We start from the raw sequence: 57,671 nt of genomic DNA, 5'->3' as shown, positions 1-57,671 counted from the left end.
AGATAAGCCATTCACCCACCTGGGAGGAAGCCCTGAGAAGAATCCGTGAAGGAGAGGTAGACATACTTACGGGAGTCAACAGGAGCTTCGTTTGGGGGGCAAAAAACAATTTCAGAGTGACCCGGCCTTTCCTAATCGCCCCGATCGTAATGGTAATGAATAGAGGGAACGTCTACACAGGGGAAAGAGTCGCACTGCCAAAAAATTATTTCATCTCTGAAGTAGTTGAATCTTTCCATAAATTTGACGATATCGTATACCTAAAGTCACAGGAAGATTGTTTTCACGCCCTTGCCCATAGTAAAGTCTCGGCGACTTTTGCCAATTCATACGTTGCCAACTATCTTATAAGCTTACCCAGCTACCGTAATTTATACACGATCAATTACGGCGGACTAAGTGAACAGGTGGCTTTCGGCATTTCAAAAAGATGCGACCCGATACTGGTATCGATAATAAACAAAGCTCTCAATTCGATCCCGGAAGAAACGATAAACGGAATTATAATCGCGCACAGCTACAGCAAGGGAAAGGTATCATTCATCGACATGTTATACGAGCACCATGTAGAACTGGCAAAGGCCATTACTATCTTTTTGGTCCTGCTTGTAATTGGGATGACGATAGTTACCGCTTCTAAATCGATAGACAAAAAGAACCTGAAAAAACTCCTCTATTACGACTCGCTCACAGGACACAAGAACTACAATAGCTTCATGGAGGATGCGCCTGTGATCATAAAAAAACACCCGGAAGCTAATTTTGCCGTTGTCTTTATCGACATAGTGGAGTTCAAATTTATCAATGGTTCCTTCGGCTATGAAGAGGGAGATAAAGTCCTTAAAAAGGTAGCTGAGATACTGGAGAACAGCATTGAGAAATCCAAAGAGACCTATTCCAGGATAACTGCAGATCATTTCATCGTCCTCTTAAGCTACGAAAAGTTCAAATCGATAGATATCAGGATCAAAATTCTTTTCGGCGAACTTGATAACCTTTCATCCAAATGGAACCAAAACTACAATTTGATATTCAACGGAGGAGTATATCTTATCGAAAACCGCGACATGCCTTTACAAACCGCCGTAGATAACGCAGGATTCGCAAAGAATACTATCAGGCAAAAACATAAGACAGCCTACGCATACTATGACAAAAAGACACTGGACATGATAAACAAGGAAAAGATCGTTGAATCGTCAATGAGGGATGCATTAAAAAAGGGAGAATTCGTCCCTTACCTCCAGCCTAAGATCGACTGCTATACCGGCCGGGCTGTGGGGGCCGAGGCCCTGGTTAGGTGGGTAAAGCCTGACGGAGAGGTCATTTTCCCAGATCTTTTCATCCCTTACTTCGAAAAAAGCGGCTTTATTACGAAGATTGACATGTACATGTTCGGTGAAGCTTGCCGAATACTGAGAAAATGGATGGATGAGGGTAAAGAGGTTTTCCCGATCTCCTGCAATTTTTCATATCTTGACATTATGGGAAGCAACTTTACGAAATATTTGAAAATAATGTCCCAAAGGCATAAGGTTCCACCGGAACTGCTTGAGCTTGAACTGACTGAGTCAGTAGCGGCACAGCATATCGAAGTAGTAAACTCGTGCGGCAGAGAACTGTCGGCATATGGGTTCAGGCTGTCGATCGATGATTTCGGAGCCGGGTATTCTTCCCTGTCGCTGCTGCAGATCCTCAAGATAGATGTCCTAAAGCTCGACAAGACATTCGTCCAGAGAGGTCTTGAGGGAAAACTGGCGCATGATCTGGTAAGCAGTCTGGTAAACACTTTTAAGAATAATTCGATCCAGGTCATATTTGAAGGAATAGAGACGGAAGAACAGGTCAATTTCGTTAAGAGTCTCGGGTGCAGGATAGTTCAGGGCTATTATTATTCAAAACCGCTGCCGTTAAGCGAATTCGAAGAAAAATATCTAAACCGATAAAAGATCCCAACAAAAAGAGAGCGGTTCTTTAACAGAGCTGCTCTCTTTTTGCGCCTGATATCTTTATTCAGAAGCTTTTGTAATGATATCTTTTATTATTTCTGTTCCTTTTGGTGTCATGTTTACTATATCTTCAAGATCTGCATCTGAAAAATTAGAAAAATCAAATTTTGCCCTTTTAAGTATCGCTGTTCCTATATGATGTACTGCATCTTTGTTCTTTTTATATATCCTGCTTTCAAGTTTCTTCATCTTTCCATCGAGTTCCTTCATAAGGACCTCGGGACTTCTTCTTACTCTCTTTGAAGAGCTTTCTTTTTTGGGTTTTACCATAAAATGATCAATCCTTTCATATTTAGATAACTTTATCAACAGTTTGAATCCAGCAAAATATATTTCTCAGAGTATAACTAAAATGTTTTCACTTGTAAAGAGAAATTAAATTACATAAAGATAAATTGACACTTAATTAAAAGTGTTGTTATTTCCACAACATGTTATTAATGTCAGGTATGGATTTAATAATATTTTCTCTTTTTAAATATTCTGCTGTTTTTTTAAGTTCAAGAATGTCATTTTCTGAAATCTCGGCATCGTAATTAAATTTTGGCAGGATCTTAATTATTTCTTTTTCCGTCAATCCTGTCTCTTTTTTCAGCAGCGGGATAATTTTACGCGGAGAATTGACCGCGTCAATACGGATCCTCTCCCTTGCTTCCAGATATTTTTTTATCGCGGCCCGGTTTTTTTCAGCAAATTCACGTCTCGCCGCTATTAGGCTTAGACCTTCAACTATGCCTTTGCCGTCCCAGAGGACTCTGCATCCTCCCTTTTCAGCCCTTACTATCTCTATGCCGGCAAGCAGCGCCACATCCACTCTTTCCGCTATCAGCGCTGATGCCGCCGCACTAAGGGGCATAGGGAAAAATTCAACATCTTTTTCTGTTAACCTTTCTTTATACAGGAGTTCAACAAAAAGCTGATGAACTACGGATCCTCTTAATCCAGCTATCTTTTTGCCTCTCAGATCGGAGATCTCTTTTACTTTTGAATTTTTAACAACCACAGCGAATGCTTCAGGAGACCTGCTGTTAGCACCGATTATCGTGATGTCTACCCCGTTCGCTATTCCCACGATCACAGCCGCGGCTCCAAGCCCCTCAGCAATGTCAAGCTCACCGGCAGCCATCGCCTGTACTTGTTTCGGTCCTGAAGGCAAATTGATGTATTCAACTTTATATTCACCCTCAAACGCCTTTTCATACGTACTGTTTTCTATTGCTGCTATAGCAGGCAGATTGAGCGGGAGTTTCCAAAGCGCGATCCTCATCTTCCTGCCACTCGCTTCCGCGGCCGTAGGAAGAGTGAGTAAAAGGACCAGCATAAAAATCAATTTTTTAGTCAAAGACATCAACTCCTGAAAATTATCGGGGAACGGCAAATACTTCCGACCCCCGATAACATTGATGTGTCAAATATGCAGATAATTTTTACTTCGATACAGATTCCTCTACCGCTACCGCAACGGCAACAGTTGCTCCGACCATGGGGTTGTTGCCCATGCCTATCAGTCCCATCATCTCAACATGCGCCGGAACCGATGATGAGCCGGCAAACTGGGCATCGCTGTGCATGCGTCCCATTGTATCCGTCATACCGTAGCTCGCGGGTCCCGCTGCCATGTTGTCGGGGTGGAGTGTTCTTCCCGTACCTCCTCCGGAAGCCACAGAGAAGTATCTCTTTCCATTCTCTACGGTCCATTTTTTGTATGTTCCTGCTACCGGATGCTGGAACCTGGTCGGGTTGGTCGAGTTGCCCGTGATCGATACGTCCACTCCTTCATGAATCATTATGGCTACACCTTCGCTGACATCGTCAGCTCCGAAGCAGCGAACTTTAGACTTTTCTCCCGTTGAAAACGGACGCTCCTCTACGATCTTAAGCTCGCCCTTGTAATAGTCATATTTTGTCTCTACCAGAGTAAAGCCGTTGATGCGGGAAATTATGTATGCGGCATCTTTTCCAAGTCCGTTGAGAATTACCCTGAGCGGTTCTTTTCTAACCTTGTTGGCGGTTTTGGCTATGCCTATCGCGCCCTCTGCCGCGGCAAATGACTCGTGTCCGGCCAGGAAACAGAAACATTTAGTCTCCTCTCGCAAAAGCATGGCCCCAAGGTTGCCGTGCCCAAGACCAACTTTTCTCTGGTCGGCGACTGATCCGGGAATACAGAACGCCTGGAGTCCCTCTCCGATCTTTTCCGCAGCTTCTGCAGCTGTTCTGACTTCTGCCTTCAGTGCGGCAGCAGCACCGAGAGTGTAGGCCCAAACAGCATTTTCAAAAGCAATAGCCTGAACTCCCTTTACTATATGCTCAACATCTATTCCTTTGGAAAGGCAGAGAGCTCTTGCTTCCTCAAGATCAGTCAGCCCGATCTTCTCAAGAAAAGGTTCGATCTGCCCCATTCTCCTTGCGCAGCCTTCAAATGTGACCATAATTTTCTCCCCCTCTTTACTCTTTACGCGGATCTATCACAGTTACCGCCTCAGCAAAACGTCCATAAGTACCGGTGTGCTTTTCCAAAGCTTCTTTTGGATCGACACCCTTGCGTATGGCTTCCATCATCTTGCCAAGCTGGACATATTTATACCCTATTACCTCGTTGTTTTCATCCAATCCGAGTTCCATAATGTAGCCCTCTGCCATTTCAAGATATCTGACGCCTTTGGGGAGAGTACCGTACATAGTCCCGATCTGGGATCGAAGGCCCTTGCCAAGATCTTCAAGTCCTGCGCCTAAGGAAAGCCCGCCCTCAGAGAACGCACTCTGACTCCTTCCGTATGCTATCTGAAGGAAGAGTTCTCTCATCGCAACGTTTATCGCATCGCAGACCAGGTCGGTGTTAAGGGCTTCAAGCAGGGTCTTGCCGGGAAGTATTTCAGCTGCCATAGCGGCTGAGTGAGTCATTCCTGAGCAGCCAAGAGTCTCAACGAGGGCCTCCTGGATGATCCCTTCTTTAACATTCAATGTAAGCTTGCATGCCCCCTGCTGCGGTGCGCACCAACCAACACCATGAGTAAAACCGGAAATGTCTGATATCTGCTTCGACTCAACCCATTTTCCTTCTTCGGGGATCGGAGCAGGTCCGTGTTTAGGTCCCTTTGCAACGCATACCATCTCTTCAATTTCTCTTGAACATTGCATTATGACTCATCCTCCATATCGATTTTCTTGATATCTATTTTGATCCGGCATTTTAAAATCTCAGTACTCCCATTCAAAAGCCGGACTGCCCGCCTTGATCAGCCTACTCTTCATGTCGGAACAAATTTTTTCCAATGCCTCTTCTGTACGCCCCTCGCATCTTGCAACGAGCACCGGCTGTGTGTTCGAAACCCTGACCAGGCCCCAGCCGTTCTCGTAAACGATCCTCACCCCATCGACCGTGATAGTGTCAAGACCCTCTGAAAGAGCCTTTTGCTTCACCCTGTCGACCACTTCGAATTTCAGGTCATCCGGGCAGTCATATCTTGTTTCTATAGTTGATGGATATATCGGGATCACTGACATAAGTTCGGACAGTTTTTTATCACTGTTTGAAAGGATTCTGCAGATACGTCCTGCCGCATAGAAACCATCGTCATATCCGTAATATTCGTCCGCAAAGAACATATGACCGGATACTTCCCCCGAGAAAAGGGCATTTTCTTCCCTCATCTTTGCCTTTACAAGAGAGTGCCCGGAATTCCACCAGATCGGCCTTCCGCCAAGTCTGATCACTTCTTCGGGAAGCGCCATTGAGCTCTTGACCTCGCAAATGGCTACAGCGCCAGGGTTTTTCGGGAGTATTTCCTGCCAATACAACGCCATCAGCCGGTCTCCCCATATTATCTCGCCTTTGTCGTCTACTACACCGATACGATCAGAGTCTCCGTCAAAACCAACACCAAGATCGGCGCCTTCAGACAGAACAGTCTCTATCAGTTTTGGAAGGTTCTCTCTCTTTGTAGGGTCAGGATGGTGGTTGGGAAATGTACCGTCCGGCTCGCTGTAGAGTTCGGTAACTTCACAGCCTATCCTTCTTAGGAATTCCGGAGCGTATATCCCCGCTGTCCCGTTGCCTGAGTCACATACTATCTTAGGTTTGCGGGATCCAAGTTTTATCTTTGAGACAAGCATGTCCAGATACTCCTCGTTTATACCTGCGAAGCGAAGTGTTCCAGGAACTTCGGCAGTAAGCATCCTCTCTTCCTTAATTATCCTGAGGATCTCCTGGATGTCGTCTCCCCACAGGGTAGCTTTGTCATAGGCCACCTTAAGGCCGTTAAACTCCTTGGGGTTGTGGCTTCCTGTGACCATTATGCCTCCGTCTGTGTCGAAGCGATACATGCTCCAGTAAAATGTCGGGGTTGATACAAAACCTATATCTGTTACGTTGATCCCGGCCTTCATCATTCCTGCTGCAGCTGCTGCCTTGATCCTTTTTGTTGAAAGACGGGCGTCTCCGCCAAGAGTGGCTTTCTTTATGCCTCTGTCCATCAGCCAGGTACCGTACGCATGACCGATATACCTCACAAATTCGTCTGTAAGTTCAGTTTCTGCAATACCTCTTATGTCATACTCCCTAAAAATGTGTTCGGGCATAAAAGCCATTTGAACACCCCCATTAAAGTGACCTGACGACAATTATAGACTAATGATATCTTTTACTCCAGCACCCGTCTCAATGGACTTGATGACAAACTTCTTATATAATATTTTCATGAGGTGATTTTTACCTTTGGCCTTTTTATTAGTTTTAAAAAATCTTTCTACAAAGAGATGATGACATGGATAAGATAAGGATCGAAAGAACAACGACCCAAAAACCAAAATGTGACGTAAGCAAGACAGGATTCGGAACCGTTTTCTCGGACCATATGTTTATCATGGACTACGAAAAGGGAAAAGGGTGGTTTGATCCTAGGATCGTTCCCTTTGGTCCTTTCCAGATATCTCCTGCTGCGACAGTGCTCCACTATGCTCCGGAGATCTTTGAGGGGATGAAAGCCTACCGTACTCCTGAGGGAAAGATACAGCTCTTCAGGCCTATTGAGAACGTGAAAAGGATGAACGTTTCGGCAGAACGCATGTGTCTCCCGCAGATCGAAGAAGAGATGATGATGGAGGCTCTTAAGGAAATTGTGAAGGTAGATCAGGAGTGGGTCCCGAACGAACCTGACACTTCACTCTACATCCGGCCGTTCATGTTCGGAACAGACGAGCAGCTGGGAATCCATACACCCCACCACTGCATTTTCTCGATAATCACATGTCCAGTCGGCTCATACTTCCGTGAGGGCATCAACCCTGTCCGCATAGCGATAGAAAAGGATGACGTAAGAGCTGTAAAGGGCGGTACAGGCTACGCCAAATGCGGCGGGAACTACGCTGCCTCCCTGCGCGCCGGAGAGAGGGCCGCGGCTCAGGGATATTCCCAGGTTCTGTGGCTTGACGGAGTGGAGAGGAAATATATCGAGGAAGCCGGCGGGATGAACGTAATGTTTAAGATCGACGGAAAGGTAGTCACACCCGCCCTTCTGGGATCAGTGTTGGCAGGTATAACAAGGAAGTCTCTGATAGAGATACTCAAGTCCTGGAACATCCCCGTCGAAGAGCGCCTGATCAGCCTGGACGAGCTTCTCGATGCGATAAATACCGGACGCCTCGAGGAGTGCTGGTGCTGCGGTACTGCAGCCGTTATCTCTCCGATCGGCGAACTTGCCTACGACAACAAAAAATACACTATCAACGACTTCAAGACCGGAACTCTCACAAAGAAACTCTTCGATGAGCTTACCGGCATCCAGTGGGGCAAGAGGCCCGATCCTTTCGGCTGGACAGTACCTGTAGTTTAGTCCTGCAGTGACCCAAAAGATAAAGAGGCCGCCGGGGATCCGGCGGCCTCTTATTATTTCTTTTGATCAGTACCCCTCAGGGATCCTCTCTCTGAACTCTTTTGCCTCTTTATCAAACATCATGAGCCGGACCGAGGTGTTTTCTATCTGAGCTCTTACCTGTGACGGGGATGTCCCCCCGAGGGTGTTCCTCCGTTCCATCGATCTTTTCGGTGAAAGGAGGGGAATGAGATCGCCCTTTACCTCCGGGATGCTCTCCTGCCACTCCTGAAGAGTCAGGGATGTGAGGGGTTTGTCGTTATCGATGCAATATCTGACTATGCGGCCCACTTTCTCATGGGCGTTCCTGAAGGGCACACCTTGAAGGACAAGATATTCAGCAACATCGGTAGCCAGGATCAGTCCGTCCCTGAATCCTCTGTTCGCAGCATCTTCATCCACCTTGACCTCCATGATCAGAGCCGGGAGAACAGAGAATATTCCGTGCAGGCAGTCTATAGTCCTGAGCAGGGAACGCTTGTCGTCCTGCAGGTCACGGTTGTATGTGAGCGGTATGCCCTTTGTCATTGTAAGGAGATCCATCAGGGCGCCGTTAAGCTGTCCTGACTTTCCCCTCAAAATTTCAAGGACGTCCGGATTTTTTTTCTGGGGCATTATGCTTGATCCGGTACAGAAGGAATCCGGCAGTTTGACCCATCCGAATTCAGTGGAAAAATAAATAATGAGATCTTCTGAAAGCCTGCTGACATGTCCGCCGAAGACAGCTGCAAAATAGAGCACATCCATAAAGTGGTCGCGATGGGCAACTGTATCCATGCTGTTCCCTGTTACGGAAGAAAATCCAAGATCATTGCATGTGAACTCCCTGTCAAGCGGAAGTGTCGATCCCGCCAGAGCTCCACACCCCAGGGGCGACTCATCGACAGCATCGTACGCATCAAACAGACGCTTGGCGTCTCGCAGGAAGGCATGGGCGTGGGCCATCCAAAACTGGCCCATGGAGATGGGCTGTGCCTGCTGCAGGTGGGTATAACCTGGAACGACTGTTTCTGCATGCTCCTCTGCCTTTTTAATAAGGGAGGAGATAAGATCGTTCAGGCCATCCCAAATATCCAGAAGCTCTTTGCGTATCCAGAGCCTGACCGTAGTGTTGGCCTGGTCATTGCGGCTTCGTCCCATGTGCAGCTTAGCGCCTGTCGGTCCGCAAAGCTCTATAAGTCTGGATTCTATGTTCATGTGGACATCCTCAAGAGAGACCTTGGGGATCAGTATCCCATTTCTGACCTCATCAGCGATCAGACAAAGGTTTTTCTCTATCACGGAGGCCTCTTCTTCTGAAAGAAGTCCGGTATGTCCAAGCATTCGTACGTGCGCAATGCTGCCTCTTATATCCGCAAGAGCCATCCTCCAGTCCATATCGAGTGACTGGGTAAATTTTTGAACTGCTTCATCGGTATCCTGAGAAAAACGGCCTTTCCACATCATCTATCCCCGCCTTTTGTCATAAGTAGCATCATTATAAAAATAAGTTAACCTGTAAGTGCGAACTATTATAACAGCACATCAAAGAACATTCCGGCTTGATGCCCATGTCAGGGATCTGCTCTTACGCATCTTTCCCGCATTTCTTTCTGAGCCTCGATATCCTGTTGTTCAGTTCATACCTTTGCTGTCCAAGGCTGAGATCATCTGCATGACCCATGGATCCCAGAATTTCGAGGGCTTTTTCAGCGTAGTTGAGAGCTGATCTGGGATCTTTAGCCTCTTTCTCTTCAAGTATTGAAAGGTTTTCGAATATCCTGAAAGAAAACGGGTCGTTTTTCAGCGCCTCAAGATAGAATTCTCTGGCCTTTCTCAAATTACCTTCGGCCTTTGCATATTCTGCCAGCTTTGCGTTGGCCTCACTTTCGGCTCCTCTGAAGTCAAGTGCTCTTGACCAGGCAGCCTTTGCTTTTTCACTCATTTTCGCCTGCTCCCAAAGATCACCGCATCTGAGTATATCTTTTCCTGTTGTCCCTTTCATCTCCGCTAGGCCGCCAACATGTGTCTGCAGGGCTGCCATGGAGATAACGTCAAGTGTGTTATGGTAAAAAACACCTCGCAACGGAGAGGCATCGGAGGTCGAAAGGTAACGTGTATAAATCCCGGGTATCTCCCTCCCCGGCACATCCTCTCCGCTTCTGTGGACACCAAGGATACTTTGTTCTATGGATGAAAGGGAGCATGACGGAAGCCTGCCCCTGTAGAAATGTCTTGCAAGCATCAGCAGATCCATGTGCGGACATCCGTCCCAGCCGGGAGCAGACTTTGCAAGCCTGTATCTTATCCTCAGCAGCGGCAGGTCAAAAGCCCTGCCGTTATATGTGACAAGTCCGTAATCATCCTCCGGAAGTTCGGATTCCAGAGACCAGAGCCAGTTCTTCTCCCAGGCGGGCCCCGCCATAAATAGCTGCACGACCTTGAATGAGCTCTCTGTATTGAAGCCCAGTCCTATCAGAAAGGCGTATGCTCCCTTTGTTCCCGAAAGGCCCGTAGTTTCCAGATCGAGGTATACGGATCTGCGCATCCCTCCCCAGAAAGACAGGAGTTCGCCCGAGGAAGATGGATTGTGGAGAGCCCTGTGCCCGTACTGTCTGCCGTATGGGATATCACGCTCCATCCTGTATACTCCCCTGGCCACCCATTCTCCTTCGGGAAGTCCGGAAATATCTATTTCATTGGTTAGGTGCGACCCAAGAGGAGAGACAGGACCGGAATAGTTGTCAGGCAGAAAATCGTTCAGCCTGCCGAATAATTCCTGATCACGGCCTTTATTGTCTTTCATTTTCTCTCACCAGATCTATCACTGCTATTTCGGGAGGTGCAAGCAGCCTCACGGGAGGACCGACAAATCCCGCGCCGTTGCTTACGTAAAGGAATCCTCCGCATTTAAGTTTTTTCAGTCCCCTGGCATATCCGGGGATCCTGTGCCTTGATGATAAGAGTGGAAACAGCTGGCCGCCGTGGGTATGCCCTGAGAGCTGAAGGTCAAAGTGTCCCTCCGTGCCCTTTTCAACTATTGGGCGGTGTCTCAGCAGCAGAAGGAATTTCTCTCTCTGCTCCTTTTCATGTGAAAGCACCATCGTCTCCGAACGAGATAGGTTCCATTGCTGTTTTATAAGATGATCCTTGTCGTCAGCACCGGCGATGATTATCCCGCCTGCTTCTACAGCCTCTGTCCTCAGGACTTTCATCCCTCCTGACTCCATGAAGAAGACTGCCTCATCGATATCGTCGTAATAGTCATGGTTTCCTGGAACTGCGTACATACCGTAACGAGGCCTGATCCGCCTCAGCATCCCTATTTCACGCTTGCGCCCTGTCAGCCTCCCGTCAGCCAGGTCTCCCGTGACCACAACTATGTCGGGATCGACATCCCTCACTTTGCGGAGTATCTGGGCAAGGAGGGGCAGTCCGACAAAGGGTCCCAGGTGCAGGTCCGTAAGCTGTACTATCCTCAGTCTTTCGCAGCCTTGGGGAAGCTTGGAGGTGGGAACTTTTATCACGGTTGTTTGAACCGTATTGGCCTGCTTTATTCCCATTCCGAGCAAAAGAAGGCTGAGAAAAAAGGAGACGGAAAGTACGGCCCCTGATGAAAGCGGCAGGTCGGTCATTTTTTTTACAAAGCCGATGAGAAGAAGGAAGAAAAATGTGAAGAGTACAAAAAGCATCCAAACCCCGCTGACCCTGTCCGTCCATTTTCTTCCGGCAGCGGAACTGATCCTTTTTGTTCTTCTCGATACGAAGAGAAGGAACATCATGAATGTGCTCAGCGCAAGCCAGACAAAACTAAGCAGTCCATCAACTGCGGCTTCGGCAATTTTAAAAAAAATAAAAATGTGGATAAAGAGGACCGCCGAACCGAAAATGACCCAAATTAACGGATGATCTGAGAACCTTTTTTCGTATGCTTTGTCGTTCATCTATATCTGTGCCGAGTACAATCTGCCGAATGACTCAAGGATCTTCTGCCAGATCGGCCTTTTTTCCCATTCATAAAGAGTCAGTTCAACAGAGTCTTCTGTGTCTGAAATGAACTGTTCAGCAAATTTAGAATTGAGTTCTTTGTCATATATGAAGAGCTGGACTTCAAAATTGATCTCAAGGCTCCTTACATCCATATTGCATGTACCTACTGAGGATATGTCGTCATCTGCAAGAATAGTTTTGGTGTGTATAAATCCTTTTTTATACTGGTAGACCCTGACACCAGCCCTCAGCAGCTGCTCTACGTTCCCCCGGCTTCCCCAGAAAACAAGGAAATGGTCTTTTTGGGCAGGCATCATCACTCTAACGTCCACACCGGCAAGGGCAGCAGTCATCATGGCGTTCACTAGGATAGGACCGGGGACAATATAAGGACTTGTAATCCATACCCTTTCCCTTGCTCTCGAGATCATGCTGAAGTATCCCATCGATATCGAATGCCATGCGTTATCAATGCCGCTTGCAACGACCTGAAGAGGAAGGACATGGAGTTCTGAAAGATCCTGATCTGAAGCACCGCCGCAGTCATCACATGAAACATTCTCACATATTTTTTTGGGATCTTCTCCTGACCTCATGCACCAGTCGTAAAGGAATATCTTGTGGAGTTCGCCAACGGATTCTCCTTCCAGGCGAACATGTGTGTCGCGCCAGTGTCCCAGGTGACCCTTTCCAAGGTATTCATCTCCAATGTTAAGCCCTCCTGTGAAGGCGACGACCCCGTCAATAACGATTATTTTCCTATGGTTGCGGAAATTCATCTTTCTTCGGAACATCGGGAAAGAGACCGGCATAAATGAATGGCAGTCTACTCCGGCTTTTTTAAGAATCTTTACGTATTCGCGCCTTAGTTTCCAGCTTCCCACGGCATCATAGAGGATCCGTACCTTTACTCCCATTGATGCTGCCTCTGTCAGTATGTCGCGTATCTCCCTGCCGATTTCATCATCTTTGATTATATAGTACTGCAGGTGAATGAATTTCTTCGCCTTTCTGAGTTCGCTTTTGATGGAGTCAAAGGTCTCCTCCCCATTGATCAGTATATCGACACTGTTCCTGATCGTCAGATCTGCTCCGCTTGTGGTGTGTATAGCTCTGCCTGTCAGGAACCTTCTGTCCTCTGTAAATGGAGTCTTGTCTGTCGGGAGGCCTTTTGAGGGTTTGAACAGCTTTCTGCTCTTCATGTTTTTGAGGTCGGGTCCAATGATCATATAGACGATGACTCCCATCACTGGAACAAGCAGCAGTGTCAAGAGCCAGAGTATCGTCCTGTCAGGATTCTGTCCCTCCATAAATATAATTATTCCAATGATAAAAGCATACGCGATAATGATGTGCCAAGTATAATTTTTCGCTGTATGGAGGAAGGATGACAAATAAGCCGTAAACTGAGGGTGAAGAGAGAGGCCTTCCTTGACTGAATAAATTACAGTCCTGTCTGCTAAATCTATTATCGTAGGCATGAGTCCTGCAATAAAGGCCGCCAATACCATAAACAAAACAATTTTAGTTGTCTTCCACATTAGCCTCTCACGCCCTTCAGCAATCTATTATATCTGATATAATTTATAGTTGTAACTGCAACTTTGCAAGGACTGGAGAGCTCTCTATGATCCGTTTAAAATTTGAACCTCGTCTTGACAACCCTGCATGGGTCAATGTTCTTATTCCTGTAGCAGCTGTTGTATTCGGCCTCTTCGCAGGAGGTCTGCTCTTTTCCATACTTGGCGTAAATCCTTTCGAGGCATACTGGGCTGTGCTGAACGGGGCGTTTGGAAGCATCTACGGACTGAGCGAGATAGTGACCAAATCTATCCCGATAATGCTTACTGCTCTTGCCGGGCTTATCTGCTACAAAATGCTGATATGGAACATAGGAGCCGAGGGACAGCTCTGTATGGGCGCAATAGCCACAGTGGCTGCCGTAAGGTTTATGTTTGTGGACAATTGGGCAGCCATGTTCGTCATAATGTTTATAGCTGCCGCAATAGCCGGTGGAATTTGGGGAGGGATCGCCGGCTTCCTCAAGGCAAAATGGAACGTAAACGAGACGATAACAACGCTGATGCTCAATTATGTAGCCATAAACATATCAGAGTATTTTATCTACGGCCCCTGGAAAGACCCTATGAGCTGGGGGTTTCCCTTCACAGCAAATTTCCCCGATGCAGCAAGGCTTTGGGTCTGGGGAAGCACGAGGATACACGCCGGAATTTTTATTGCGCTTGCAGTAGCAGTGATACTGCAGGTAGTCCTGAAAAGGAGCAAATGGGGATATGAAATTAGAGTAATAGGCGAAAACCCGCGCGCCGCACGTTACGGCGGTATGGACATAGCGAAGAACATCATTCTGGTAACATTTATCGGAGGGGCTATAGCAGGACTGGCAGGCATGGGAGAGATAGCAGGGCTGCATGGAAGGATGAGCCGCGGCTTCACAATGGGGTACGGCTACACAGGCATAACCGTGGCATGGCTTTCCAGGCTTTCCCCGATATATGTCCCTCTTGTCTCATTCCTTTTGGGAGTTTTACTCGTAGGAGGGGACACCCTTCAGGTTGTAATGGGCCTTCCAATGGCAAGCATCCAGATACTTCAGGGACTCATCCTTTTTTCAGTCCTTGCGGCTGAGACGCTTTCAAGATTCAGGATAAAGATAGTAAGAGTTTCTGCAGGTCCTGCAGAGGAGGCAAAATAGATGGATTTCCTGGTAGCTATCCTGGCTTCCGCGATCAGAAGCGGGACCCCGGTGCTTTATGCGACACTCGGAGAAGTGGTTTCTGAGAGAGCGGGGGTGATGAACCTTGGCCTTGAGGGAGTAATGCTCGTCGGTGCTTACACCGGGTTCGCAGTCACAAGATCAACGGGTGATCCATGGCTTGGGATCATGGCCTCATTTTTCGCTGGTGCCGCGATAACGCTGATCCATGCATTTTTGTGCATAACCCTTATGTGCAATCAGGTAGTAAGCGGACTTGCTATGGTTCTCACAGGCTACGGACTTAGCGCACTTCTCGGCAGAGGTGTCATCGGAGAGACTATCTCCGGAATGGCACCGCTCAAAATGCCCTTTTTGGGCGACCTCCCCTTCATCGGACCGATCTTCTTCCAGCACAACGCTATGGTCTACGTCTCATACCTGCTTATTGCCGCGCTTTGCTGGTTTCTCTTCAGGACACGCGCCGGACTTAACCTGAGAGCGGTAGGAGAGAACCCGAGGGCGGCAGATGCCATGGGGATCCCTGTCACATATATACGTTACTTCTACTGCATGTTCGGCGGCGGTCTTGCCGGCATCGGAGGAGGCTATCTTTCTGTGGTATACGCTCAGATGTGGATCGAAGGAATGACAGCCGGACGAGGGTGGATAGCGGTAGCTCTTGTTATATTCGGCCTGTGGAATCCTGCACGTGCGGCCTTGGGCGCTTATCTTTTCGGAGGAGTTGAAGCACTGCAGCTTCGGATGCAGGCAATGGGGTCAAGTATCTCAGCATCACTTCTGCTTACTCTGCCATACCTGATGACTATTATTGTCCTGACTCTAGTTTCCATCAGAGCCGGAAAGGGGATACTGCTCGGCGCACCTGCAGCCCTCAGCATTCCGTTCAGGCGAGAAGATAGGGATTGACCCTGCAAATTTTATAACTGAATTTAGCGGCTTATCACTGAAAAATGATTTTCAGTCTTTTTATTTTATAATCCGGGATTCGAGTACGGCCAGAGGAGGTGTGGGTCATGCTGGAAAAATACGCCCAGGAAATTTCTGAATACCTCAGCGGATTGATGGGCAGGAGCATTATAATTACTGATATCAACGGAATAATTATCGGTGCCCCGGCAAAGGAAAGACTGGGTGAATTTCATCCGCCCTCTTTGCCATGCATAAAATATAAAAAAATGAGTTTCGACGATGAAGACGCAGCGCGAAAGCTTGGGGTATGGTACCCGGGATCTACATTTCCTATTTTCTTCAATGGCCAGGTGATAGGAACGGCGGCGATCGCCGGTGAACCTGAAATAGTCCTTCAGTTTTCCACACTGCTGAAAAACCAGATCGAAAGCATGCTACGGGAAAAGATATACTCACCATCGCTTCGATCATCACAGAGTAAGATCGACGAGCTGGTCAATGACATAAGCTCCTTCGATCCCAGAAGGGATGATCTTTCGAAACTCCCGGAAAGGGCAGATAGGCTTGGTATCCAGCTAGATGTCCCCAGGGGAGCAATCGCAATTTTCTTCTCAAATTTCAGGGGGCTTGGCTTTAAAAAGAACCCTGTCCGACTATCATACAAAAGCAACTCCGACCCCATTTCTGATGAAATAGATTATGGCGCTACACATTCCAGGGTAATAGAGATACTGAGGGAAATCTTTCCGGATCCTCAAAATATTATCGCTTCGGTATCGAGGGACAGATTCGTAATATTCTGGAAGCTGGAAAGCATTGAGGAAGAACTGCTTTTGGCTGAACTCGACCGAGCGAAAGAACTTTCGAAGGAAATTTGGGATAAACTTAAGGACGCTTCCATTGAGACGATCATCGGGATCGGACATCCTGCACAAAATCTTTATGAAATGCCCTTTGCTTACAGCAACGCGTGGGAAGTGGTCTCAGTAGCAGAAAAATTAGCTATGCCTCCGGGAGTCTATTCCTTTAATGAAATGCTGCTTGAGCACCTTCTGCTATCAGTAAATCCTCATTATTCCTTAAAATATCTTGAAAAAAAAATGGCAGAATACCATGAAGAAAACGACACGACAGATCTTCTCGAAACATTCTCCACATACTGCGAATGCTTCTTCAGCAAACAGAGGGCTGCGGAAAAACTCCACCTCCATAGAAACACTCTTGCTTACAGGCTTGCCAAAGTAGAAGAAAAATTCAACATATCTATCGAAAACTTTGAAGAAGTCATTTCATTTTACCTTGTCCTTCTTATGAAAAAACTGGGCGTCTCCGGAGGGAAAAAACAGGAACAATGATCTTGCGTTAAATGAGCTCTTAAGACGCAATAGAGGAAGAGCCTCCGCATTGTTTAGCTGCAGAGGCTCTTCCTGTCCCGGATATGTGGTGTAAAAAAGCCGTTGGGAGGCTGTTTACTTAGCTATTTCGTCCGAGATCTTCTTCATTTCTTTCTTAAATTCATCCATAAGGTCCTTGCCCTTGCTCTGGTTAAGCTGGCTCCATGTGGCCGCGAAGGCATCCATCATAGGTTTCAGTTCTTTAGGGGTATACATGTGTACCTGTACCCCTTTCTTTTTCATGAGTTCAAGGTACTTCTGGTCGTTAGCCTTTGCGTTCGTGATGCTCAGTGCAGCCTGTTTATTCACAGCCTGCTGAAGGACTTTACGGTCTTCAGGGGAGAGCTTCTTCCATACTTTGTCGCTGACCATTACGCCAAGGCACTCAGTGTTTTTGTTGAAGTTGTACCAATGTTTTATAACATCACCGAAGGTCGTGTAGGCTGCAACGATCGAATATCCCGTATCACCGTCGCAAACGCCTGTCTGCATTGCCTGATAAACATCTGCGAAGGGTATCGAGATCGTGCGGAATTTAGCACCTTCGAGCGCTGTCTTGAATACATCCATGTTTGGGATACGAAGAAGCACTCCTTTGTCTACCTTCGGATTCAAAGGATCCCTCATTGGCTTGACAGTCCCTATGCCCACCATGCCTTCAAGATACATCCCCAAGAGCTTAACTCCCAGGTTGGAATTGAATTCATCCATTTTTTTGAAGAACCATCCGTTGGGGTCGTAAACTTTAGCGACCTGCTCATAGCTGCTTGTGTATCCCTGAACATATATCAGGTCCATCCTGTTGTCGAACTGGCTCGGGAAAGATATCATTGCCATTTCGACCGTTCCTCTTATAAGTTCCTCATAAACCAGTGAGTAATCACCCAGTTGGTTGGCAGGGAAAACCTTGATCTGTACCCTGTTGTTGGTCTTCTGAGCAACTTCTTTTGCTATGTCGTTCATCGAAGTTGTCGCAAAATGTTCCGGGGGGTTCTGTCCCGCAAATTTAAGGACTAACGGCGCTGCTGCCGCAGACTGTACCATACTAATTAAAGAGACCGCACAAAAAACAGATACTAAAGAAAACATAATTAAACGTTTTGTCATTGTCATCCCTACCACTCCCAATTTTTTTGATTTCATCTTGCTGCAAAAACCATATTATTGCCTGAAGTTCAGAAGGGAAACTGCACACTCTGGCAAGAGCGTGAGATCACTAACCGTCCCTATTCCCAATCTCTCAAGATCTGAGGAAACATCAATAGGGAGAGTGCCCTCTTCCGTATTCTGGTTTAAAACCCCTCCCATGCATATCGGAATGGAGACGTTCTGCTCCTCCATCTCATCCAGCACGTTCCTTGCATATTCTAGTGCCATGCCGTTGTGTGTGCTGATAAAAATAATTTCCGCATCTGACTGGACTCCGGCAAGAACAACCTCGTCCGGATTCCTTTCCGCGCCGATGTTAACGATCAAGCACCCTGCCTGCTGCAGCAGTTTATCGATCAGCAAAAGGCCATGTTCGTGCACATCGGTCGATGCAAGAAGCACCCTGCGTCCAGTGAGCTTCTCCTTAACTTCGCTGCTTCTAAAATATGGAGTCCATATATCGACCTGCTCGAGAGTCTTCGTAAAAATATCATTTGGTATAGCCAATGACTCTCCTGCAGGAGCACTACCATTTTTTGCAGATGGATTGAGCGTATCTTCAAAGACTCTCGGTCCAAGGGACTTGAGCACATAAAGCATTTCGACCGCGTTTTTCGTATCGACACCGCATTCTTCAAGATAAGAAAGAGCGTCGTTAAATATCCTTCTGCCTTTCTTGCATATTGATGCAGCAAACTTCTTGGGTTCGCTGAAATCAAAGTGCGGGTGCATTTTTACCGCAATTTTTTCGATTTCTCTTCCCCACAGCTGTACCTCGCAGATCTCTTCGAGCGATGGCGCTCTCTGAGCTTCAGTGAAAGGAACGGGCAAAACTGCGTGTCCTGTCGGACATTCGATCTGTGTCATAATGTCCCAAAGAAGGTACTCTGCCGTCAGAGCACGGTTTTTTTCAGGATCGCTGTGTGACGATATCGTATCTCCGTAAAACATCGACCCGATACAATCGTGATCATGTATTTCATCCAGTGCAAAGATCCACCCCGAACGCTTGATCGGGTCAGAAACAAGGCCTCCAACGCAATGTGCAAGTTTTGCACCAAGGAGATCTTCGACAATGTACTTTTCAAGGTAGGCCCATGCGGCGCTTGTGCTGCAATCAAGAAATAGCGCCCCAAAACCATCGTCCAGATACGAATGCATAAGTGTCCCTTTGTCGCGAAGGAAACCCATTATGCCAATGGCCTTGACTGTCTCGATCGTAGTCAGATCTTTGCGCCTCCACATAGGAGCCTCATGGGCAAAAAACTGGGACAGGTTTCCTATCGTCGTTACACCTGCCTGCAAAGCAGAGACTGTGTTTTCTGTCGAGGCAGGAAAACCTATTATGAAATCTCCCATATGTGCCTGGATAGGGGCAGCCTGTCCCACCTGCATCCAGTCTTCCTGAGTCTCAAGATATGGACCGCTTTCCTGAGGAGCGGATTTTCTCAGATCTTTAGGAAGGGACATTCTTCTGTCAAGGCAAATTCCCGCCCTGTCAATAATGAAACCGTTGGTTTCAGCAAAATCATAGGCGGCTTTAAGGCTGTAAGCTGTCTCATGCCATGTATTCATGCCGATGTGCGCATGAAACATGATATGTCCGTCTTTAATGCTTCTGCGTTTATATTCAAGCTCGGAAGAGACTCCATATTTTTCCATGAACGAAGAGCGGCCGATCTTGATAGAGGAAGCGATCTCTTTCGATTCGCAAAGCACTGTCTCCATCTTTGGAAGTTTAGCCGAATATAATAGCTCTTTTATCTTTTTTCTCTGTCCGATCATTATGATTATCTCCATCCATCAAACTTAAATTAATATGGTTATTAGTATCTTCATTAATCCGTAATATTCATATCTTAAAGAGATATTAGCTCAATGATTAAATATAGTCATTGTATCCTCTACATAAAAGATCAACTTGAACAAGCTATTTTTTTATGCATTCAGCACAAAGTAAATTACATTTATCCCGGAGAAACAACCGGGAGGTCAAACTATTGTGCAGTGTCCACAAGAGCGCGGAAATCCATCGACAGGGAGAGCAGAGAGACTATATTTTCAGTTGGTCCGACATAATTGAAGTTCTTATCGATGATGATCCTGGTTTCAGGATACCCCATTTTCTCTGCAAGTTTGCTGAGATATCTCTTTCCGGCCTCCTCTGCCTCATTCAAAAGCTCCTGAAAATTACAAGAGGATACTGTAGTTTCGGGAAGGAACGCAGTGAAGCTGTCGTCACTAAAGCTGTGCATTATGAACACACTGCAGCTAAATTCCATAGAACTCACCGCGGCTCCTGCAGCTCCTGCAACGTCAAAATTTTCAGGTACAGTGATATCAATTCCATCCTTTTCCCCTAGTTTTACAAATACTTTTGCAGGTGTTCCAACGTATATCCTTGGCAGAGGTTGACACCTGCATGCGTAATCTTTTATCGAATATTCGAGCACGGAATTTGTTTTCACAGATATTTGTCGGGCAAAATCGAAGCTTGCCATCCTGTGTTTTTTCGCGATCACATAGGAAGCAGTTTTAGATATCTCCAGATCTCCAACATTAGATAAACCCATTGTGTTGAATGCATCTGTGGGCGTGTATGAAAATTCTTTTGTCAGCCATTTTTCCAGGCCGGCTCGATAGAGATCTTCAGCAATAAATGGCAATGGCTTTGCATTGCCCGGGAAATCTCCGATATCGCCTGATGGATCATCCCAGCCATCATTTATCAAAAATCCGGTCGTATCATTTTCATTAGCGAAACTTTTCATCAGGCGACCAATGACATCACAGGCAGTAATACCCGTCTCCTCAGAAACCCTGCAGAGAGGCACAGCCCTTTCCGGTCCCACCGTGATCTCTTCTGCTTCAGAAAATTTTATTTTGCTGTCTCCTCCGAGCGCGACGCTCATAATATCAAGCGAGGGGATCATTGTCTTGTAAGATCCTATCCTTGCTCCTTCTTCACTGAACACCGCTCTGCCGTTTTCGATCCTACCTATGTCCGTAGAGGTACCCCCTATATCTGCAACGATAAAACTGCTCTGTCTGTCCTCTCCTGCAATGAAAGACGCTCCCCTGAGACTCGCAGCCGGGCCGGAGTAGATCATTTCTATCGGAAATTTCCTGCACCACTCTGAGGGGACCAAGGTGCTGTCGCTCCTTAAAAACATTACAGGACAGGATAATTTATGTTTTTTTACGACTGTATTTATGTCATCAAGCAGCCTGTTCGCCACAGGTATAAGGGACGTATTGAGATATGCGGTCACTGTCCTTTTAACTGAATTCAGTTTTGAATATGAGAGTTCATGGCTGCAGGTCACATGGCCTGAACCATTTGAAAGCAGTACCCTTCGGGCAGCTGTTTCGTGCTCCGGGTTTCTGGGGGAGTAAAGGGATGATACCGTAAAAAGTTCTCCTGTCCTTTTTTTTACAAAACTTTCAACAGCTTCACGGTCAAAAGAGTCCCTTTCTTTTCCCCATCCGGTGTGTCCGCCCCTTACTTTCAATAATGATAAGGGCTTTATAGTCATTTCAACATCTGATACTATGTGCGGGTACCTCTCAAAACCTATCAGAATAAGGTTAGAAGGCTCCCCTTTGCCTTCGAGCAGCGCATTTGTAGATACCGTAGTTGAAATGTTTAAAGAGGCCACCTCGCTGCTTTTATTACCGCAGTCGCCTATAAGCGCTTTGAGAGAGCTCTCTATTGCTTTAGCATACGAGGAGTGTACTGTGGGTATTTTCACTGAAGCTGCTATTTTTTTTTCGATGCAGTCATATAGGACACCGTCTGTATTAGTCCCTCCTACATCTATTCCGATGTTGTATCTCGGACCGCCCTTATCACTCATATTTTGCCTCCTGATAATAAAAAGAGAGCTCTTTTTAAAATTTGTTGTTTAATATGGCAAAACAACATTATAATATTCTTGTTAAGACTGCCATCAGAACGGTCTCTTCTTATCCTATATAATGTAACGTAAGATGTCATCATTGCGTGAGCACAAACAAGGCCGATACAACGACGCTAATGTTGTGCAAGATGCATATCCTGTTTGAGAGGATAAAATATTCTTAAGCAGAGATGGAGGAAAATACAATGAGGAAACACCTCAAGTTGCTTGCTTTCATATTATCTTTATTTTTTATTGTCCACCCTATGTCTGCTCTTGCACTGGCCTCACCCTCCGAGGCCATTCAGGAAGCACAAAAGCACTTTGATGAGTGGGGGTTCCCTCACAAGGAGGGAATAGTACTGGTGCTTTCGGGGGGCGGAACCAAAGGTCTGGCTCACATTGGCGTGCTCGAAGTCCTCGAACGTGAAAACATCCCGATTGCCGCCATAGTGGGCACCAGTATGGGAGCTGTAATAGGAGGTCTTTATGCTTCAGGATATAACGCTGAGGAGATGAGGGAGATAATTTCCGGACTTGATCTAATGGAAATAATCTCCAACAGATCATCGGCAGAAGTGAAAGACGTCAATTACAACAAACCTCCTTCCAGCGGTTCCTCGATCTTCAACGTCTACATGGACGGGCAAAAAAAACCCAGAAGCAGCAGGGGTATGCTCCGCGCAAAGGGGCTGTACGCTTTCCTGAATGAAATGACGGCTCGGGTCACAGTAACTGACTTCAACCTGCTGTCTATACCATTCGCGGCGATAGCAACAGACCTTGAAACAGGTGAAACAGTTGTCCTCAGAGATGGAAACCTGGCATCTGCGCTGCGCGCTTCAGTTTCTATCCCCGGCATATTCGAACCATGGGAGATGAACGGCAGACTTCTGGTTGACGGTGGGCTGAGAGCCAATCTGCCTGTACTGGAAGCAAAAAAATTGTTTCCTGGCCACCCTATCGTAGCTGTCAACCTTTCTCCGGAAAAGATCAGAAAAAAACGAGAAAATCTGCGTTCAATGGTGGAAGTTATGGCTCAGACAATTGAGATACTCATGATACATCAGGTCAGGGCAAACGCAGCGGCTGCAGACCTTGTCATAGCTCCTAAGGTGAAAGATTTCGGAGTACTGCAATCAGATGGGTACGATGAGATCATCGCACGAGGCATCGTAGCTGCGGAACCAATGGTCGAACAGCTTCAAAACATCTCATGCGAACCGGATAAAACGTACTGTGAGTTCAGCCATGTAGACCCGCCTTCCACAGTGAAACCGACTGTAACCGAAATAAGATTTGAAGGTATCCCGGAGAGGATGGCAAAGATCCTTCACGGGAAATATGATGAATGGATAGGCGAGCCTCTTGATATGGAAAAAGTAGCCGATGCCGTTAAAATTCTTTCTACAGGAGATGATTTCGTTTCGGTCGAGGGGCGTGCCCAGACCCTTACAGAAAATACTGCCGCCGTAGTTTTTTCTATCGAGCGACCATCCAAATATGAATTCGGACTCAGTGGATATGCGAGCAACATTTACCCTGATAACTGGCTGTCGCTGAGTGCGCAGATGCGTGACATCTTCTCCGAGGGAGACGTAGGATCTGCGGAATACAGGTTCGGATCAAAGTGGGGAGGAATGCTCAGGTACTTCACCCCGAAGACAGAACGTGACACACAGTTCGGTTTTGTAATTTCTGCCCGAGAAGAAGGCCTTGTGCCGGCAAATGCTGCTGCATTCGAGCTTGAACGCTACACGGCAAGGATCGCATGGTACAAGGATATCAGCAGAAACTCCCGGATAGGACTGGGCTACGCGATCGAGAGGGTCGAATTACTCGACAACGGAACGATTGACGGGCCTTACATAAGCTTCACATTCAACAACCTCGATGACCCCGTTCTTCCCACCAAGGGATTTTCCATCAATTCGGACATATGGTTCCCGAACGGGGAGACAACCATAACACACACGCGGTTCCATACCTACCTTCCCATTTGGCCGACATGGAATGTCGTACTTTCCGGGGGACTCAAGACAGGAGATGTAGACAATCCTGCATACGCGGCAACTCTGGGGACAAACGAAGAGCTTTTCAGCCTGGCGGCCCATCCGTTGATGGGAGATCAGGCATACTGGCTTCACCTGGGGGCAGCAAAGACTATAACAAAGTCATGGTGGGGCGGAATAAACCTGGAGATATTCGGAAACTTCGGACAGGTAATGAGGGAATGGAGCAATGAAAACAGCTGGTGGGAAGCCGGGATAGCATTATCGGCTCCTATGACTAATTTCAGCTCACGAGTAATGTTGATTTATGACCAGAGCGGAGAGTTAACATTTGGTTACTCTATAGGCATACCTATGTGGTGGAACGGCCCTCTTCCTTAATAGATCACTGATTCGATCAAGACGGCTAAATAAGGATATGTTTTCAGGGCAGGGGTCAAATGTTTTTCCAGTGTTTGAACCCCTTGCCCATTACTTCTGATGCTTCTGTAACAACCATGAATGATTTCGGATGGCTTTTCGCCAGATAACGCTTAAGAACCATGGTCTGCCTCGGAGTAAGCAGACACATGATAGTCGGGCGAGCTTCGCCTGAAAAACCTCCTTCTCCGTAGAGAACCGTCGATCCTCTGTGAAGTTCGTCAGATATGTACTTCACGACAGGTTTGGTATCCTTTGCCATTATCAGCACAAGACGACGTTTATCGAATGAAGAAAGAACGCTGTCCGTGGTCTGCCCGGAGACATAGCTCGCTACAAACCCATACAGCATCTTCTCAAGTCCAACTATTCCCATAGAGACCCCCAATATTACCATGTTTATATAAAAACTGTAACGGCCGACCTCAATGCCATATCTTTTCCTCAACACCGCAATTACTATGTCCATTCCACCCATGCTTACACCCGTTCTGAATACCATGCCTCCCCCGACACCTTTGATAATTCCTCCTGCTATTGCAACAAGGAACATGTCGTTCACAATAGGAAACTGGACGAAACTGAGGGCTTCAAGCAAAAATGAAATAAGGAGGACATTATATATTGTCCAGGCTACAAAACGTTTAGAAAGCTCACGTCCTCCCCAGAGAAGAAGGAAGACATTTGCCACGAGTGAAGTTATTGAGGGCGCGAGTCCAATCGCATATTTAAGGATTATTGCTATACCCATCACGCCGGCATCCGGGAATCGGTAAGGCAATGTGAAGCCTATCACACCGATGGTATACAACAGGGAGCCAATGGTCGATATTACAAATGTCGACCATTCGCTAAGGACAAATAATTCCATTTTTACAGTAAGATGCTTCAGCCTGTGTTTTACCTTCACTCTTATTACCTCTCTCCGGAGAATCGCGGATTACAATAGTCCCAAAGACGGATTAAATCAATGCGTATTTTACTCATTAGCTTATATGTGATATTCTCTGTATTTGCAAATTTGCTGCTGTGATAAAATATGCAACAGAATTATCTTATAGGAGGAATAAATAAATGGCCGCACCGATGCAGATAAGTCTTGAAGAAATCATTACTATGCTTCTATCAAGGGTAGAATCGCTTTCAGCAAATGATGAAAACAGCAAAACAAAATCAAATATAATCTACCGCGCCCTCTACAAAAAAGGGCTTATCACAGAAGAAGATATCATGGATTCTGTAAAAGAGGAATACAAGATGCTCAAAGAACTCGGAGTCATCCAAACCGAACCGAAAGAAGAAATGTACACGACAATAACTGACGGCATCCTTCAGTGGATAAAGGGCGATGTCGAAGGGATCAAAAGGTCTATGGCGGAATATGAGAAAAAGCTCCAGGAATATGCCCGCGAAGAGGCTGCAAAAAAACCCAAGATCGAAGTTGCAGGAGCAAATGTACTCAACCAGCTCGACAACATGGCAGGTGCCAAAGGTAAACTGATAGTCTAGGCTCGCTGTTAGCCCAGGATAAACACCATTCATAGCAAAAGATAATGCCCGCTGATCTGCGGGCATTATCTTTATAACCAAAACATGGGTGAGATCAGATGTCTATATGTTCCGCCCTGTCCGGCCTGTAGATAAGTACAGAGCAGGTAGCATAGCGAATGACCTTGTCAGCGGTGCTTCCGACCAATATCTGCTCTATCAGGTTGAAGCTTTTGTACCCCAGGAAGATCAGGTCAAACTTATTTTCTTCTGCATAACGTAGGATCTCATCGGCCGGCTCTCCGGAAACTATCATTTCTTCTATCGCGAGACCCTCTGTCATTCCGTTTTCTGCGATCACGTCCTCCATCACTTTGTGGAGTTTCAGCTTTGCCGCATCTTCGATCTTCTTCTGGTCTTCCTTACCGGTCGAGGATACAAAAGCTTTGATATCGTATCCCTGCAGGAAGTGTGAAGTCTGAGGCGCGCAGTGAAAGAAAGTTATCTCTGAAGCTATCTTCTGGGCCAACCTGTAACCTGCACCTGTAGTACGCCGCCCCACGGGGCTAAAATCGACTGCCAAAAGTATTTTCATTATTATGCAGACCTCCTGTGATTTATTATTACTTTATTTATATTGTTGTTGATATTCTAACATTCATTCTATAAATAAATACAGAAGGTCAGTCGGGATAAATACCTATTTATTTTTATAAAGAGCAAAATCTATACACACCATGCAGGGCAAGCTCCATGGCAAGCCATGCGAAACCCCGTTTTTCCTTTGCAATATTTTCAGCCTGAAATGATCAGTCTTTGTCAGGTCGGTAGATCATGACAGAGCAGGGGGCATATCTGGCTACCTTTGACGCCGTGCTGCCCACCAGGAGATGTTCTATCGCACTATAACTTTTGTAGCCAACTATGATAAGGTCTATCTTCTTTTCTTTAGCAAACCTTAAAAGCTCGTCGCCGGGTTCACCAAATACCACTTCTTCCTCTATCTCCAAAGAACCGGCAACGCCGTTCTCAGCAAAGACGTCCTCCATTATTTTATGGAGCTTTTGTTTTGCCATTTCCCCTATCTTTTTCTGCTCATCTTTTCCGGTTGAAGAGATGAAGGCTTTTATGTCATATCCTTGGAGAAAACGTGCCGTCTGTGGGGCGCAGTGAAAAAAGGTTATTTCGCTGCCTATCTTCTTCGCCAGCCGATAACCGGCGTGCGCAACTTCCCTTCCTACCGGGCTAAAGTCAACAGCTACAAGAATTTTCATTGTTATCATTACCTCCTGTCGGTCATTGTGATAATTATGGAACTATAATTATACCTGTTGCAGCGTCTATGGGTAAATCAATTCAGGAGGATATTATTGTGAAGTATTTATTTGATGCAGTGTTGGTCCCATCAGAGATAATGAACAGACATGACTGCAGGCTAGTGGTGGACCTGCTCAGAGCCTCTACCCAGATAACGACTTTTTTCGACTGCGGCGGAAGCTCGCTGATACCATGCACCGGAAAAGAAGAGGCACTCGAAATAAAAGGGGAGATGGGACCTGATTGGATGCTGATGGGTGAGATCGATGGCATCATGATACCAGGCTTCGATTTTGGAAATTCACCCGTTGAGATTACAAGGCGTGGCGCTCCGAAAAACGCACTTATAACCACTTCAAACGGAACTAAGTCTCTTTTAGCTGCAGCAGAGGACTGTCCCGAGGTAAGGGTGGCATGCGCAAGGAACGCCGAAGCAGCTGCATGGGATGCGATCTGCAGCGGAAGACATATATGTGTGGTTGCTTCGGGCCGAAATGGGAAATTCTCAATAGAGGACACTGTATGTGCAGGAATGATCATTGAAAAAATGCTCGCGTTGGCGCCATCAAACGGCGGAACAGAGATGGAGCTTACTGACGGAGCCATAACATCGATGGCGCTCTGGCATCATTTCGGCCCTGACCTGGTTTCAGTCTGCATGGAATCCGAGCATGGAAAGATACTGCAGGAACTTGGCTTTACCGAGGACATATTCTTCTGCGGAGAAAGTGATTCTTCTGCATCGGTGCCTTGTTACAGGAAAGACGGGAAGTACGGATCTATTTCAGTCAGATAAAAACTAAGGACTTTGGAAAGACCCGAAGTCCTTAGTTTTTATAACAAAACCTAATTTATGAGATGCTCTTTTCCATCTCTTCAATAATTTCAGAAAAGACATCAAGCGCCTCTTGGAAGTCTCTGCGTCCCAGACCAAGGCGGAAATTATTCGTGTTGAGCCCAAACGCGCGTTCGCCAATGATCAGAAGTTCCTTTTCATTCATTGCCTTTTCGCACATCTCTGTCACATCGAAGGGTCTCATCAACTGCGGGAAAGCTGTGCTCCCGCCGTTTGGCTGTATCCAGTGCAGAAGCTGCTTATGTTTTTTGAAGAACTTCTCTGCGAGATTAAGATTGTCCAGTACGATCGTATGGTTGCGCTGGAGCAGGTCTGTTGCGTTGCGCATGGCTATAGTGGCAAGGATCTCCCCCGGAGCGTTATTGCACAAAGTTGTATAGTCCTTGTATGCTGCGCAGTTTTCAAGGATATTTTTGTTCTTTGTAACCAGCCATCCGATCCTGGTCCCCGGAAGCCCGAATTTATTAAGTCCTCCGATCGTCGTTGCCCTGGGATACATATCGGAAAGAGAGGGCAGCGCAGCTGCGGGGTCATGTTCCATCCCGCGATATGTCTCTTCACAGAATACCCAGGTCCCCATCCTGTCAGCTATGTTCAGGATCCTGTCCATCTCAGTCTTTACAGGTATAAACCCGGTGGGATTGTTTGGTATGTTCAGGACAAGAAGCTTTGTATTGGGGGAAATATTTTCTGCAAGGAAATTGAAATCGAGATTCCACCCCCAAGTCGTCTCCTGAAGCGGCCACTTGATTATCTTGCATCCAAGTGCCCTTGGTATCTCATAAAGCGATGGGAGACAGGGCTGCATTACAATTACCTCGTCTCCGGGATCCAGAAGAGAATTCATAAATATGAAGATACCCTCTTCAGGTGTAAGTTCCAGAATATCAGAGGGACGGATCGTGGTAAATCTTTTTGCTACAGCCTCCCGTAAAGGTGCAAAACCGTTCTGTTCCGTATAACCCAGAACGAGATCATCCCACATTTTTTTGCATTCTTCGTCTGCCATGTCAAGTATTTCCTGCATCGTGCAGTACTCGCACGCTGACTGGCTCAATCTGAATTTAGCTTTTGAAGAGTACCTGGCAAAAAGTCTCTCCAGTTTAAATTCTTTAATTTTCATAAAGCTCCCCCTCTTAGGTTTTTTATCCGAATAAGCTTCATCATATCACTGATAAAGTATAACCTTTTTCAGAAAAGTTGTAATCATTACTGCAATATTGCTCTTATTAATTTTATGACAAAAATAAAAAAGCTTATCTTTACTTTCGGTCCATCAATTAAAGCTATATAATAAAATGTACGTGATCATTTAATGCCTGATAATTTTAAAATAAATGAAACGCAAACAAATATATCACGTTAGCAACGAGAAACTAAATCCACACATCGTCTGCCAGACAGGTTTTTATAAAAACATAAGACAGACTGAATTATACATTTTTTCTTTCAAGTATTGCAACCTGATATATCTGTGATACAATTGTAGAGAGGGGTAATGTCATGAGCAGCAGCAACGATTCTTTTTTTACTATCAAATCTCTCAGGGAGCAGGTTTACGACTACCTTCGTTTTCAGATGAACGATGGAAAGATCCGTCCCGGATCCTTCCTTAACCTGAACGAGATAAGCATGGAACTGGGAATGAGCAGGACTCCGCTAAGAGATGCCCTATTCCAGCTGGAAACAGAAGGATTTGTGACCATCTACCCAAGACGTGGAGTTATAGTAAATACGCTGACTCTGGAAAAGATCCGAAACATATATGAGATCCTCGGGGGACTAGAATCCTCGGTGATGGTCCACATAGCGCTCCGCTTTCGTGAAAGTGACGCTGAGATCATGGAAAAATGCAACTCTCAGATGAGGAAGGCTCTCGACCAGAACAACTATTCAATGTTTTATGAAGAAAATCTGAAGTTCCACAATGTTTATCTGAACATGTCTGACAATTTAGAAATACTGCAATACATAAAGATACACAAGGAAAGGCTTTACGATTTTCCAAGAAACAAGACCTACGTCAAGGAGTGGGAACTGCACTCCCTGGAGGAACACAAGGCTCTCATAGAGCTGCTTCGCAAAGGTGACTTCAACGGAGCGGCAGAATATATAAGGGACGTACACTGGTCGTTCCAGGTCCAGGAAAGATTTATCAGAAAATATTATTTCGCTAAACATTCTGAACTGGACGTATCTGAGGAGGCATAACCGGATTGAGTACAACTGGGATCATTTTTGACATAAAGAAATACTCCATACACGACGGCCCGGGAACACGCACAACGGTACATATGAAAGGATGCCCACTCTCCTGCTGGTGGTGCCACAACCCGGAAAGCCAGTCGATGACCCCTATGATCCTCTTCCGCAGTGAAAAGTGCATCGGGTGCGGAGCATGTGTCAGATCATGTCCCAACAAAGCAATATCAGCAACAGAAGGTACTTTGACAACAGACCTAGGACTCTGTGACGGATGCGGAATATGCGAAGATGTATGCCCTTCCGGTGCGCGGGAGCTTTGCGGCAGAAAATACACGGTTGAGCAGCTTATGGAACATCTCCGGAAAGACGAGATCTTTTTCAGGGACGGCGGCGGGGTAACTTTCTCGGGAGGAGAACCCCTCATGCAGCCCGGATTCGTCATAGAGGCACTCAAAGCCTGCGGACATGAAGGTTTTCACAGAGCGATAGATACCTGCGGATTCGTAGACAAAAAGGTGATCATCGAAGCTGCAAAGGAGACAGACCTTTTTCTGTATGATCTGAAACATATGGATCCGAAAAAACACAGGGAATACACCGGAGTGGACAACTCGATAATTCTTGAAAATCTTGTAGCCCTTTCTGAATTCGGATCAAAGATCAATATCAGGTTCCCGTTTATGCCGGGCCTCAACTCAGATGACGAGAATGTAAGGGCAACCGGTGAGTTCATCTCAAAGCTCAAAGGGATAACCGGAGTGAACATACTTCCCTACCACACAGTGGCCAGGGGAAAGCATAAGCGGTGGAACATGGATTACAAGCTTCCGGACCTCCTGCCTCCTACTGAAAACCAGACACGGAGGGCCGCTGGAATACTGGAAAGTTTTGGCTTGAACACACACATAGGCGGATAAGAACACCCCTATTCCGGAAGATATTGCGCTTAGTGCGCATTATTATAAAAGTGGCAGACCTGAGCGCATAGCTGCAAAGGTCGGGAAATACTTAAAACATAACATAAATATCAGATGACAACACCCAGGGAGGTAAGAAACATGAATGAGCGCATCAAACGTCTCCGCGACGAAAGCTTTGAAGCACATCCCTCAATCTGCATTGAAAGAGCCGTTCTTGAGACTGAGTTCTACAAAGAGAACGACAACAAGTATCCTATGCCCGTTATGCGCGCCATGAACTTCAGGTATATCTGCCAGAATAAAAATATCTTCATCGGAAAAGAAGAGCTGATCGTAGGGGAGAGAGGCTCGAAACCAAAGTCTGTATCGACATTCCCTGAACTGACCTGCCATTCCAGGGAAGACCTTGAGATACTCAACATCAGAAAACAGCAGAACTATACAGTAGATCCTGAAGATATCAATATCTACGAAGAGAAAGTAATTCCCTTCTGGCGCGGCCGCTGCATGCGAGACAAGCTTTTTGAGCGCATGCCTGAGGACTGGACCAAGCTCTACGAAGCCGGAACTTTCACTGAATTCGGCGAACAGAGAGCCCTTGGACACACTGCCCTTGACGGACTTATCTACAAAAACGGCATGCTAGACCTAAAAAAACAGATAGCCGAAGCACGTGCAAAGCTGGACTACCTGAAAGATCCCGAAGCCACAGCAAAAGACGAACAGCTCCAGGGTATGGATATCTCCTGCGATGCAGTCATCATCTTCGCTGAAAGACATGCCGAGCTTGCCGAAAAGATGGCGGCCGGTGAGAGCGATCCCAAACGCAAGGCAGAACTTCTCAAGATAGCCGATGTCTGCAGATGGGTACCCGCAAACGCGCCGAGAGACTTCTGGGAAGCGGTCCAGATGTATTGGTTCGTGCACCTTGGCACAATAACGGAACTCAACGGCTGGGACGCTATGAGCCCCGGTCATCTTGACCAGCACCTCGCCCCGTTCTATGAGAAGGGTGTAAAAACCGGAACACTTGACAGAGAAGCGGCGAAAGAACTCCTCTCCTGCCTCTGGATCAAGGTCAACAACACCCCCGCACCTCCCAAGGTCGGTGTAACTGCAGCCGAAAGCGGGACCTACAACGACTTCACGAACATCAACCTGGCCGGACTTAAGGCTGACGGCACTGACGGATCGAGCGAAGTGACATACATCTGCCTCGAGATCTTTGACGAACTTCGCCTCCTGCAACCCCAGGGCAACATCCAGGTAAGCGAGCGCACGCCTGACAGCGTTATCCGTGCTGCAGCAAGGGTCTTCCGCAACGGCATGGGTTATCCTTCGGTCTTCAACGCCGACATGGTCATCCAGGAACAGATGCGTGTAGGCAAGACACTTGAAGATGCACGCGAAGGCGGCACAAGCGGATGCATCGAGACAGGAGCGGCTGGCAAAGAGGCATATCTGCTCCATGGATACCTCAATATTCCCAAGCTTCTTGAGTACGTACTTACAAACGGAGTCGACATGCTGACAGGCAAGCAGGTCAGCATCCAAACAGGCGACATCAGTGAGTTCAGAACCTTTGAAGATCTCTATGCTGCATTTGATAAACAGCTCAATTACACAGTAGAGACAAAGATCAAAGTAGACAACTACCTGCGCTACCAGTACGCAACTAAGATGGCAGCTACTTTCCTTTCTGTGGTTATACGGGACTGCATACAGAAAGGCAAAGACTATTACAACGGAGGACCACGCTATAACTCTGACTACATCCAGTGCACCGGCATAGGTACAGTCACAGACAGCCTTTCCGCAATAAAGAAGCATGTTTTCGACGATAAGAAGTATACCCTAAAACAGCTTGTTGCTGCGATGGAAAAGAACTGGGAAGGCGAAGAGGAGATGCGCCTTACCCTTCGCAACAAGACCCCCTTCTTCGGCAACGACGACGACTATGCTGATGACATTATGAAGAGAGTCTATGACAGCCTCTTCAGGACGATAGACGGCAGACACAGCATTCTTGGGCCGACATATCACCTTAACATGCTCAGTACTACATGCCACAACTACTTCGGCCAGAAGCTTGCCGCTTCTCCAAACGGACGTTTCTCAGGCATGCCTGAATCAGACGGCACGTCACCGAGCCATGGCGCTGACATCAACGGACCTACGGCAGTCGTTAAGTCACTGGCAAAAATGGATCAGGTAAAATCAGGCGGAACACTGCTCAACCAGCGTTTCCTCCCATCAGTACTTGCGGGAGAAGAAGGAATAGAGGGAGTCAAGAACCTTATCCGCTCCTACTTCAAACTCGGCGGGCACCATATCCAGTTCAACGTTGTGGACGAAGATACTCTCCGTGACGCTCAGGAACATCCTGATAACTACCGCGGACTCCTTGTCAGAGTCGCAGGCTACAGCGATTACTTCGTAGACCTCGACACTTACCAGCAGGAAGAGATAATCGCAAGGAACGCTCAGGAAGGTTTCTAAGGGAACCCGAATCAACAAATAAGTCATATAAACAGCAGGGGCCTTTTTTTCGAAAGGCCCCTTAAGTATTTATAAACATAAAAATTATCTCTTTGAAGATTTCAGCTGTTCATCAAGCCTGTTCATTTTTAAGAGTGAATACTTGTCAAGTTTTTCGAGCATGCTCTTTCTGGCGGCCACTCCGAGTTCTGTCTTTGAAAGCCCGCCCTCTTTTCCTCTATCCTTCCAGCTGATCTTTTTGCCTTTGAAGTAAAGGTCCAGGTCAGCCACACGTTCACCTGAGTCATCATATTCCAGTCCTGAGAGGAATCCTTTTACCGATTCCTCGTCAAGAGGGGTAAAAAGTTTCAGGAGGTATACTTTCGCCACCCTGCCCATCAGGGTGTACTCACTCTCCCAGCCTTCTTCCAGTATCGTTCCGATCTGAAGCCCCTGGACCGCGGTCCAGATCCTCTTCCTGTGCGTTCCGAAGCGTCCCTCCTTGTCCCCGATGCGGATCTCCATACCGTTCCAGTCAGGTGTCCCCATCGAGTCGCCAAGGTATTCGTTCTGCCTCATCCTCAGTGTTGCGATCAGTTTTTCCTTTGAATGTTCGGCAACGTAAAGGGCCTCACTGTGCATACGTGAGTGCGGTATCTGGTGGTTGAGCGGTTCAGCCGTGAAGTAGATGACTGAGGAATCTTCCGGAAGGGGTTCGCTGAAGTATGGATCGTTCGATATGAGCTTTCCGCCAAAGTCCTCCCTTATCTTTTCTATGCCCTTATCAATGTCGCCCAATAATCTCATAAGTATATAGCCGGGCTGCATCCTGCTTTCGGTGATACCTTCACCAAGCCTCGCGTTGAGCATCATACAGAGGAGACGTTGTATGGAGGTCTCTGAGATATAGACCCTGAGCTCCTCTTTCCCCACTGCTTCGCTTTTGACGCGGGCCACTGCTATCCGGCTGAACTCGCCTGAAATGGAAAAGGCCTCTTCAATGTTGCTGCCGGCATATTCACCCCAGCTGAGCAGTATCTGTTCAGCATTGTCGAAATTCTTGGCGAAAGTGAAAACTATCGTTTCGGGGCCGCTTCTCACAAAAAAAATCATTAGTCTGAGTTCCTCTCGTTAATATCACTTGAAAAAGAGGGCTTGTGATGTAGACACAGCCCTCTTTGGATATTATATATTATCAGTATGATGGATATCTGTCTCTTCAGACGGTCTGCTTATTTGCTGTCAGTCCTTCTTCCCTCTGAACATAAAGGGCATGACTGCAAGACTGAAGAGGAGGATCATCCCCGGTCCTGTCGAACATCCGCTGCTGCCTGAGCCTGTATCATCCGAGGTGCCAAACGCCTTCAGGCATACGTTGGCCTTTTCATACCCAGAGATTCCCGTCAGGTCTTCCCATGTGGTTCCGTCTGATGAGATGAAGCTCTGGCCTGCCGAAGCAGTCGCCTTCTCCGAGTAGCCGGTTATCGGATATTCAACAGGTATTGCATAATCCAAGGTATCCGGCTGCAAAATACTTACGACAACAGAAAATTTAACATATTTTGATATCTCTACAACTGAGTCAAGATCTACAGTGTTATATCCGGGGGCCGTAACAGTAACGCTCTTTACAGCTACACGGGTCCCTCCTTTGGGGGAGTTTCCGCAATTCTTATAGATCTCAATAGTACACTGGCTGTCGGGGCGGCTGGTATAAAATGAGACAGAGTTTATCTTTTCGTTTCTTGCAGCTGTAAAGATATTGGCAAAGTAGGCAGGCTTGACTGAAGTGTAACCCATGAAGGAGCATAGTCCGAGCGGGTCATACTGGTAGATCTTTTCTTTGTCCGGGGCAGCCACTGTGTCATATGCAACACCGTCGTTCAAGGAACCTTCTTCATAGGAAACATAGTAATAACCGGAATCTCCAAATGAACTTCCCCAGCTGTTCCTGACGATCCAGGCTCCTTTATTCGTTGGTCTGGGTGATGCGTTGAAATTTGATGTGGCATAATCATCATCCCAGCCGACAATTGTTACAGCATGATTAGTACCCGAATCTTCAGATTTTATGAAGTATGCCGCCGTCGTTGGGTTAAGATATAGATCACTATCTCCCTGCGTTATACCTATACTGACAGCTCCGTAAGTTCTTATCGCTTCCTTGATGGTATTGATACGGGCGTCCTTAAGCCTTACCTCTTTTACTCCCAGATTTCCCAGATAGAGAGCGTTTTTCAGCTTATACTTTCTTGCCTGCACATCAGGTTTGTAAGCATTAGCTTCAGTCTGTGGGTCTGGGTATGCAGCAGAGGATTCATCAAGGAAGCCGGTCCCTCTGGCCAGTATGGCCGCAGACATCCAGTCGTTTCCACCGACATCATAGTATTTTTTTGCGGAATCAAATGTGAACGAGGGCAGACCTTCCGACTCATCGTTAAAGCCGTAATAAGCCAGGTACCACTCTGAAAGGTCTGCGTTGTCCTTGGTCAGTATGGTTTTTTCGTGGATAAGGTTGGATTCTGCCGCTGCCATCGCAGAAAAGGTCCAGCAGGTCCCATAGCCGCCCTGATTCCTTACAGCGGGCATTTCAGGTCTCAGGTCATAACTGGTCGGGATCGTTCCCAGCCTGTTGGTGGTCTTAATTACGCTGTACACCTCATTTTCAAGGTGTGACCAGTTGACCGGAGAGGGGGCATAACCATGGGACGCATCTACGCCCAGAGGATCGGTGCTTCCTTTTTCCGGTGCGGATGTTTTTGCTTCGTCAATTCTTTTCTGCCATTCGACAAAATGCGGGTTAAGGGGGGCGGCAACGATCTCAGATGCCGAAGCGTATGAGGCAAAACCCCCTGCCGATAAGAGGATAGATGCGATGATCAGGGTGTTGACTTTTTTAAATAAGGAGGAAAAGGATAACAAGCGAAGCACCTCTTTCTTTTTAAAGTGTAACTAGGTTTATTATATAACAGTTTAAAACAAAGAAGCAATAAAAAACTTTTACAATATTTTGGGTCCAGCTGATGACCTCAGAGAATAGCCTGAAAAGTCTATACAACGTATAATGGTCATTGCCAACGACTGACAAAGAGGTGGGAAAATGGCAAGACCGGAGATCCTTAAATGTGTACTATGCGGAAGGGAGTACAGCCCTGATCCGGAAAGGTACGTCTGTGACAGCTGCGGACTCGACGGTACACTTGACGTGCTCTACGATATCAGCAATGTAAAGAAAAAAATTACCAAAGAGGCTATGTCCGTAAACATGGATATGTCCATGTGGAGATACAGAGATATATTGCCGGTACTGAACGACGCAAATATGCCTGATCTGGCAGTCGGATGGACCCCTCTTTATGAGAACAAAAGAATGGCATCGAAATACGGAGTTAATAAACTATATATCAAGGACGACGGACGAAACCCCACAGCATCCCTCAAGGACAGGGCAAGCGCGGTGGGCGTTGCAAAAGCCATGGATTTTGGGCAGAAAGTCGTCGCATGCGCATCAACGGGAAACGCCGCCAGCTCGCTTTCTGGTTTTGCCGCCGTATCAGGGCTCGAAAGCTACATCTTCGTACCTGAAAAAGCACCTGCGGCAAAGGTAACTCAGCTTCTCGTCTACGGGGCGAACGTTGTCCTTGTCAAAGGAGATTATGCGAAAGCCTTTGACCTTGCAACGGCAGCTATAGAAAAATTCGGCTGGTATAACAGAAACTGCGCGATCAATCCTTACCTTGTAGAGGGCAAAAAGACCTGCGCTATGGAGATCGCCGAACAGCTGAACTGGGAGGTCCCGGACAGGGTATTTATCTCGGTCGGGGACGGATGCTGCATAGGCGGACTATATAAAGGATTCAGGGACCTGCTCGACCTGGGGCTGACAGGCAGGATGCCGAAAATAACAGGAGTTCAGGCAGAGGGTTCCAGCCCTATTTACAGAGCAATAATCGAGAATTCGGAAAGGGTGACCTTCAGTCCTGCAGATACGATAGCGGACAGCATCTCGGTAGGCGCTCCGAGAAACTGGGCAAAAGCGCTCAGGGCCATAAGGAAGTCCGGGGGGACCGCCGTGACGGTAAGTGATTCGGAGATACTCTCCGCAATACCGGAACTTGCCCGATCCTCCGGGGTCTTCGGAGAACCCGCAGGCGTAACAGGCTTTGCAGGATTCCGCAAGATGGCCATGGCAGGAGAGACAGGCCCGGATGAAACGATCGCCGTAGTGGTTACCGGAAACGGACTCAAGGATATCGAGAGCGCGAAGAGATCCGTAGGACAGGCGTTCTCATGCGCTCCGGACTTAGAGGAATTTTCAAGACTTATCGCTTTACGATGAACTTATAATAATATTCTGAAGGGGGAAATATTCAGTGATCGACCTTACAGTCCACAAAGAGAAACTTAAAAATGCAGTAGAGGTAGCTAAAAAAAGGAACGTCCTTATCCCTACCTTCAAACAGATGAGGGATCCAGAAAAATATACGCCTGCAAGGATAAAAGAACAACTTAAAACGACCGGCCTTTGGGACGTCGACCCTGCAAACCTCTTCCGGATCACATGGAAGAATGAGCCGAAAAAAACAGGGGGACTTTTCGGTGAGGTCAACACTCTGGAATTCCCCAGTGAGTTCACGGGAGTTAAGGCACGCATCATCGCGCTATGCGGCAAGTGGTTCCCCACAGGAGCCCATAAGGTCGGAGCAAGTTTCGGCTGCCTTGTCCCCCGTCTCGTAACCGGACAGTTCGACCCGACATGCCAGAAGGCCGTATGGCCCTCTACAGGCAACTACTGCCGCGGCGGAGCTTACAACGCCCAGCTTTTAGGGTGCGAGTCGATAGCGATACTGCCTGAGGGCATGAGCAAGGAGCGTTTCGAATGGCTCCGCACCGTCGCAGGCGAGATAATTGCCACCCCGGGCACAGAGAGCAACGTCAAGGAGATCTATGACGAGGTCGCAAGAATACGGGCGTCACGCCCCGAGGCAGTCATCTTCAACCAGTTCGACGAGATGGGCAACCACCTCTGGCATTACTATGTAACGGGAAGCGCCATGGAAGAGGCTTTGAAAAAAATAATGGGACCAAAAGATAGGTACGCCGGTGTGGTTGTTACATCGGGATCCGCAGGCACGACGGCATGCGGGGATTACCTCAAGGAGATATTCCCCGATAGCAAAGTCGGAGTGGGAGAGGCTCTCCAGTGTCCGACCCTTTACCTCAACGGCTTCGGTGAGCACCGCATAGAGGGCATAGGCGACAAGCACATCCCCTGGGTCCACAACGTAAAGAATACAGACCTCGTCTTCGCGATAGATGACAACAACTGCATGGCGATGATACGCCTCTGCAACGAACCGGAAGGGCAGGAATATCTCAGAAGCATGGGACTTTCAGATGAGTTCATATCACAGCTGCCTCTGATGGGCATCTCCGGCGCGGCAAACGTCGCAATGGCGATAAAGATGGCAAAGTACTACGAACTCACGGAGAACGACGTAATACTAACAGTCCTGACCGACTCGATGGAGATGTACACTTCGAGGCTCGAAGAGATGCGCGCTGAGCTTGGAGCATACTCGCCGCTTCGAGCCGCTGTCGACCATCAGAGATTCGTACTGGGGATGGGCATCGACGGGATGATGGAGCTGAACTACTACGACCGCAAGAGGATACACAACCTGAAGTACTACACATGGGTGGAGCAGCAGGGCAAGACGAGCGAAGAACTCAACGCCCAGTGGTACGACCCGGACTACTGGAAGAGCGTCCACCGTATGGCTGACCTTATCGATGAAAAGATCGATGAGTTCAACAAAATGACCGGACTGGGAGAATAGCGGATGAGAGTTATCGACCTCAGCTGGCCTATTACAGACGGCATGATGGTCTTTCCGGGCGACGTGCCGCCCACTGTCAAAAAGGGCGCCACGATGGAAGAAAACGGCTGGAGGACGACCCTGGTCTCTTTCAGCTCACACACAGGGACCCACATGGACGCGCCCTCACATATGGTACCGGACGGGAAAAACCTGGACCAACTGCCTAACGAGACCTTCTTTGGCTTTGGCCTGGTCGTGGACGTAAGAGGGTGCGCCGGAAGAAGGATAGAGCTTGCCGACATAAAGGTGACTTCCTCTGAGATCTCGGGCGCTGACTATCTTCTCTTCCGCACCGGATGGTCTGAAAAATGGAATACGGAAGAATACATGACCGGCTTTCCGGTCCTTTCTCCTCTATCCGCAGAATGGCTTTCAGAGAAAAAACTCAAGGGTGTAGGATTTGACGCCCTCTCAGCCGATCCTGTGGATTCAGCCGCAAACGACATCCACAGGATACTTCTGTCAAGCGGGCTCGTTATCATGGAAAACCTGAGAAATCTGGATAAGGTGGGATACAGGCCATTCTGTATGGCCTCCCTTCCCATTTCGCTGGAAGATCAGGACGGAGGCCCCGTAAGGGTAATGGCAGTTCTGGATAAATAGTTTATCACAGAGAGAGGCGGGTGCCCGGGCATCCGCCTCTCTCTGTGTCAATTATCATATACCTTTATTGCCCGCTAAGCCATTTGAAGAGCTCATTATGAAGAGGGCAATTGCAGTTGTTTTTTATATGCTGCAGGTCATAGATCCCGCCGTCGCTTCCTGCGTTTTGATAATACCAGCTGCCATTATCTCCGGTACCGGCTGATTTTGCCGCGGTACCGAAAACCTTTTTGTTTATGTCGTTCTCCGATGAGGCTATGATATTCTTATAGGATTTATACCAGTCTTTATCTTGTATCTTTAAAAGCTCTGAAGCCGATATCGTCTCTTCAAGGCTGTACAGCTTTCCGTTTGCAGGCATTATTGAGCGGATCTCGTTGATACTGAACCCGGGGGCAAAATCCAGACCATAGACAATTATCGAATCTTCCGGATCCCGACTGTTCTCAATAACTCCTTTTACACCTACATATCTCGATCTTTCAGGGTTTGAAAGTACAGCCCCTCCCAAGATATCTGATATTCCCGTGTCAGATATGGCACTTCCATCAATATTCAATTCCGACGCCCTCGCGTTCATAGCTCTTTTCCTCAAAACGGTGGAATTTGAAGCGTTTTTGAGAGCATAGAATATTTTTGCAGCGATGTTAATCTGTCTGTTCAAGGTTGCCGTCTGAGATGTGGTGTAATAATAATTCTTCACTTTTACGGTAGTTGTAGATGTAGTACGGGTAGTGTTTGGATTTCCCACAAAATCTCCGAACCACATTGGTTCAGATGCGTAAAATTTGGGACCTATGCACCAGGGATCTCTCTTTTTTATTTCTGACAGCGGGTCCCCAGGGTTGAGTGCATCCCAGTTGTCTGTCCTTTTGAGAAACCTTACTCTTAAAATATTGCGGGGATATCCCTTCCCTTGGGTTTCATCATAATATTCAATCACTGTATACATTACTCGGTAACGGTCAGGCCATTGACCAAATGTAAAATTGCTGTTTGTCAAGTATCTGGGGTGATAAAAATCGAATTCTCTGTTATTCATTGACTCATTATAAATTCCAAGAGGGTTAGGGTCGTTTTTATTGTTCCTAACGATCTCTTCACCGTCTCTGAACTTGGAAACGAAGAAACCATAGGGATAACGGTACGGTGAATACTGGACAGCGTATCCAACATCTCTAAAATTATTGTCAAGCTCACCATTGACCACTTTCCCAAAATTACTGTTGTTTGACCTGGTGCTTAAAAAAAGCGCTGATCCCGTTATTTCATTTTTTATTTTCGAATCAAACACTATGGAGTAGTTAGTAACAGTGATATATGAAGGTATATCGGATGCTGATTCCCTTCCAGCCACCCACGCCCCGTATATTCTGTCGTTGTCAAATTTATCATGCTTCAGCTGCATTACAAAAGAAGCACCGTATCCCGGTTTGCTCGGAGAGTCTATCGTCATTAGAATTTGTCCCGAATTAACATCGAAAACGTTTTCATTGTGCTGTGTGGCAACATCCGTAAGAAAAACATCTCCGGTGCCGTTGGGAGTTTGGCTGTCAGGATCAAGGACATCTAGGATTTCTTCAAACTCCTCACTTGGCGCCTCAACTGCCTTAATGACGACATAATCGCTCCACCTTGGAACACCTGAAGCAACAAGGCTGCCTCCGGATGACTTGACTACCGGTGTCACGCGGCATCTTATCACACCGGTCGCCCATTCTGTCTCTGTTGCCCCTGTGTCAAGATGAAAAGCTCCTGTTGTGTCAAGCACTTTTCCCGTAACCGGATTTCCTCCTGAGACAAGCTGCCAGTAATAACTGTTTCTGTTTAAATCTGTCGGGCCGGCCTCCGTCACGGTAAGATCGGCGGAAACACTTCCGCTTATGAACCATTCTACGACCGATTCATCCGACATCGGCTGTGATGTCCCCGTCTGATTGATCAGGTCATATACAGCCTCTATTTTTGTGCCCTTGTGCATTGTCAGTCCGTTGATCTTGATCTTTGTATCATTGTCGTAAAGGTCAAGCCTGTCCAGATAGAGGCTTGCCCTGATTTTAAGTATTGTTCCCCTCAGGATGCCTGAAACCGGGGTACCCTTCTTCTCGGGCCGGTTGTACAGCGCGCTCTCAACCTCAAGGTCAAGTTTAGCCTTCGGCTGATCGCTGTTTTTTCCATGTATGTCCATTTTAAAGATATAGTTTTCCTGGGTATCTTCCGAAGAAACCGGTATCATAAACTCGAGACTATCAATATATTCGGAACCCTCAAGCACATGGTCTCCCTTCGAGTCCCTGTGCACGACCGAACCGTTTAAGAGGAATACGTAGTGGATGTCTTCGGAGAGCGACGCGGGGGCCGGGATGGTTGCCGCATCTGCTGAAAGCAGCTCTATCTGATCGGTTACGTTGAGCATGGGGGCAACGGTCCTCTCGAAGGAATCCGCAGTGAAGCGCACGCCGCTGATCACAACGGCGTTGGACTCTGCCTTGGTGAAGAGGTCAAAGCCCGAGCTGACTGTAAAAGCTATGCCGGCGATCACGATTGACATCATGACCACGCCTACCAGGAGCTCAACAAGTGTAAATCCCGCTCTGGCAAAGCTTTTCATGGTGTGTTCCCCCTTTTGATCAGATACATCTCTGTTCCCTCTTTACCTTCCTGCTTATACCTGTAAAGGGTGAAGGGCAATTGCCTGCTGTTTATTATTATCTGGTCAGAACCAATAGAGGCCCCTGCGGGGGATGGGTCAGATCCCTGGATTATTCCCAGGATCTCATTTTCTACAGAGTTCTTGTACTCCTGCTCTTTTATGGTCTCTTGTCTGGACTCGGTCACCATCTTTACACCATAGAAAAGCGTTCCTGTGAGGGCAAGGATTCCAACAGTGAAAAGCAGTATGGAGACGATTACCTCCACAAAGATTGCGCCGGTCCTCTTCAATTTCCTGCGCTCCATGTAAAAGTCCTTGGCGTTACTGTCAGATTTATGGTAGTTCTGACAATAGCTGATCCGCCTTTTTCAGAGGATGCTTTTGCAACGACTGATGCTCTCTGATCATCGCCTTTTATAGTTATATCTATGGAAGCTGAGAAGTTTCCGTCTGTAATTTGTTTTGTTTCTGAAACTATCCCTGTCCTGTTCAATATACCGAAAGCTTCAGGATCCGCTGTCAACTGTTCCGTCACTGCCTGGGCCGTAGTCCTTGCAAGATAATCGAGCCTTGTTTTTTCGATCTGTTCTGTTTGCCAGGCCCCCACACGGAGGGTATTCCTGGCTATCGTCACAACGACAGAACTGATCAGGGAAAGCACAAGGAACCCTATAAGCACTATCGCTAAGAGGGCTGCTCCGGGACGTTTTTTTGTCATTGCACGATCAACTTTCATAAAGACTCCCCCATTTAGAAAGTATAAGCGCAGCGACGAATTACATCAATAAGAGAGATTTGCACATAATAATGATTTTTGAAGCTTTGATCAAGACAATGTGCTGTCTGCAAAAAGTTAAACTATCGAAAGGATAAGCTCCCTGATCACTTTGCATGCAACTGTTGTCGAGACTCCGCTGTTGTCATAGTGCGGGGCAAGTTCGTTCACATCGCATCCGACTACATCAAGTCCTTTCAAGCTATGGACAGCTGATATCAGATCTGTGAAAGATACGCCGCCCGGCTCAGGAGTCCCCGTTCCAGGGAATATGGATGGGTCAAGTACATCAAGATCTATCGTGATGTAGACAGGTTTTCCCATAAGTTCATCAAAGACTTCATCCAGGGTCCCGAAATCGTACTTCCTTTGAACGGTGTTCTCCCTGGCCCAGAGGTCCTCTTCCCTTGTCATCGAACGGATGCCAAACTGATATATTTTTCCTTTAATGAGTTCATGGCAGCGCCTTATGACTGTCGCGTGAGAAAGTTTCTCTCCCATGTAATCGTCACGGAGATCTGCGTGTGCATCAAAATGTACTATATTGAGGTCTGGATGCTTTTTTACAATGGCCCTGACAGCTCCAAGGGTGACAAGATGCTCTCCGCCTATCATCAGTGGTATCTTCCCATCAGAGACTATTTCTGATGCCGCCTCTTCGATCCTTTCAAGCGCTTCGCAGGTGTTGCCGAAGGGAAGGTCCAGTTCTCCCGCATCAAAGACAGAGAGATCTGTAAGATCTCTTTCAAGATAGGGAGAGTAGGTCTCTATGCCGTATGATTCGTTGCGGATAGCAGACCCGGCAAATCTCGAGCCGGGCCTGTAGCTGCACGTGCCGTCAAAGGGGGCGCCGAATATGACAAGATCCGCCTCGTCATAACCGCCTTCGCACCCTATGAAGACCATCGGGTCGTTATTCTTTATCCGCGTCATCAAGGAGTTCCTTAACGTAGGTCGGTATCGCGAAGCAGCCCTTATGGAGGTCCGTGTTGTAATACTTCGTCTTTATGCCGAGGCTGTTCCATCTGTTCGTATCAAGATCCTTAATCGGATCCTTTTTCTTGGATGCGAAGCCGAAAAGCCAATGGCCTGACGGATATGTGGGAATGTGGGCCTGATAGACCCTTGTGACAGGAAAGAATTCCCTGATCCTTTTGTGGGCCCTCTTCATCGACATTGCGTAACTCTCATAGTAGGGGCACTCGTGCTGGTTGACGAGGATACCCTCTTCTGTCAGCGCCTTGAAGCAGTTGCCGTAAAACTCTTTTGTGAAGAGCCCTTCTCCCGGGCCGAACGGGTCTGTGCTGTCGACTATTATCAGGTCATAGATGTTGACCTTGTCGCGAACGAATTTCAGCCCGTCCTCATAGTATATGGTGACCCTTGGGTCAGAGAGCTTGGATGAGGTCTGGGGCATGTACTCAAGGCATGCCTCGACGACCATCTTATCTATCTCGACCATGTCTATTTTCTCGATCGTACTGTATCTGGTGAGCTCGCGGACAGTTCCACCGTCACCGGCGCCTATAACAAGGACCTTCTTTATGTCGGGGTTCGACGCCATCGGAACATGGACGATCATGTCGTGATATATGAACTCGTCCTTCTCCGTAAGCATCATGAGCCCGTCAAGTGTCAGGAAACGGCCAAACTCTTCGGCTTCAAAGACGTCAATTCTCTGGAATGTGCTCTTCGCCGAATAGAGCTGTTTATCTACCCTGATGGAAAACCTTACGTTTTCACTATGTTCTTCCGTATACCAGTATTCCATTTTTTATTCCTCCACTGTCTCGATATTGTTCATTTCCATGTCCTTGGTACCGGTCATGACGCATCCCTTTTCCTTGGCGTAGCTGATGTAGCCGATTATCTCGGCTGTCAGCCTCTCACCGGGCGCAAGTATCGGGATGCCCGGGGGGTATGCCATTACAAGTTCCGCACTGATCATTCCAAGGCTTTCCTTTATGGGAACACTTTTTTTCTTTGCGTGGAAAGCCTGCTGTGGAGTCATCGCCACCTGCGGATCAATATACTCGTGGTCAAGCATGTTCATCGGGTCGCGGCTGAAGCGGCGCTGTATCTCTGCCAGAGCTCCAAGGAGCCTCTCAATTTCAAGTTCTCTGTCACCCACTGAAATAATGGCCAGGACGTTGCCGATGTCCCCAAATTCTATCTGTATACCGAATTCATCCCTTAGGATGTCATAAACTTCTATTCCTGCAAGACCCATCTCACGGGTATGTATGCTTAGTTTGGTCCTGTCAAAATCAAAAACTGTCTCTCCGTTGATTATCTCTTTTCCGAAGGCCCTGAGGCCGGGGATTTTGTTTACCTCTCTCCTCGCATATTCGCTGAGCGAACATACCCTTTCGAATATCTCTTTACCGTGGAGGAAGAGGTTTTTTCTGGCAATGTCGAGGGATGCCATGAGCAGATAGCTTCCGCTAGTTGTCTGTGTCAGGTTTATTATCTGCCTTACAGTTTCGGCATCGACTCCCGGGCCCAGCAAAAGCATAGAGCTCTGAGTAAGGGAGCCCCCTGTTTTGTGTATGCTGACTGCTGACATATCCGCTCCAGCGTCCATCGCTGAAAGGGGGAGGTCCTCACCGAAGTAGAGGTGTGTTCCGTGTGCCTCGTCGATAAGGGCGAGCATGCCTGCCTCATGGGCTATTTTGACTATCTCTCTCAGGTCACTGCAGACCCCGTAATAGGTTGGATTGTTAACAAATATAGCCTTTGCGTCCGGATGTTCCGATACTGCCATTTTTACATCGCTGACTGACATGCCCAGGCTTATCCCAAGTTCCGGTTCGATCCCGGGGTTCACGTAGACAGGTGCAGCTCCGCAGATCACCATTGCGTTTATTACGCTCTTATGGACGTTTCTCGGCATGATGATCTTGTCGTTCTGCCTGCAGCATGAAAAGATCATATTCTGTACTGCTGCAGTCGTACCGTTTGTTATAAGGAATGCCTGGTTCGCTCTGAAAGCCTCTGCTGCCAGGATCTCTGCCTCCCTGATGACTCCGGTAGGATGGGTCAGGTTGTCAAGAGGTTTGCTTGAGTTGAGATCCATCGAGATGCACTTCTGGCCAAAAGCATCAACAAGAGCCTTATGTCCCTTGCCCTGTTTGTGACCGGGGACATCAAAGGAGACTATCCTGTTTTGTATATATTCCTGGAGCGCATCGTAGATCGGAGTCTCATTCTGCCTATTCATAGATATTCATTCCCGTATAGATCTCTATCATTTCCCTGCGAAGCCTGTTGGTTATCTCAAGCCTCTCTTTGGGGGTAAATTCAAGCACATCATTGTTGAAGAGATAATTCTGAAGGTGCAGTTCCTTTATCAGCATCTTAGTGTGAAAAATATTGGCCTGATAAACGTTAATGTCCTGGGCGTCATATTCCTGCAGGGTCCTGGAATCTATGAAATCCTGTATCGAGGCTATTTTGTGGTCGATATAGCATTTACGGCCGTCCATCTCACGGGTGAAGCCCCGGACACGGTAGTCTATCGCAATGATATCCGAATCAAAGCTGCCAATCAGATAATCAAGGGCATTCAACGGAGAGATCTTGCCGCATGTCGATACATCTATGTCCACACGAAAAGTGGATATAGACTGGTTTGGGTGGAACTCAGGGTAGGTATGGACCGTAAGGTGGCTCTTGTCCAAATGGCCGCATACAGTTTCGCGTTTCGAGAGTATCTCAAGCCCGCAGTTGCATGAATCGTCAAGGGTCTCCGGAGGAATGGGCATCTCAGCGATCAGGATGGTGACGCTTGCCCCCTGCGGGTCGTAGTTCTGCTTGGAAATGTTCAGGACATGGGCACCAATCATATCAGTAACATCGCAGAGGATATTGGTGAGACGCTCTGCGTTGTACTGTTCATCGATGTATGCCAGATACTCGTTCTTTTCTCTTTCTGTCTTTGCGTAACACACATCATAAATATTGAAGCTAAGCGTTTTTGTAAGGTTGTTAAAGCCATACAGTTTAATTTTCTCGGCCATCTCAGGCTCCTTTCTGAAAATGGCCTCCGCATGAGTGTTCATCCACTCGGGGTGCTTGCTTTACACCCCTTAAAATAAAAAACAACCACCCGCCTTCCTCAGGGGAAAAGACAGGATAGTTGTACTTGATAGATGATCCCTACTTTATTTGATTGATGTATTATACAAATATTGGTAGTTTATTTGAGCCTATACAGTAATATATACTTTTACTGCTCATGTCGACCATTCACAAGTACTCTAAACTTATGAACACAATTTCGCGGAGGTCTCCGCAACAAAATTTGAGCTCTGGCTCATCAACACGATATCACAATCGCTAGTTCGGCATTTGACCCGGCTGTCCGTATGGCCATTCGTATAACTGTAATCCAGTTAGGTCAGATTTTAAAAATGCTTGACTCGGTTTGTGATGATAGACTTAAATACCCTACCCTCCTTATTACCGCTATCACTAGTCGCTTTTTATCATATAAATCGAAATGATGCAAGCAATTTTATGTAGATTTGGTACAATTGCTCAGATATGTCATTTTTCGCGTAGATAAAAGCTGAGACAGATCAAGACAAAGAGATGAGATTTACCTCATGATTCTTAATGTATCAATGTCGGTCAATCATCCGTAAAAATCCTACGACCTACTCTTTTCACATCTTCAATGCACATTCTCAGAGAGATGCCAAAGGTATAACGAAGCGATAGTTCCGTATGGGGAATATCTTTTCCTGTATTTTTCGAAAGTTCCCCTCTCGATGTCCTTCAGACCGTAAAGCGACATCATCCCTTTTCTGATGGCAAAATCTTTGTAGCTTAATATGTTCATCCTGCCAAGTGAAAAGATAAGGAACATCTCGGCAGTCCAGTCCCCTATGCCCTTTATTGAGGTAAGGCGCGAGGCCACATCTTTGTCCGGCAGATCAGCAAGCCCCTCGATGTCAAGTGCGCCGGAAAGGACAGCTTCACTCAGTCCCTTTATATACTGCGCCTTTTTCATTGATATACCTACGGACTTGATCTCTTCATCGGGAAGGAATGCTGTCTTTTCCGGGGTAACTATCCCAAATTTTTGAGTTATCCTCATCCTCACAGTTTCCGCAGCCCTGTTGGATATCTGCTGCGTTGCAATATAGCCCACCAATGAGTCAAAGAGATCTTCACTCACTTCACATTTCAGATATCCCGTGTTTTCGATCAGCTTCCCAAGTTTTTTGTCTTTCCTGGAGAGGAAGAAAAGTTCTCTTTCTCCGTATTCAAGAACGGGCATTTTTTCTTTCCAATTCCAGCAAAAATTCCTTTATGTCCAGACCTCCGCCGTATCCGACAAGTTTACCGTTTGATCCTATTATTCGGTGACAGGGGATGATTATGGCGATCGGATTTCTGTTGTTTGCCATCCCTACAGCTCTGAAACCTCTTGGGCTTCCCGCCGCCCGGGCAATATCTCCGTAACTTCGGGTCTCTCCATAGGGCACCTGCAGCAGGACCTTCCAGCATCTCATCTGAAAATCTGTTCCCAACGGCGCAAGTGGAAGGTCAAATACCTCACGTGTACCCTCAAAATATCCCCTTAGCTGCTCCGCCGCTTTTTTGTGAAGAGGAGTTTCCTCCCTCCTGTACTCTGACGGAGGTACGAAAGACTTCGCAAAATGGACATCGGTTATGCTCTCTGACTCTGTCCCTATCTCAACTTTTCCGACACCGTAGTAAGTGTAGCAGTAAAATGTTTTCATCTATTGCAGGCCTCCTTTGCCGTGCTGTTTTACACTACTTAAACTATACTTGCTTATAGGCTAAAATTATAGTTGCTCTGTATCATCTCATAAAGAGACAGGAGGAATGTTTATGAAGATTTTTGTTTCGGGCGCATCGGGCAACGTAGGAAAGACCCTCGTTAGGACAATACAGAAGATAGAGTGGGCAGAACTAGTCGGGGGATGGTGTAAGGAAACGGGAGAAGATCTCGGAGAAATTGCCGGGATAGGGCCGATAGGAATAATCGCCACCAACGATCTGAGGTCCGGCATCGAGGCCGCAAAGCCTGACATTGTCATAGATTTTTCTGCAACACCTGTGCTGCCGGGCAACCTGAAACTCTACGCAGAGAAAGGTCTCAATGCCGTGATCGGCACGACCGGACTTACGGACGACGACCTGGCGCCATTCATAAAAGAAGTAAAAGAAAAGGGGCTTCGCTGGTCCGTGATACCAAATTACGGTCTGGGGATAAGCCTTGTAAGAGATTTTATCAAAAAAGTACGCCGGTATTATCCCTACCTGAGCATAATCGACCGCCATTTTCCGGGAATGGCCAACGCTCCGAGCGGAACCGCGGCAAGCCTTGCAAAGGCCTCTTCGGGAGCACCCGCACCTGTGGAAAGCAAAGAGATCTACCCAGGGGTACTGGGCGCAAAGATATCTGACGTCCCGGTCCTTTCACAACGACTGCCATGGCCGGGACCATACTCTGAACATGAAGTGCTTCTCGGGAGAAATGACGAGATCATTAGAATCTCTGTTCAGGACCACACAAGTGATATTTACATGGACGGGGTCTTCCTGACTGTGGAAAAGCTTCCGAAAATGGCCCCAGGAACGTTTATACGCGAACTTTCAGAGATCATCGAAGCCAGCTGAGGTGTTTGGGGCCATCAATAAGCAAAGAGCACGATACGGTCAATGATCATGCCTGTATAATTGATTCCAAATCCATACTGAAAAGGTGATTTAATGCGTCGTCTGCTTATACTTGCACTGGTGCTTTTTTCTCTGATGATCCCCGCGAGCTCGTGGTCATCCGATACCGTTGAATTCAGCGCGCTTATTATTGAGAAGGACAATGGCGTGGAGCAGAGAGGAAAGATCTACGTAGCTGAAAACATGTTGCGATATGAGCTCGAGAAAAGCGACGAGGTCGTAGTCACCAGACACGATAAAAAAGTTATCTGGCTGATATTCCCGAAGCTCAGAAAATACGTCGAACAGCTATATCTTGGCGATCAGAAACAAAATTACGCCGGTGCTCATGAAGCAGATACAGGCAATCTCTCAAAGGAATTTATAGGGCATGAAATGGTGGATAGCTACAGGCTTAAAAAATTCCTTGTCACAGTTAAATACAACAACGGAGAGAGCAAGGACCAGTATTATGAATGGTACCGGGACAATTTTCCCGTGCCTGTAAAGACACAATCCCTTGATGGAATGACATCTTACGAATACGTGAACATCAAGCTGGGCAGACCTCCTGCAGAGTTTTTTTCTGAGCCAAGGGGATACAAAAAGATAACGGTCGAAGAGCTGGCTGAGATAGAAGAAAACAATAGCACTCAGCCCAGATAGAATAATATAGAAAGAGGAAGCGGTCATCTGGCCGCTCCCTCTTTCTATATTTCTTCAATTTATCATGACTGGCTGGCTTTCTTCAGATCATAAAGGTCCCCGCCTCTTCTTACCGCGATGATCTCGGCAAGGATCGAGACCGCGATCTCTTCGGGAGTCTCAGCTTTTATCGGAAGTCCTATCGGCTGGTGTATCCGGTCCAAATGTTCCTGCGAGACACCTCTTGCAACAAGCATCTTCCTAACCGCCGCTATCTTTGAGCGCGAACCTATCATTCCATAATATGCCCCGGGCTTTTTGTCCGTTATCGCCACAGCCTCTGCATCCAGTGCATGTCCACGGGTCACTATGACCACATAGCTTCTCTCGTGGAGAGTTATCCCTTTTTCGTATATATTGCCGATAGGACAGACGACCGTGCGGGCACAGGGGATATTCTCGCTGTTAGCATACTCTTCCCTCTCGTCCCATACTGTGACCCTGAATCCTGCAAAAACCCCGACCTCGGCAACAGCCTTTCCCACATGTCCTGCACCAAGGATCACAAGTTCATCTTCTCTACCTATCACTTCCATATAGATCGTTGCTGAACCTCCGCAGAGCATTCCGTCCTTCTCTGTAAGCTCCTTCTTCCATACTAGCACTGTATCACCTGAAGCTAGAAGTTCCGTGGCTTTTTTGATCGTTTCAAATTCTAAGAGTCCCCCGCCGATAGTGCCGCTGATGCTGCCGTCCTTGTACACCCACATGGAAGCACCTTTGCTCCTGGGGGTCGATCCGGATTCCTCGGTAACAGTGCAAAGCACACCGTAGTCACCGGCTTCGACCTCTCTGCTTATTAGGGCCAAAAGATCTCTGTTCATGCTTTATGCTCCTTTGCCAAAAATTTCCTGATGACCGAAGGGAAGCAAGATTGCTCTCCGGAAGGAAAACACATCAGCTTCCTGCCGCGAAAGAGCACGAAGGATACCGGCAGGTCGGGCAGTGTTCGCAAAGTCCTCCCACACCCCATCTTCGCACAAGGTCGCCAGGCTCTATGCCTGCAAAGACAAAAGGCAGCAGTTTATCCAGCGCTGTCCTCTCATCAAAGGCAACACAGGCAGGTGCGCCTATGACCGCTACATCTTCTCCGTCGATGGGTGACTTGGCATAACCCAGCATAAGCATGGCGCCCGGCAGGGCGGGAGATCCCTGGAAAGAGATCTTCCTGCAGACAGAACGGATAGCTCCGGGCGTTCTGTCGTCCGCGTCCACGCTCATCCCTCCGGTGCATATTATTACCTTGGCTCCCTCATCAAGGAATTTATTGATTGCATTGGCTATCTGTTCAAGAGAATCAGTGCAGAAGGCCTGCCCTATAACGCTGCCGCTGAGCCTGCTCAGTTTTTCATCAAGCTTCGGCCTGAAAGCATCCTGTACCCTTTTGTCAACTATCTCTTTGCCCGTGGTCACGACAGCTACTTTGAGATCCCTGAAGGGCAGCACAGCGAAAGGTCTGCTTCCTCTAACTGCCGCGACGGCACGTTCGACCCTGTAGTCTTCCATTACAAGGGGTCTTATGCGAAAACCCGCGACCGTCTGTCCTTTGAGTACAGGGCGGTGAGGCGCCAACGCAGAAAGCACCCAGTCGGGATCCTGATTCACCCTGTTGACTGTCTCAGCAAGGTACCATAGTATGCCTGAACTTGTCGCGATGAGATTGCAGCGGCCCTCTTCAGGAGGCGTTATCCTCAAGTTCTCTCCGCAGAGCACCTCCGCGAGCTGCATAGCAGCGTCATCTTCATGAACTTCTCCGGGAGACATTTCCATAACAGAGAGGTTTTCCCTTCCCATGTCCTTCAGTGTGGGGATATCTTCTTCCGTAATAACCTGGCCTTTTTTGAAACGGGCAGATTTTTTGTGGTTCACCGCATCTATCTGTGTAAGGTCATGTGCAAGAGGCCTGCCAATGGCTCCTTCAAGCGGGATCACTGTTATCTTCATGTTTATCCGGCCTCCGTTTCAGGGCTGCATTCACTGCAGCACCCATATACAACAAGCTGTTTGCCCTCAACTGTCATACCCTCGGGAACCTCGACCCGGGGAAGCCGCTGATCTGTAAGACAAAACATTTTTCCGCAGTGAAGACAAAGGAAATGGGGATGATCCCCGGGACAGCCCTTTGACTCCGGATCATGGGCGCAGAAGCGCCATACTCCGTCCAGCCCCTGAACCTGGTGTACAATGCCCGCGGCTTTAAGGGTCTGCAGGGTCCTGTACAGCGTGACCTTATCAAGCGATTCGACAAGGGTAGAGGATATCTCGCTATGAGAGAGAGGGGAACCTTTTTCCACCAAAAGCCGCAGTACGAGCTTTCTCTGATGTGTGGCTCTCAGTTTTGCAACGCTAAGTATTTTTTCAACGTTCAAAAAATCACCCCTTGGATATTAAACGCAACCAATTTGCATTTTAATGCATTCCATCTGAGCCTGCAAGGTTTTTCTATAACCACATCTGATCTAAAACATTTTACTTTCATATTTTTCATAAATAAACAAAATTTATTTTAGTTTGTTTTCAGCAAATTGATCGTTAATTAAATATGGATTCATGATAGAAATAATTATAATATTAACCACATTTACCTATTAACATTGTTTTTTATGATATTGTCAATGACTGTGACCTGCAGATAGTCATTTTTTTAACAAACGAATGGTTGACATTTACCGTATATGGTCGTATTATGTCGCCCATTACGTCAGGTCATAGCACCCGGCGGGCAGGCCTAAACCTCGAAAGGTGGGACATAAAATGCGAATAGACAGTTTGATCCGTGACATATTTAGTCTGGTTCTCGTACTAGTACTTCTTATTAGCAGTGGGTCCCCCGAGGTGGCCGACGCTTAAACGTCGTGTTACTTTCGGACCGGGGCCCTTCAGGGGTCCCGGTTTTTTTTTGTCTCTATTATCAGCATACAGGAGGACATGATATGAAAAACACTTTTACCATCCTATCTGAAGACAACCCGGGAGTTCTCATGAGGATAGCCGGATTGATCTATAGGAGGGGCTACAACATTGAGAGCCTCAGCGTCGGACAGACAGATACTCCCGGAATATCAAGATTCACGGTCGTTATTGAGGGTGAAGAGGGTGTTTACGACCAAATCAGAAAACAGCTTCTTAAACTCATTGAGGTCATAGAGGTCACAAACCTTACGCAGGAAGGGCCGTTTGTAGAGCGCTGGCTTGCACTCGTGAAAGTCAGGGCCCCCCTTGACAGGCGTCCTCACGTTCTTCAGACAGCAGAGGTGTTCCGCTGCAGGGTCGTAGACCTGGGAACAGAAGCTGTGACACTTGAGATAACGGGAGACAAGGGAAAGATGATCGCCTGCATGGAAGCTTTTAGGCCTTACGGAATAATTGAAACAGCGGGTTCGGGGCAGGTGGCTCTTTCACGTTCCGGGTTTGTTCCTGAAGAGTTGGTTGAAACAGGTTTTGCAGCAAGCAAATAATTTCCATGATCGTTATGACGAGGCCTCAAAGAGACCCAGCATAAATAGATAACATAATTTTAAATGTCCAACAGGACAGAAGGAGTGTTTTTGTTATGGCAAAAGTATATTACGACCGCGACGCAGACCTTAGTTTTCTCGATGGAAAGACTATAACGATAATCGGTTATGGAAGCCAGGGACACGCACACGCACAGAATCTCCGCGATAGCGGAGCAACTGTGATCGTAGCCCTCCACGAGGGAAGTAAGTCAAAGGTGACCGCGGAGAAAGATGGTTTTGAAGTCTGCACTGTTTCAGAGGCTGCAAAGAAATCCGATGTAATGATGTTCCTCATGCCTGACCATCTGCAGGCATCTATATACAAAAACGAAGTGCTCCCCAACCTTAAAAAGGGCGCAAAACTTGCTTTCGCACACGGATTCGCAGTCCACTTCGGACAGATAGTACCCGAGCCCGACCGCGATGTCTTCATGGTAGCACCCAAGGGACCGGGACACATGGTGCGTCACATGTATAAAGAAGGAAAGGGCGTACCCTGCCTCATCGCGATATACCAGGATGCATCCGGCAAAGCAAAGGACTTCGCCCTTGCATACGCGTCAGGTGTAGGCGGAGGAAGGGCCGGGATCATAGAGACCTCGTTCCGTGAAGAGACAGAGACAGACCTCTTCGGAGAACAGGCGGTCCTCTGCGGCGGAGTCAGCGAGCTCATGCAGGCAGGATTCCAGACCCTTGTAGAAGCAGGTTACCAGCCTGAGATGGCTTACTTCGAATGCATCAACGAACTCAAACTGATCGTTGACATGGTTTTCGAGGGTGGTCTCAGCTGGATGCGCTATTCAGTAAGCGACACCGCTAAGTACGGCGATATGATAGCCGGACCGCGAGTGATCGGCGAGGAATCAAAGAAAGCAATGAAACAGCTTCTGACAGAGATCCAGGACGGCACCTTCGCACGCGACTGGATACTTGAGAACCAGACAGGCCGCCCCCGCATGAAGAAATGGGCAAAGGCCGCCCAGGAAGCTGAATGTGAAGGGGTAGGAAAAGAGCTCCGCAAAATGATGCCCTGGATGGAGCAGAAAGAAATACCCCGGTTCTAATAACAACATTATAGAAGCGGTGAGCGCTTATCCCGACCGGGCGGCATGACAACAATAAAAACAGAAAAACATCATCCGCCCGCTCCTCGCTTCTCACGGCATAATCAGCCGATTCCACTACCTTAATAAAGGAGAGAACGACATGATAGATCGCGTACGAATTTTTGACACAACACTCAGAGACGGAGAACAGGCTGCAAGGATCAATCTCAACAAGGGAGAAAAGCTCCAGATTGCCCGTCAGCTGGCCCGACTTGGTGTTGATGTCATAGAGGCTGGTTTCCCCGCTTCGTCACCCGGCGACTTTGAATCCGTACAGGCAATAGCCCGTGAGATAAAGGGCCCGATAATAGCTGGGCTTGCGAGAACCAGATCAGAGGATATAAGAAGCGCAGCAGAAGCTGTAAGGGACGCTGACCGCCCGCGTATACACACGTTTATAGCGACAAGCCCGATACACATGGAGTATAAACTGAAGCTTGATAAAGAGGGTGTACTTGCAGAGGTCCGGAGCGGCGTGAGCCTGGCAAAGTCACTGATTGACGATGTTGAATTTTCTGCCGAAGACGCAAGCCGTTCTGAGGTACCGTTCCTCATCGAAGTCTTTAAAACAGCCATAGAATGCGGGGCAACGACCCTCAATATCCCGGATACAGTAGGGTATGCACAGCCTGATGAGTTTTACTCTTTTGTTAAAGAGATCATCAACGGAGTCAATCCTCCTGAAAATATAGTCTGGTCCGTACACTGCCATAACGATCTCGGGCTCGGGGTCGCAAACTCACTGGCCGCTGTAAGGGCAGGGGCAAGACAGATCGAATGCACTATCAACGGCCTCGGAGAACGGGCAGGAAATGCCTCAATGGAAGAGATAGTAATGGCTCTTAACACGAGGCAGGACCAGTACCCCTCCAAGACAACAATTGACACGACAAAGCTCTACAGCACCAGCAAGCTTGTAGCTCATCTTACCGGAGTAATGGTACAGCCGAACAAAGCAATAGTAGGACTGAACGCTTTCGCTCATGAAGCTGGCATACACCAGCACGGAATGCTCTGCAACAGGGCAACGTATGAGATTATGACCCCTGAAACCGTAGGAGCTCCGGGGTCTGACCTCGTCCTCGGCAAACACTCGGGTCGTCACGCATTCAGGGATCGGGTTGAAAACATGGGTTACCAGCTTTCAAAAGAAGACATTGAGACAGGGTTTACTTACTTCAAAGAACTCTGCGACAAGAAAAAAGACGTGAGCGACGGCGACATCGAAGCCCTGATGCTTGACAGGGTCCTCTCTTTCGTGCCTGAGAGAAGGTACATTCTCAAGGACTATGCGGTACATGTAGGCACAGGAAGCAAACCGACCGCCAGCGTCACCCTGACATCGGGCGATGACGACTACACTGAAGCGGCAGTAGGCAACGGACCAGTAGATGCATCCTACAACGCTGTGAAGAAGATCCTCGGATTCTCCCCGCAGCTGAAGGGATTCAGGATAGGGGCAACGAGTGAACGTTCAGATGCTCAGGGCGAAACCAGGATAGTTCTCCATCATAAAGACATTCAGGCCCAGGGACGCGGAACCAGCACGGACGTCATTGAATCGTCCATCCGCGCTTATGTGGACGCAATAAACAGACTGTACGCTGCGGCTGCAGCAAGGGAGATAAAACTAAATGGCCATGACTCTCGCTGAGGCGATAATAGCAAAGCACACCAAGGACCCTGTTGAAGCAGGCTCTATCTGCCGTGTCAGCGTAGATTTCGCTTTCACGAACGACATAACCGGCCCCCCCGCGATAAAAGAATTCAGGAAAATGGGGGCGAAAAAGGTCTTCGACCCTGCGCGCTGCGCAATTTTACCCGACCATTTCTCGCCGGCAAAGGACATCGCTTCTGCAGAACAGATCAAGGAGTGCCGTGAATTTGCATACGAACAGGACATGCTTTTCTGGGAAGTAGGCAGGGTCGGGGTCGAACACGCCTTCCTTCCTGAAAACGGGCTCGTCCTTCCGGGAGAAATAGTTCTCGGCGCTGACAGTCACACCTGCACGCACGGAGCTATGGGAGCACTTGCAACAGGAGTAGGTTCGACTGACCTCGCAGCCGCATGGGCTTTGGGTGAAACCTGGCTCAGAGTACCTGAGACCATGAAGGTCTC

General features: G+C 47.5%; 50 protein-coding genes (2 of these 50 cut by a window edge). 20 read left to right on the top strand and 30 right to left on the bottom strand.

Going from position 1 to position 57,671, the window contains the following annotated elements:
- On the top strand, positions 1 to 1,946 hold the 3' portion of the coding sequence (locus CVV54_02705; GenBank protein PKL05196.1) for a hypothetical protein. The gene continues 253 nt to the left of window position 1, outside the view; 1,946 of the gene's 2,199 nt are visible here — the last part of the coding sequence; its start codon lies beyond the left edge, outside the window; it ends in the stop codon at positions 1,944 to 1,946.
- A gap of 63 nt (positions 1,947 to 2,009) precedes the next feature.
- On the opposite strand, the gene CVV54_02700 is transcribed toward CVV54_02705, so the two are convergent.
- From CVV54_02700 to CVV54_02680, 5 genes are all read right to left on the bottom strand, one after another.
- The gene (locus CVV54_02700; protein ID PKL05195.1) at positions 2,010 to 2,279 is read right to left on the bottom strand and encodes a hypothetical protein; all 270 of its coding nucleotides are present in this window, start codon (positions 2,277 to 2,279) and stop codon (positions 2,010 to 2,012) included.
- 148 nt (positions 2,280 to 2,427) lie between these two features.
- Complete coding sequence (locus CVV54_02695) at positions 2,428 to 3,387, bottom strand: hypothetical protein (GenBank protein ID PKL05194.1); 960 nt, start codon at positions 3,385 to 3,387, stop codon at positions 2,428 to 2,430.
- Between the two features lie 49 nt (positions 3,388 to 3,436).
- On the bottom strand, positions 3,437 to 4,438 hold the full coding sequence (locus tag CVV54_02690; protein PKL05193.1) for a GGGtGRT protein: 1,002 nt from the start codon (positions 4,436 to 4,438) through the stop codon (positions 3,437 to 3,439).
- A 16-nt stretch (positions 4,439 to 4,454) separates the two neighbouring features.
- Complete coding sequence (locus CVV54_02685; protein ID PKL05192.1) at positions 4,455 to 5,147, bottom strand: hypothetical protein; 693 nt, start codon at positions 5,145 to 5,147, stop codon at positions 4,455 to 4,457.
- Between the two features lie 60 nt (positions 5,148 to 5,207).
- Positions 5,208 to 6,596 carry a phosphomannomutase gene (locus CVV54_02680; protein ID PKL05191.1) on the bottom strand — a complete coding sequence of 463 codons (1,389 nt, stop codon included), beginning with the start codon at positions 6,594 to 6,596 and terminating at the stop codon, positions 5,208 to 5,210.
- A 176-nt stretch (positions 6,597 to 6,772) separates the two neighbouring features.
- On the opposite strand from CVV54_02680, the gene CVV54_02675 reads away from it, so the two are divergent.
- Entirely contained in the window at positions 6,773 to 7,840 is a 1,068-nt protein-coding gene (locus tag CVV54_02675; GenBank protein ID PKL05190.1) for a branched chain amino acid aminotransferase, read from the top strand.
- Positions 7,841 to 7,906: 66 nt separating this feature from the next.
- Here the strand turns inward: CVV54_02675 and argH are convergent, their stop codons facing one another.
- The 4 genes from argH to cls all read right to left on the bottom strand — a co-directional run bounded on the left by argH (position 7,907) and on the right by cls (position 13,389).
- On the bottom strand, positions 7,907 to 9,322 hold the full coding sequence (gene argH, locus CVV54_02670) for an argininosuccinate lyase (GenBank protein ID PKL05189.1): 1,416 nt from the start codon (positions 9,320 to 9,322) through the stop codon (positions 7,907 to 7,909).
- 124 nt (positions 9,323 to 9,446) lie between these two features.
- Positions 9,447 to 10,664, bottom strand: coding sequence for a hypothetical protein (locus CVV54_02665; protein PKL05188.1), 1,218 nt, complete (start codon positions 10,662 to 10,664; stop codon positions 9,447 to 9,449).
- Complete coding sequence (locus CVV54_02660) at positions 10,651 to 11,802, bottom strand: hypothetical protein (protein ID PKL05187.1); 1,152 nt, start codon at positions 11,800 to 11,802, stop codon at positions 10,651 to 10,653. Before CVV54_02660 ends, CVV54_02665 begins: the two co-directional genes overlap by 14 nt.
- Positions 11,803 to 13,389, bottom strand: coding sequence for a cardiolipin synthase (gene cls, locus CVV54_02655; protein PKL05186.1), 1,587 nt, complete (start codon positions 13,387 to 13,389; stop codon positions 11,803 to 11,805).
- 86 nt (positions 13,390 to 13,475) lie between these two features.
- Between cls and CVV54_02650 the strand changes: the two genes are divergently transcribed.
- The 3 genes from CVV54_02650 to CVV54_02640 all read left to right on the top strand — a co-directional run bounded on the left by CVV54_02650 (position 13,476) and on the right by CVV54_02640 (position 16,852).
- On the top strand, positions 13,476 to 14,564 hold the full coding sequence (locus CVV54_02650) for an ABC transporter permease (GenBank protein ID PKL05185.1): 1,089 nt from the start codon (positions 13,476 to 13,478) through the stop codon (positions 14,562 to 14,564).
- On the top strand, positions 14,565 to 15,494 hold the full coding sequence (locus CVV54_02645) for an ABC transporter permease (GenBank protein PKL05184.1): 930 nt from the start codon (positions 14,565 to 14,567) through the stop codon (positions 15,492 to 15,494). It abuts the gene before it with no gap.
- Between the two features lie 107 nt (positions 15,495 to 15,601).
- Positions 15,602 to 16,852, top strand: a complete 1,251-nt coding sequence (locus CVV54_02640; GenBank protein PKL05183.1) for a hypothetical protein — start codon at positions 15,602 to 15,604, stop codon at positions 16,850 to 16,852.
- Between the two features lie 114 nt (positions 16,853 to 16,966).
- Here CVV54_02640 and CVV54_02635 read toward each other — a convergent pair whose 3' ends face one another.
- The 3 genes from CVV54_02635 to CVV54_02625 all read right to left on the bottom strand — a co-directional run bounded on the left by CVV54_02635 (position 16,967) and on the right by CVV54_02625 (position 21,897).
- Positions 16,967 to 17,998 (bottom strand): C4-dicarboxylate ABC transporter substrate-binding protein, encoded by a 1,032-nt coding sequence (locus CVV54_02635; protein ID PKL05223.1) that lies wholly within the window; start codon positions 17,996 to 17,998, stop codon positions 16,967 to 16,969.
- 54 nt (positions 17,999 to 18,052) lie between these two features.
- Positions 18,053 to 19,828 (bottom strand): hypothetical protein, encoded by a 1,776-nt coding sequence (locus tag CVV54_02630; GenBank protein ID PKL05222.1) that lies wholly within the window; start codon positions 19,826 to 19,828, stop codon positions 18,053 to 18,055.
- 209 nt (positions 19,829 to 20,037) lie between these two features.
- The gene (locus CVV54_02625; GenBank protein PKL05182.1) at positions 20,038 to 21,897 is read right to left on the bottom strand and encodes a hypothetical protein; all 1,860 of its coding nucleotides are present in this window, start codon (positions 21,895 to 21,897) and stop codon (positions 20,038 to 20,040) included.
- A 233-nt stretch (positions 21,898 to 22,130) separates the two neighbouring features.
- On the opposite strand from CVV54_02625, the gene CVV54_02620 reads away from it, so the two are divergent.
- A complete protein-coding gene (locus tag CVV54_02620) occupies positions 22,131 to 24,332 on the top strand; it encodes a patatin (GenBank protein PKL05181.1) in 2,202 nt (733 codons plus the stop codon).
- Positions 24,333 to 24,387: 55 nt separating this feature from the next.
- Here the strand turns inward: CVV54_02620 and CVV54_02615 are convergent, their stop codons facing one another.
- Positions 24,388 to 25,242 (bottom strand): YitT family protein, encoded by an 855-nt coding sequence (locus tag CVV54_02615; GenBank protein PKL05221.1) that lies wholly within the window; start codon positions 25,240 to 25,242, stop codon positions 24,388 to 24,390.
- Between the two features lie 203 nt (positions 25,243 to 25,445).
- On the opposite strand from CVV54_02615, the gene CVV54_02610 reads away from it, so the two are divergent.
- Complete coding sequence (locus tag CVV54_02610) at positions 25,446 to 25,880, top strand: hypothetical protein (protein PKL05180.1); 435 nt, start codon at positions 25,446 to 25,448, stop codon at positions 25,878 to 25,880.
- Between the two features lie 94 nt (positions 25,881 to 25,974).
- On the opposite strand, the gene CVV54_02605 is transcribed toward CVV54_02610, so the two are convergent.
- Positions 25,975 to 26,454, bottom strand: a complete 480-nt coding sequence (locus tag CVV54_02605; protein PKL05179.1) for a hypothetical protein — start codon at positions 26,452 to 26,454, stop codon at positions 25,975 to 25,977.
- A 214-nt stretch (positions 26,455 to 26,668) separates the two neighbouring features.
- Positions 26,669 to 27,142 (bottom strand): universal stress protein, encoded by a 474-nt coding sequence (locus tag CVV54_02600; GenBank protein PKL05178.1) that lies wholly within the window; start codon positions 27,140 to 27,142, stop codon positions 26,669 to 26,671.
- A gap of 59 nt (positions 27,143 to 27,201) precedes the next feature.
- Here CVV54_02600 and CVV54_02595 point away from each other — a divergent pair, with 59 nt between their 5' ends.
- On the top strand, positions 27,202 to 27,972 hold the full coding sequence (locus CVV54_02595) for a hypothetical protein (protein PKL05177.1): 771 nt from the start codon (positions 27,202 to 27,204) through the stop codon (positions 27,970 to 27,972).
- Positions 27,973 to 28,027: 55 nt separating this feature from the next.
- Here the strand turns inward: CVV54_02595 and CVV54_02590 are convergent, their stop codons facing one another.
- Positions 28,028 to 29,155 carry an aspartate aminotransferase gene (locus tag CVV54_02590; GenBank protein PKL05176.1) on the bottom strand — a complete coding sequence of 376 codons (1,128 nt, stop codon included), beginning with the start codon at positions 29,153 to 29,155 and terminating at the stop codon, positions 28,028 to 28,030.
- Positions 29,156 to 29,535: 380 nt separating this feature from the next.
- On the opposite strand from CVV54_02590, the gene CVV54_02585 reads away from it, so the two are divergent.
- The 3 genes from CVV54_02585 to CVV54_02575 all read left to right on the top strand — a co-directional run bounded on the left by CVV54_02585 (position 29,536) and on the right by CVV54_02575 (position 33,656).
- The gene (locus tag CVV54_02585; GenBank protein ID PKL05175.1) at positions 29,536 to 30,243 is read left to right on the top strand and encodes a GntR family transcriptional regulator; all 708 of its coding nucleotides are present in this window, start codon (positions 29,536 to 29,538) and stop codon (positions 30,241 to 30,243) included.
- 5 nt (positions 30,244 to 30,248) lie between these two features.
- On the top strand, positions 30,249 to 31,154 hold the full coding sequence (locus CVV54_02580) for a glycyl-radical enzyme activating protein (protein PKL05174.1): 906 nt from the start codon (positions 30,249 to 30,251) through the stop codon (positions 31,152 to 31,154).
- Positions 31,155 to 31,295: 141 nt separating this feature from the next.
- Positions 31,296 to 33,656, top strand: coding sequence for a formate C-acetyltransferase/glycerol dehydratase family glycyl radical enzyme (locus tag CVV54_02575; protein PKL05173.1), 2,361 nt, complete (start codon positions 31,296 to 31,298; stop codon positions 33,654 to 33,656).
- A gap of 84 nt (positions 33,657 to 33,740) precedes the next feature.
- Here the strand turns inward: CVV54_02575 and CVV54_02570 are convergent, their stop codons facing one another.
- Entirely contained in the window at positions 33,741 to 34,748 is a 1,008-nt protein-coding gene (locus CVV54_02570) for a hypothetical protein (protein PKL05172.1), read from the bottom strand.
- Positions 34,749 to 34,877: 129 nt separating this feature from the next.
- Entirely contained in the window at positions 34,878 to 36,557 is a 1,680-nt protein-coding gene (locus tag CVV54_02565; protein PKL05171.1) for a hypothetical protein, read from the bottom strand.
- 178 nt (positions 36,558 to 36,735) lie between these two features.
- Here CVV54_02565 and thrC point away from each other — a divergent pair, with 178 nt between their 5' ends.
- Genes thrC through CVV54_02550 form a run of 3 tightly spaced genes read left to right on the top strand, consistent with a single transcriptional unit; the run spans position 36,736 to position 40,120 of the window.
- Positions 36,736 to 37,974, top strand: a complete 1,239-nt coding sequence (gene thrC / locus CVV54_02560) for a threonine synthase (protein PKL05170.1) — start codon at positions 36,736 to 36,738, stop codon at positions 37,972 to 37,974.
- Between the two features lie 34 nt (positions 37,975 to 38,008).
- Positions 38,009 to 39,475, top strand: coding sequence for a pyridoxal-5-phosphate-dependent protein subunit beta (locus CVV54_02555; GenBank protein PKL05169.1), 1,467 nt, complete (start codon positions 38,009 to 38,011; stop codon positions 39,473 to 39,475).
- Between the two features lie 3 nt (positions 39,476 to 39,478).
- Complete coding sequence (locus tag CVV54_02550) at positions 39,479 to 40,120, top strand: hydrolase (protein ID PKL05168.1); 642 nt, start codon at positions 39,479 to 39,481, stop codon at positions 40,118 to 40,120.
- A gap of 64 nt (positions 40,121 to 40,184) precedes the next feature.
- Here CVV54_02550 and CVV54_02545 read toward each other — a convergent pair whose 3' ends face one another.
- The 9 genes from CVV54_02545 to CVV54_02505 form a co-directional block, all read right to left on the bottom strand.
- Entirely contained in the window at positions 40,185 to 42,731 is a 2,547-nt protein-coding gene (locus tag CVV54_02545; GenBank protein ID PKL05167.1) for a hypothetical protein, read from the bottom strand.
- Positions 42,728 to 43,063 (bottom strand): hypothetical protein, encoded by a 336-nt coding sequence (locus CVV54_02540; GenBank protein PKL05166.1) that lies wholly within the window; start codon positions 43,061 to 43,063, stop codon positions 42,728 to 42,730. The genes CVV54_02545 and CVV54_02540 overlap by 4 nt, the downstream gene beginning before the upstream one ends.
- Positions 43,060 to 43,509: a hypothetical protein gene (locus CVV54_02535; GenBank protein PKL05165.1), complete on the bottom strand. Its 450-nt coding sequence runs from the start codon at positions 43,507 to 43,509 to the stop codon at positions 43,060 to 43,062. The genes CVV54_02540 and CVV54_02535 overlap by 4 nt, the downstream gene beginning before the upstream one ends.
- A gap of 117 nt (positions 43,510 to 43,626) precedes the next feature.
- The gene (gene speB, locus CVV54_02530; protein ID PKL05164.1) at positions 43,627 to 44,481 is read right to left on the bottom strand and encodes an agmatinase; all 855 of its coding nucleotides are present in this window, start codon (positions 44,479 to 44,481) and stop codon (positions 43,627 to 43,629) included.
- Positions 44,462 to 45,319 (bottom strand): spermidine synthase, encoded by an 858-nt coding sequence (locus CVV54_02525; protein PKL05163.1) that lies wholly within the window; start codon positions 45,317 to 45,319, stop codon positions 44,462 to 44,464. The genes speB and CVV54_02525 overlap by 20 nt, the downstream gene beginning before the upstream one ends.
- A gap of 3 nt (positions 45,320 to 45,322) precedes the next feature.
- Positions 45,323 to 46,774 carry an arginine decarboxylase gene (locus tag CVV54_02520; protein ID PKL05162.1) on the bottom strand — a complete coding sequence of 484 codons (1,452 nt, stop codon included), beginning with the start codon at positions 46,772 to 46,774 and terminating at the stop codon, positions 45,323 to 45,325.
- Positions 46,761 to 47,567, bottom strand: coding sequence for an adenosylmethionine decarboxylase (locus CVV54_02515; GenBank protein ID PKL05220.1), 807 nt, complete (start codon positions 47,565 to 47,567; stop codon positions 46,761 to 46,763). The genes CVV54_02520 and CVV54_02515 overlap by 14 nt, the downstream gene beginning before the upstream one ends.
- A gap of 656 nt (positions 47,568 to 48,223) precedes the next feature.
- The gene (locus CVV54_02510; protein ID PKL05161.1) at positions 48,224 to 48,832 is read right to left on the bottom strand and encodes a DNA-3-methyladenine glycosylase 2 family protein; all 609 of its coding nucleotides are present in this window, start codon (positions 48,830 to 48,832) and stop codon (positions 48,224 to 48,226) included.
- The gene (locus tag CVV54_02505) at positions 48,819 to 49,298 is read right to left on the bottom strand and encodes a cysteine methyltransferase (protein PKL05160.1); all 480 of its coding nucleotides are present in this window, start codon (positions 49,296 to 49,298) and stop codon (positions 48,819 to 48,821) included. The genes CVV54_02510 and CVV54_02505 overlap by 14 nt, the downstream gene beginning before the upstream one ends.
- A 112-nt stretch (positions 49,299 to 49,410) precedes the next feature.
- Here CVV54_02505 and CVV54_02500 point away from each other — a divergent pair, with 112 nt between their 5' ends.
- Both CVV54_02500 and CVV54_02495 read left to right on the top strand, forming a co-directional pair.
- The gene (locus CVV54_02500) at positions 49,411 to 50,202 is read left to right on the top strand and encodes a 4-hydroxy-tetrahydrodipicolinate reductase (protein ID PKL05159.1); all 792 of its coding nucleotides are present in this window, start codon (positions 49,411 to 49,413) and stop codon (positions 50,200 to 50,202) included.
- A 93-nt stretch (positions 50,203 to 50,295) separates the two neighbouring features.
- Positions 50,296 to 50,907 (top strand): hypothetical protein, encoded by a 612-nt coding sequence (locus CVV54_02495; GenBank protein PKL05158.1) that lies wholly within the window; start codon positions 50,296 to 50,298, stop codon positions 50,905 to 50,907.
- A gap of 62 nt (positions 50,908 to 50,969) precedes the next feature.
- Here the strand turns inward: CVV54_02495 and CVV54_02490 are convergent, their stop codons facing one another.
- The 3 genes from CVV54_02490 to CVV54_02480 all read right to left on the bottom strand — a co-directional run bounded on the left by CVV54_02490 (position 50,970) and on the right by CVV54_02480 (position 53,315).
- Entirely contained in the window at positions 50,970 to 51,770 is an 801-nt protein-coding gene (locus CVV54_02490) for a xanthine dehydrogenase (GenBank protein ID PKL05157.1), read from the bottom strand.
- Between the two features lie 73 nt (positions 51,771 to 51,843).
- On the bottom strand, positions 51,844 to 52,890 hold the full coding sequence (locus tag CVV54_02485) for a molybdopterin-binding protein (GenBank protein PKL05156.1): 1,047 nt from the start codon (positions 52,888 to 52,890) through the stop codon (positions 51,844 to 51,846).
- A 2-nt stretch (positions 52,891 to 52,892) separates the two neighbouring features.
- Positions 52,893 to 53,315: a transcriptional repressor gene (locus CVV54_02480; GenBank protein ID PKL05155.1), complete on the bottom strand. Its 423-nt coding sequence runs from the start codon at positions 53,313 to 53,315 to the stop codon at positions 52,893 to 52,895.
- 564 nt (positions 53,316 to 53,879) lie between these two features.
- On the opposite strand from CVV54_02480, the gene CVV54_02475 reads away from it, so the two are divergent.
- The 4 genes from CVV54_02475 to CVV54_02460 all read left to right on the top strand — a co-directional run.
- On the top strand, positions 53,880 to 54,404 hold the full coding sequence (locus CVV54_02475; GenBank protein ID PKL05154.1) for an acetolactate synthase small subunit: 525 nt from the start codon (positions 53,880 to 53,882) through the stop codon (positions 54,402 to 54,404).
- Between the two features lie 95 nt (positions 54,405 to 54,499).
- A complete protein-coding gene (locus CVV54_02470; protein PKL05153.1) occupies positions 54,500 to 55,510 on the top strand; it encodes a ketol-acid reductoisomerase in 1,011 nt (336 codons plus the stop codon).
- A 142-nt stretch (positions 55,511 to 55,652) separates the two neighbouring features.
- Positions 55,653 to 57,206, top strand: a complete 1,554-nt coding sequence (locus tag CVV54_02465) for a 2-isopropylmalate synthase (protein PKL05152.1) — start codon at positions 55,653 to 55,655, stop codon at positions 57,204 to 57,206.
- On the top strand, positions 57,187 to 57,671 hold the start of the coding sequence (locus CVV54_02460) for a 3-isopropylmalate dehydratase large subunit (protein ID PKL05151.1). The gene runs 775 nt beyond the window's last position; 485 of the gene's 1,260 nt are visible here — the first part of the coding sequence; it begins with the start codon at positions 57,187 to 57,189; its stop codon lies beyond the right edge, outside the window. The genes CVV54_02465 and CVV54_02460 overlap by 20 nt, the downstream gene beginning before the upstream one ends.

The sequence above is a fragment of the Synergistetes bacterium HGW-Synergistetes-1 genome, from assembly GCA_002839185.1.
Classification (GTDB): domain Bacteria; phylum Synergistota; class Synergistia; order Synergistales; family Synergistaceae; genus Caenicola.
Note: the sequence above shows the minus strand (reverse complement) of the source record. Positions and strands in the feature narration are given on the sequence as shown.

Bases quoted from the DNA above. Each gene is read 5' to 3' on its own strand.
- CVV54_02700 (PKL05195.1), bottom strand. From the start codon at position 2,279: ATGGTAAAACCCAAAAAAGAAAGCTCTTCAAAGAGAGTAAGAAGAAGT.
- CVV54_02690 (PKL05193.1), bottom strand. From the start codon at position 4,438: ATGGTCACATTTGAAGGCTGCGCAAGGAGAATGGGGCAGATCGAACCT.
- CVV54_02685 (PKL05192.1), bottom strand. From the start codon at position 5,147: ATGCAATGTTCAAGAGAAATTGAAGAGATGGTATGCGTTGCAAAGGGA.
- CVV54_02680 (PKL05191.1), bottom strand. From the start codon at position 6,596: ATGGCTTTTATGCCCGAACACATTTTTAGGGAGTATGACATAAGAGGT.
- CVV54_02675 (PKL05190.1), top strand. From the start codon at position 6,773: ATGGATAAGATAAGGATCGAAAGAACAACGACCCAAAAACCAAAATGT.
- argH (PKL05189.1), bottom strand. From the start codon at position 9,322: ATGTGGAAAGGCCGTTTTTCTCAGGATACCGATGAAGCAGTTCAAAAA.
- CVV54_02665 (PKL05188.1), bottom strand. From the start codon at position 10,664: ATGAAAGACAATAAAGGCCGTGATCAGGAATTATTCGGCAGGCTGAAC.
- CVV54_02660 (PKL05187.1), bottom strand. From the start codon at position 11,802: ATGAACGACAAAGCATACGAAAAAAGGTTCTCAGATCATCCGTTAATT.
- cls (PKL05186.1), bottom strand. From the start codon at position 13,389: ATGTGGAAGACAACTAAAATTGTTTTGTTTATGGTATTGGCGGCCTTT.
- CVV54_02650 (PKL05185.1), top strand. From the start codon at position 13,476: ATGATCCGTTTAAAATTTGAACCTCGTCTTGACAACCCTGCATGGGTC.
- CVV54_02645 (PKL05184.1), top strand. From the start codon at position 14,565: ATGGATTTCCTGGTAGCTATCCTGGCTTCCGCGATCAGAAGCGGGACC.
- CVV54_02640 (PKL05183.1), top strand. From the start codon at position 15,602: ATGCTGGAAAAATACGCCCAGGAAATTTCTGAATACCTCAGCGGATTG.
- CVV54_02635 (PKL05223.1), bottom strand. From the start codon at position 17,998: ATGACAAAACGTTTAATTATGTTTTCTTTAGTATCTGTTTTTTGTGCG.
- CVV54_02625 (PKL05182.1), bottom strand. From the start codon at position 21,897: ATGAGTGATAAGGGCGGTCCGAGATACAACATCGGAATAGATGTAGGA.
- CVV54_02620 (PKL05181.1), top strand. From the start codon at position 22,131: ATGGAGGAAAATACAATGAGGAAACACCTCAAGTTGCTTGCTTTCATA.
- CVV54_02615 (PKL05221.1), bottom strand. From the start codon at position 25,242: ATGGAATTATTTGTCCTTAGCGAATGGTCGACATTTGTAATATCGACC.
- CVV54_02610 (PKL05180.1), top strand. From the start codon at position 25,446: ATGGCCGCACCGATGCAGATAAGTCTTGAAGAAATCATTACTATGCTT.
- CVV54_02605 (PKL05179.1), bottom strand. From the start codon at position 26,454: ATGAAAATACTTTTGGCAGTCGATTTTAGCCCCGTGGGGCGGCGTACT.
- CVV54_02600 (PKL05178.1), bottom strand. From the start codon at position 27,142: ATGATAACAATGAAAATTCTTGTAGCTGTTGACTTTAGCCCGGTAGGA.
- CVV54_02595 (PKL05177.1), top strand. From the start codon at position 27,202: ATGGGTAAATCAATTCAGGAGGATATTATTGTGAAGTATTTATTTGAT.
- CVV54_02590 (PKL05176.1), bottom strand. From the start codon at position 29,155: ATGAAAATTAAAGAATTTAAACTGGAGAGACTTTTTGCCAGGTACTCT.
- CVV54_02585 (PKL05175.1), top strand. From the start codon at position 29,536: ATGAGCAGCAGCAACGATTCTTTTTTTACTATCAAATCTCTCAGGGAG.
- CVV54_02575 (PKL05173.1), top strand. From the start codon at position 31,296: ATGAATGAGCGCATCAAACGTCTCCGCGACGAAAGCTTTGAAGCACAT.
- CVV54_02570 (PKL05172.1), bottom strand. From the start codon at position 34,748: ATGATTTTTTTTGTGAGAAGCGGCCCCGAAACGATAGTTTTCACTTTC.
- thrC (PKL05170.1), top strand. From the start codon at position 36,736: ATGGCAAGACCGGAGATCCTTAAATGTGTACTATGCGGAAGGGAGTAC.
- CVV54_02550 (PKL05168.1), top strand. From the start codon at position 39,479: ATGAGAGTTATCGACCTCAGCTGGCCTATTACAGACGGCATGATGGTC.
- CVV54_02545 (PKL05167.1), bottom strand. From the start codon at position 42,731: ATGAAAAGCTTTGCCAGAGCGGGATTTACACTTGTTGAGCTCCTGGTA.
- CVV54_02535 (PKL05165.1), bottom strand. From the start codon at position 43,509: ATGAAAGTTGATCGTGCAATGACAAAAAAACGTCCCGGAGCAGCCCTC.
- speB (PKL05164.1), bottom strand. From the start codon at position 44,481: ATGACGCGGATAAAGAATAACGACCCGATGGTCTTCATAGGGTGCGAA.
- CVV54_02525 (PKL05163.1), bottom strand. From the start codon at position 45,319: ATGGAATACTGGTATACGGAAGAACATAGTGAAAACGTAAGGTTTTCC.
- CVV54_02515 (PKL05220.1), bottom strand. From the start codon at position 47,567: ATGGCCGAGAAAATTAAACTGTATGGCTTTAACAACCTTACAAAAACG.
- CVV54_02510 (PKL05161.1), bottom strand. From the start codon at position 48,832: ATGCCCGTTCTTGAATACGGAGAAAGAGAACTTTTCTTCCTCTCCAGG.
- CVV54_02505 (PKL05160.1), bottom strand. From the start codon at position 49,298: ATGAAAACATTTTACTGCTACACTTACTACGGTGTCGGAAAAGTTGAG.
- CVV54_02500 (PKL05159.1), top strand. From the start codon at position 49,411: ATGAAGATTTTTGTTTCGGGCGCATCGGGCAACGTAGGAAAGACCCTC.
- CVV54_02495 (PKL05158.1), top strand. From the start codon at position 50,296: ATGCGTCGTCTGCTTATACTTGCACTGGTGCTTTTTTCTCTGATGATC.
- CVV54_02490 (PKL05157.1), bottom strand. From the start codon at position 51,770: ATGAACAGAGATCTTTTGGCCCTAATAAGCAGAGAGGTCGAAGCCGGT.
- CVV54_02485 (PKL05156.1), bottom strand. From the start codon at position 52,890: ATGAAGATAACAGTGATCCCGCTTGAAGGAGCCATTGGCAGGCCTCTT.
- CVV54_02475 (PKL05154.1), top strand. From the start codon at position 53,880: ATGAAAAACACTTTTACCATCCTATCTGAAGACAACCCGGGAGTTCTC.
- CVV54_02470 (PKL05153.1), top strand. From the start codon at position 54,500: ATGGCAAAAGTATATTACGACCGCGACGCAGACCTTAGTTTTCTCGAT.
- CVV54_02465 (PKL05152.1), top strand. From the start codon at position 55,653: ATGATAGATCGCGTACGAATTTTTGACACAACACTCAGAGACGGAGAA.